General features: G+C 45.9%; 48 protein-coding genes, 1 other RNA gene and 1 pseudogene (1 of these 50 only partly in view). 28 read left to right on the top strand and 22 right to left on the bottom strand.

The features are described 5' to 3' along the window. From QUB25_RS13990 to QUB25_RS14005, 4 genes are all read right to left on the bottom strand, one after another. Positions 1 to 2,717 (bottom strand): DUF4347 domain-containing protein (locus tag QUB25_RS13990; RefSeq protein ID WP_333183806.1); only part of this gene is annotated, 2,717 nt, incomplete at its 3' end. Positions 2,718 to 3,655: 938 nt separating this feature from the next. Continuing rightward, the gene (locus QUB25_RS13995; RefSeq protein WP_333183807.1) at positions 3,656 to 5,764 is read right to left on the bottom strand and encodes a prolyl oligopeptidase family serine peptidase; all 2,109 of its coding nucleotides are present in this window, start codon (positions 5,762 to 5,764) and stop codon (positions 3,656 to 3,658) included. Between the two features lie 346 nt (positions 5,765 to 6,110). Then, entirely contained in the window at positions 6,111 to 6,704 is a 594-nt protein-coding gene (gene recR, locus QUB25_RS14000) for a recombination mediator RecR (RefSeq protein WP_333036394.1), read from the bottom strand. A 152-nt stretch (positions 6,705 to 6,856) separates the two neighbouring features. Then, entirely contained in the window at positions 6,857 to 7,225 is a 369-nt protein-coding gene (locus QUB25_RS14005) for a translation initiation factor (protein ID WP_190737631.1), read from the bottom strand. A gap of 240 nt (positions 7,226 to 7,465) precedes the next feature. Between QUB25_RS14005 and trpB the strand changes: the two genes are divergently transcribed. From trpB to QUB25_RS14020, 3 genes are all read left to right on the top strand, one after another. Beyond that, positions 7,466 to 8,704, top strand: a complete 1,239-nt coding sequence (gene trpB, locus QUB25_RS14010) for a tryptophan synthase subunit beta (RefSeq protein WP_333183808.1) — start codon at positions 7,466 to 7,468, stop codon at positions 8,702 to 8,704. Positions 8,705 to 8,981: 277 nt separating this feature from the next. Continuing rightward, positions 8,982 to 9,488 (top strand): CAP domain-containing protein, encoded by a 507-nt coding sequence (locus QUB25_RS14015; RefSeq protein WP_333183809.1) that lies wholly within the window; start codon positions 8,982 to 8,984, stop codon positions 9,486 to 9,488. An 83-nt stretch (positions 9,489 to 9,571) separates the two neighbouring features. Continuing rightward, on the top strand, positions 9,572 to 10,204 hold the full coding sequence (locus QUB25_RS14020; RefSeq protein ID WP_333183810.1) for a ribonuclease D: 633 nt from the start codon (positions 9,572 to 9,574) through the stop codon (positions 10,202 to 10,204). Between the two features lie 274 nt (positions 10,205 to 10,478). On the opposite strand, the gene QUB25_RS14025 is transcribed toward QUB25_RS14020, so the two are convergent. Then, positions 10,479 to 11,546 (bottom strand): GspE/PulE/PilB domain-containing protein, encoded by a 1,068-nt coding sequence (locus tag QUB25_RS14025; protein WP_333183811.1) that lies wholly within the window; start codon positions 11,544 to 11,546, stop codon positions 10,479 to 10,481. 367 nt (positions 11,547 to 11,913) lie between these two features. On the opposite strand from QUB25_RS14025, the gene QUB25_RS14030 reads away from it, so the two are divergent. Continuing rightward, on the top strand, positions 11,914 to 12,057 hold the full coding sequence (locus QUB25_RS14030; protein WP_333183812.1) for a hypothetical protein: 144 nt from the start codon (positions 11,914 to 11,916) through the stop codon (positions 12,055 to 12,057). Positions 12,058 to 12,150: 93 nt separating this feature from the next. On the opposite strand, the gene QUB25_RS14035 is transcribed toward QUB25_RS14030, so the two are convergent. Continuing rightward, positions 12,151 to 13,278 carry a HetZ-related protein 2 gene (locus tag QUB25_RS14035; RefSeq protein ID WP_333183813.1) on the bottom strand — a complete coding sequence of 376 codons (1,128 nt, stop codon included), beginning with the start codon at positions 13,276 to 13,278 and terminating at the stop codon, positions 12,151 to 12,153. Positions 13,279 to 13,414: 136 nt separating this feature from the next. Between QUB25_RS14035 and glyS the strand changes: the two genes are divergently transcribed. Beyond that, the gene (gene glyS, locus QUB25_RS14040) at positions 13,415 to 15,562 is read left to right on the top strand and encodes a glycine--tRNA ligase subunit beta (RefSeq protein ID WP_333183814.1); all 2,148 of its coding nucleotides are present in this window, start codon (positions 13,415 to 13,417) and stop codon (positions 15,560 to 15,562) included. Positions 15,563 to 16,113: 551 nt separating this feature from the next. After that, positions 16,114 to 17,460 carry a UDP-N-acetylmuramoyl-L-alanine--D-glutamate ligase gene (gene murD, locus QUB25_RS14045; RefSeq protein ID WP_333183815.1) on the top strand — a complete coding sequence of 449 codons (1,347 nt, stop codon included), beginning with the start codon at positions 16,114 to 16,116 and terminating at the stop codon, positions 17,458 to 17,460. A gap of 138 nt (positions 17,461 to 17,598) precedes the next feature. Here murD and QUB25_RS14050 read toward each other — a convergent pair whose 3' ends face one another. The 4 genes from QUB25_RS14050 to QUB25_RS14065 all read right to left on the bottom strand — a co-directional run bounded on the left by QUB25_RS14050 (position 17,599) and on the right by QUB25_RS14065 (position 18,823). Then, positions 17,599 to 17,757, bottom strand: coding sequence for a hypothetical protein (locus tag QUB25_RS14050; protein WP_333183816.1), 159 nt, complete (start codon positions 17,755 to 17,757; stop codon positions 17,599 to 17,601). 51 nt (positions 17,758 to 17,808) lie between these two features. Beyond that, positions 17,809 to 18,171, bottom strand: coding sequence for a hypothetical protein (locus QUB25_RS14055; protein ID WP_333183817.1), 363 nt, complete (start codon positions 18,169 to 18,171; stop codon positions 17,809 to 17,811). Next, a complete protein-coding gene (locus QUB25_RS14060; protein ID WP_333183818.1) occupies positions 18,140 to 18,322 on the bottom strand; it encodes a hypothetical protein in 183 nt (60 codons plus the stop codon). The genes QUB25_RS14055 and QUB25_RS14060 overlap by 32 nt, the downstream gene beginning before the upstream one ends. Positions 18,323 to 18,412: 90 nt before the next feature. After that, positions 18,413 to 18,823: an MAPEG family protein gene (locus tag QUB25_RS14065; RefSeq protein WP_333183819.1), complete on the bottom strand. Its 411-nt coding sequence runs from the start codon at positions 18,821 to 18,823 to the stop codon at positions 18,413 to 18,415. Positions 18,824 to 18,854: 31 nt separating this feature from the next. Between QUB25_RS14065 and QUB25_RS14070 the strand changes: the two genes are divergently transcribed. From QUB25_RS14070 to QUB25_RS14080, 3 genes are all read left to right on the top strand, one after another. Next, positions 18,855 to 19,061: a hypothetical protein gene (locus tag QUB25_RS14070; protein WP_333183820.1), complete on the top strand. Its 207-nt coding sequence runs from the start codon at positions 18,855 to 18,857 to the stop codon at positions 19,059 to 19,061. Positions 19,062 to 19,268: 207 nt separating this feature from the next. Then, complete coding sequence (locus tag QUB25_RS14075; protein ID WP_333183821.1) at positions 19,269 to 20,048, top strand: methyltransferase domain-containing protein; 780 nt, start codon at positions 19,269 to 19,271, stop codon at positions 20,046 to 20,048. A 99-nt stretch (positions 20,049 to 20,147) separates the two neighbouring features. Next, the gene (locus QUB25_RS14080) at positions 20,148 to 20,483 is read left to right on the top strand and encodes a cupin domain-containing protein (protein WP_333183822.1); all 336 of its coding nucleotides are present in this window, start codon (positions 20,148 to 20,150) and stop codon (positions 20,481 to 20,483) included. 162 nt (positions 20,484 to 20,645) lie between these two features. On the opposite strand, the gene QUB25_RS14085 is transcribed toward QUB25_RS14080, so the two are convergent. Then, on the bottom strand, positions 20,646 to 21,347 hold the full coding sequence (locus QUB25_RS14085; protein ID WP_333183823.1) for a Crp/Fnr family transcriptional regulator: 702 nt from the start codon (positions 21,345 to 21,347) through the stop codon (positions 20,646 to 20,648). A 45-nt stretch (positions 21,348 to 21,392) separates the two neighbouring features. Here QUB25_RS14085 and QUB25_RS14090 point away from each other — a divergent pair, with 45 nt between their 5' ends. The 5 genes from QUB25_RS14090 to QUB25_RS14110 all read left to right on the top strand — a co-directional run bounded on the left by QUB25_RS14090 (position 21,393) and on the right by QUB25_RS14110 (position 26,650). Beyond that, on the top strand, positions 21,393 to 21,860 hold the full coding sequence (locus QUB25_RS14090; RefSeq protein WP_333183824.1) for a CdiA C-terminal domain-containing protein: 468 nt from the start codon (positions 21,393 to 21,395) through the stop codon (positions 21,858 to 21,860). 25 nt (positions 21,861 to 21,885) lie between these two features. Beyond that, positions 21,886 to 22,917, top strand: coding sequence for a thiazole synthase (locus QUB25_RS14095; protein ID WP_333183825.1), 1,032 nt, complete (start codon positions 21,886 to 21,888; stop codon positions 22,915 to 22,917). A gap of 69 nt (positions 22,918 to 22,986) precedes the next feature. Further along, entirely contained in the window at positions 22,987 to 23,154 is a 168-nt protein-coding gene (gene psb34 / locus QUB25_RS14100; protein ID WP_106333461.1) for a photosystem II assembly protein Psb34, read from the top strand. 424 nt (positions 23,155 to 23,578) lie between these two features. Further along, a complete protein-coding gene (locus QUB25_RS14105; protein WP_333183826.1) occupies positions 23,579 to 25,852 on the top strand; it encodes a tetratricopeptide repeat protein in 2,274 nt (757 codons plus the stop codon). Between the two features lie 105 nt (positions 25,853 to 25,957). Further along, a complete protein-coding gene (locus QUB25_RS14110) occupies positions 25,958 to 26,650 on the top strand; it encodes a response regulator transcription factor (protein ID WP_333036365.1) in 693 nt (230 codons plus the stop codon). A gap of 110 nt (positions 26,651 to 26,760) precedes the next feature. On the opposite strand, the gene hemG is transcribed toward QUB25_RS14110, so the two are convergent. Next, the gene (gene hemG, locus QUB25_RS14115; RefSeq protein WP_333183827.1) at positions 26,761 to 28,221 is read right to left on the bottom strand and encodes a protoporphyrinogen oxidase; all 1,461 of its coding nucleotides are present in this window, start codon (positions 28,219 to 28,221) and stop codon (positions 26,761 to 26,763) included. 34 nt (positions 28,222 to 28,255) lie between these two features. On the opposite strand from hemG, the gene QUB25_RS14120 reads away from it, so the two are divergent. From QUB25_RS14120 to QUB25_RS14145, 6 genes are all read left to right on the top strand, one after another. Beyond that, a complete protein-coding gene (locus tag QUB25_RS14120) occupies positions 28,256 to 28,420 on the top strand; it encodes a hypothetical protein (RefSeq protein ID WP_333183828.1) in 165 nt (54 codons plus the stop codon). Between the two features lie 547 nt (positions 28,421 to 28,967). Next, positions 28,968 to 33,203: a PAS domain-containing protein gene (locus QUB25_RS14125; RefSeq protein WP_333183829.1), complete on the top strand. Its 4,236-nt coding sequence runs from the start codon at positions 28,968 to 28,970 to the stop codon at positions 33,201 to 33,203. A 76-nt stretch (positions 33,204 to 33,279) separates the two neighbouring features. Next, complete coding sequence (corA, locus tag QUB25_RS14130; RefSeq protein ID WP_333183830.1) at positions 33,280 to 34,458, top strand: magnesium/cobalt transporter CorA; 1,179 nt, start codon at positions 33,280 to 33,282, stop codon at positions 34,456 to 34,458. 318 nt (positions 34,459 to 34,776) lie between these two features. Beyond that, an RNA gene (gene rnpB / locus QUB25_RS14135) (RNase P RNA component class A) lies at positions 34,777 to 35,203 on the top strand. A 373-nt stretch (positions 35,204 to 35,576) separates the two neighbouring features. Further along, complete coding sequence (gene rnc, locus QUB25_RS14140) at positions 35,577 to 36,284, top strand: ribonuclease III (protein ID WP_333183831.1); 708 nt, start codon at positions 35,577 to 35,579, stop codon at positions 36,282 to 36,284. A gap of 213 nt (positions 36,285 to 36,497) precedes the next feature. Further along, positions 36,498 to 37,649: a Gfo/Idh/MocA family oxidoreductase gene (locus QUB25_RS14145; protein WP_333183832.1), complete on the top strand. Its 1,152-nt coding sequence runs from the start codon at positions 36,498 to 36,500 to the stop codon at positions 37,647 to 37,649. A gap of 31 nt (positions 37,650 to 37,680) precedes the next feature. Here QUB25_RS14145 and QUB25_RS14150 read toward each other — a convergent pair whose 3' ends face one another. Both QUB25_RS14150 and QUB25_RS14155 read right to left on the bottom strand, forming a co-directional pair. After that, on the bottom strand, positions 37,681 to 39,726 hold the full coding sequence (locus QUB25_RS14150) for a sensor histidine kinase (RefSeq protein ID WP_333183833.1): 2,046 nt from the start codon (positions 39,724 to 39,726) through the stop codon (positions 37,681 to 37,683). Positions 39,727 to 39,961: 235 nt separating this feature from the next. Further along, positions 39,962 to 40,216: a hypothetical protein gene (locus tag QUB25_RS14155; RefSeq protein ID WP_333036357.1), complete on the bottom strand. Its 255-nt coding sequence runs from the start codon at positions 40,214 to 40,216 to the stop codon at positions 39,962 to 39,964. Positions 40,217 to 40,378: 162 nt separating this feature from the next. Between QUB25_RS14155 and QUB25_RS14160 the strand changes: the two genes are divergently transcribed. The 3 genes from QUB25_RS14160 to QUB25_RS14170 all read left to right on the top strand — a co-directional run bounded on the left by QUB25_RS14160 (position 40,379) and on the right by QUB25_RS14170 (position 43,446). Then, positions 40,379 to 41,023, top strand: a complete 645-nt coding sequence (locus QUB25_RS14160) for a class I SAM-dependent methyltransferase (protein WP_333183834.1) — start codon at positions 40,379 to 40,381, stop codon at positions 41,021 to 41,023. A gap of 101 nt (positions 41,024 to 41,124) precedes the next feature. Then, on the top strand, positions 41,125 to 42,630 hold the full coding sequence (locus QUB25_RS14165; protein ID WP_333183835.1) for a cryptochrome/photolyase family protein: 1,506 nt from the start codon (positions 41,125 to 41,127) through the stop codon (positions 42,628 to 42,630). 558 nt (positions 42,631 to 43,188) lie between these two features. Beyond that, positions 43,189 to 43,446 carry a DUF2811 domain-containing protein gene (locus tag QUB25_RS14170; protein ID WP_333134830.1) on the top strand — a complete coding sequence of 86 codons (258 nt, stop codon included), beginning with the start codon at positions 43,189 to 43,191 and terminating at the stop codon, positions 43,444 to 43,446. A 496-nt stretch (positions 43,447 to 43,942) separates the two neighbouring features. Here QUB25_RS14170 and groL read toward each other — a convergent pair whose 3' ends face one another. Beyond that, positions 43,943 to 45,646 carry a chaperonin GroEL gene (gene groL, locus QUB25_RS14175; protein WP_333183836.1) on the bottom strand — a complete coding sequence of 568 codons (1,704 nt, stop codon included), beginning with the start codon at positions 45,644 to 45,646 and terminating at the stop codon, positions 43,943 to 43,945. A gap of 524 nt (positions 45,647 to 46,170) precedes the next feature. Between groL and QUB25_RS14180 the strand changes: the two genes are divergently transcribed. Continuing rightward, complete coding sequence (locus QUB25_RS14180) at positions 46,171 to 47,919, top strand: ABC transporter ATP-binding protein (RefSeq protein ID WP_333183837.1); 1,749 nt, start codon at positions 46,171 to 46,173, stop codon at positions 47,917 to 47,919. 265 nt (positions 47,920 to 48,184) lie between these two features. On the opposite strand, the gene QUB25_RS14185 is transcribed toward QUB25_RS14180, so the two are convergent. Both QUB25_RS14185 and QUB25_RS14190 read right to left on the bottom strand, forming a co-directional pair. After that, positions 48,185 to 49,300: a fatty acid desaturase gene (locus tag QUB25_RS14185; RefSeq protein WP_333183838.1), complete on the bottom strand. Its 1,116-nt coding sequence runs from the start codon at positions 49,298 to 49,300 to the stop codon at positions 48,185 to 48,187. 532 nt (positions 49,301 to 49,832) lie between these two features. Next, positions 49,833 to 50,084: a hypothetical protein gene (locus tag QUB25_RS14190; RefSeq protein ID WP_333183839.1), complete on the bottom strand. Its 252-nt coding sequence runs from the start codon at positions 50,082 to 50,084 to the stop codon at positions 49,833 to 49,835. An 87-nt stretch (positions 50,085 to 50,171) separates the two neighbouring features. Here QUB25_RS14190 and QUB25_RS14195 point away from each other — a divergent pair, with 87 nt between their 5' ends. Further along, positions 50,172 to 50,399 (top strand): hypothetical protein, encoded by a 228-nt coding sequence (locus tag QUB25_RS14195; RefSeq protein ID WP_333183840.1) that lies wholly within the window; start codon positions 50,172 to 50,174, stop codon positions 50,397 to 50,399. A 101-nt stretch (positions 50,400 to 50,500) separates the two neighbouring features. Beyond that, the gene (locus QUB25_RS14200; protein WP_333183841.1) at positions 50,501 to 50,968 is read left to right on the top strand and encodes a hypothetical protein; all 468 of its coding nucleotides are present in this window, start codon (positions 50,501 to 50,503) and stop codon (positions 50,966 to 50,968) included. 74 nt (positions 50,969 to 51,042) lie between these two features. On the opposite strand, the gene thiO is transcribed toward QUB25_RS14200, so the two are convergent. Together thiO and QUB25_RS14210 are read right to left on the bottom strand one after the other, a co-directional pair. Continuing rightward, the gene (thiO, locus tag QUB25_RS14205) at positions 51,043 to 52,140 is read right to left on the bottom strand and encodes a glycine oxidase ThiO (RefSeq protein WP_333183842.1); all 1,098 of its coding nucleotides are present in this window, start codon (positions 52,138 to 52,140) and stop codon (positions 51,043 to 51,045) included. Positions 52,141 to 52,291: 151 nt separating this feature from the next. Continuing rightward, positions 52,292 to 52,630, bottom strand: a complete 339-nt coding sequence (locus QUB25_RS14210) for a 2Fe-2S iron-sulfur cluster-binding protein (RefSeq protein ID WP_333183843.1) — start codon at positions 52,628 to 52,630, stop codon at positions 52,292 to 52,294. Between the two features lie 117 nt (positions 52,631 to 52,747). Between QUB25_RS14210 and cimA the strand changes: the two genes are divergently transcribed. Continuing rightward, entirely contained in the window at positions 52,748 to 54,364 is a 1,617-nt protein-coding gene (gene cimA / locus QUB25_RS14215; protein ID WP_333183844.1) for a citramalate synthase, read from the top strand. Between the two features lie 237 nt (positions 54,365 to 54,601). On the opposite strand, the pseudogene QUB25_RS14220 reads toward cimA, so the two are convergent. The 3 genes and pseudogenes from QUB25_RS14220 to QUB25_RS14230 form a co-directional block, all read right to left on the bottom strand. After that, positions 54,602 to 55,110, bottom strand: a pseudogene (locus QUB25_RS14220) (IS1 family transposase); the annotation flags it as partial. Positions 55,111 to 55,305: 195 nt separating this feature from the next. Continuing rightward, complete coding sequence (locus QUB25_RS14225) at positions 55,306 to 56,274, bottom strand: SPFH domain-containing protein (RefSeq protein ID WP_333183845.1); 969 nt, start codon at positions 56,272 to 56,274, stop codon at positions 55,306 to 55,308. Between the two features lie 123 nt (positions 56,275 to 56,397). After that, a complete protein-coding gene (locus QUB25_RS14230) occupies positions 56,398 to 56,829 on the bottom strand; it encodes an NfeD family protein (RefSeq protein ID WP_333134616.1) in 432 nt (143 codons plus the stop codon). A gap of 334 nt (positions 56,830 to 57,163) precedes the next feature. On the opposite strand from QUB25_RS14230, the gene QUB25_RS14235 reads away from it, so the two are divergent. Further along, positions 57,164 to 57,671, top strand: partial view of a protein phosphatase 2C domain-containing protein gene (locus QUB25_RS14235; RefSeq protein ID WP_333183846.1) — the beginning only. It continues 1,631 nt past the right edge of the window; 508 of the gene's 2,139 nt are visible here — the first part of the coding sequence; its start codon is at positions 57,164 to 57,166; the stop codon falls past the right edge of the window.

Genomic DNA, 57,671 nt, shown 5'->3' on the forward strand with positions numbered 1-57,671 from the left:
TTGGCTGGATCTCCTAAAAACAGGATTCCTTGGGCCGCTGGCGGCAGGGTGTTGATGGTGTAAGAGGCGATCGACCCGTCGGGGTCAGTTCCTCCCAATCCCGTGACTAGCTGGCTGCTGTTGGGCCCGAGGCTGGAGTTGGCAGGGTTGGCCTCTGGCGGTTGGTTGGGAGTTGGAGTTGGAGTCAGAGTTGTGGTGACTGTAGATGCGTTGTTGCCGGGAGTGGGGTCAGCGGTAGTTGAGGTACTTCTGGCGGTGTTGCTGACGCTGCCGGATGCAGGTGCGATGAAGCTGACTGTGTTAATGGCAGGAGGAGCACCGGAAGGCAAGCTGGGAATCGCTGGGAAGGTGACAATCCCAGTATCTGGATTGTAAACAGCCTCGTTGGGTAGACTAACTATTTTTAAACCGGGAACGATGGTGTCGGTAACGGTGACGTTTGCGGCTGTGCTTGGGCCGTTGTTGACTGTGGAAATTGTGTAAGTAACTGTTTCACCCGGTGCTGCTGCCGTAGTCCCGGTTTTGGTGGTAACAACATCGGCACTAGGTGTCAGAGTTGTGGTGACTGTAGCCAGCGGATCAGTGCCGTTGTTGTTTTCAGGAAAAGGATCTGGGGTAGCTGAGGTATTTCTGGCGGTGTTCTTGACGCTGCCGGATGCAGATGCAGGTGCGATGAAGCTGACTGTGTTAATGGCAGGAGGAGCACCGGAAGGCAAGCTGGGAATCGCTGGGAAGGTGACAATCCCAGTATCTGGATTGTAAACAGCCTCGTTGGGTAGACTAACTATTTTTAAACCGGGAACGATGCTGTCGGTAACGGTGACGTTTGCGGCTGTGCTTGGGCCGTTGTTGACTGTGGAAATTGTGTAAGTAACTGTTTCACCCGGTGCTGCTGCCGTAGTCCCGGTTTTGGTGGTAACAACGTCGGCAAGAGCAGCAACAATTGTAGTTGAGACTTGAGAGATGGGTTGGGAACTATTGTTGTTAGCTAGATTTGGGTCGAAAGTGCTGGAGGTGCTATAGGCACTGTTAGTTAAGGCAGCGCCGACGGTTGCGGGAACTGTGGCGGTGATGGTGCGGGTGACGCTAGCACCGTTAGCCAGAGTCGGAATCGTCGGCCAGATGATCATCCTCGTTACGGTATTGTATGTGGCGAGGTCGGAGGCGCTGACGAAACTTAAGCCCTCTGGGAGGGGATCTTGAATCAGGACGCTTTCGGCGCTGTTTGGCCCGTTATTTGTGGAGGTAATCGTATAGGTAATAGTGCTGTTGGGTATGGCGAACAGCGGGCCTTTTTTAACAATAGAAACGTCGGCTTGGAGTGCAGGCTCATCTATACTTTGGACGATGACATTGTTAACTTCGTGAATGTTTGTGTTTCCCCCTGTCGAAGCAGCAAAGCCAAATTTAAAAGTACGTGGCACTTTTCCATTTATGGGTTCCAAATTTGGTATATCGAGCAGTGTTTCGCCCGCATCAAATGTGCCGTTGCCGTTCAAGTCTAAGGCAACTGTCAGACGGTTAGGAAATGTTGGTGAATTCGCGGGAAACAATGTAACTTGGACGGTTCTTTTGGTATTAGCAGCGGTGCGAAAGGTGGCAGTTTGATTATCTATGCCACCGGGAACGACACTGCTAGTTAAAAAATTATAAGCTCTGCTTTCGCTGCCTCTAATTCCTATTGAATCAGGCCGCTGCCCTGGGCCGCCCACACGCCCTCCCGCTCCTGATTGACTAGCAGAATAATTGCCAAACTCGTCTAATCCGATACCTAAATAACCTCCTACAATACCCGGTACGATTCCATCCCTATTATTCTGAGCATAGCCGAGAGAGCCGCCAAAGCCTCCCGCTTTTGTTGGCGTAGCTGTTCCGTCAATGAGGAAAAAACTAATGCCATCCGCACCAAGGAGAGGACTATTCTGTGGTGCAGAAGGATAAATGGCAGTACCTCTGTTATAGGCAAAGAAATCAAAGGTAACTCTCAAACCCTCAGTAGCAGAGATGGGGTTGTTGTAGATAACAAAAGCTGCTTCGTCAAACTTATTTGATGTTAATCTCAAAGTACCGCTTCCGGGTGGATCGCCAGTCCCTAAAGCGGGAATAACGCCGCTGAGGTTTTGTGTACTACCTGCGGTTAAGCCTGGTGGATCGGATGCGCCAAAAATTCCATATATCCAAGGCCCGATTACGGTTGAATTTTTAAATTCTTCAGCCGCTAATGTAGCCAGAACTGATGTGTAGCCTTCTAGGACTTCTTTTTCAAAGGCTATTTCGGTATTTATTTGTCCTGTAGTAATTTCTAATTCCCAGTCGCCACCTAATGCTGCACTCCCTGTTAGGTTGTTGGAAGCACCAATATTTGCTCCTGTTATTTCACTGAGTTTTTGTATGAATTTAATACCGGATTCGCCGGCGGCTATGTTACAGCCGTAAAGCAGAAGGCTGCCGGATTCGTTAAGGGCTTTTCCCCACTGCTGCAATTGGTTGCTGTAGGTTTCTAGATTATCAATATTAAGTTCTGTTGAGCCGATTTCTACTGCTGCTTCTCTGCCGTGAGAAACTATGTGCAGGCTGGTGATGCTGCTGCGCTGACCGAGAATTTCGGTGATTTGCTCGATCGCCTCCCTGGTTGGATTGAGTACAAATACTTCTGTTCCTGCTTTAATACCACCGATCAATTGATGGTAGTTTTCTACTCGGGAGTCAACAATCACTAGAGATTTTTTCGCTTCAGGCTCTGCTGTAGAGCTTGTTTTTTTTAAAAAAAAGTTTTTTTTACTGGCAATATTCGTAGATTTAGGTATTTTTACGGCAGAAAAATTCGGCAGATGGGAGCTCATTTTCCTTATTCCCTGATTTAGTTATTTGTTTTAGCCTACCCACCTTGAGAAAATTCCATAAACACCAAAATATAAATTTTCAATAAAAATTATTTTTATAAAAATAATTAAATACTTACGTGTTTTTTTGAGCTTTTAGGGAAGAAGTGGACGAGGAGTGCAGCGGGCGATCGCGGCTCGCTAAGAGGACAAGTCACCCCAACTCATACGCAAGGGTTTTCGGGCTTTGGGTGCGCCAGTCAGTTCTTTTTATTGGAGAAGAAGCCATGCCAGAAGATGGAGATTTCGCTCGCCAATTACTTACGCATTGCTGAAAAAAGGCAGTAATTCCGGTAACACGAAGCTTCTCAGTACGGTTGTAAGTAGGATTTTTTGTTGAATCTTCACCGTAAGCTCACTTAAAAAAGTGGTTTCTGAGAATTGGAAAATTTTTAATTTGCGATTCGATTTACTACTGTTGGCGATTGACATCGCCGCCAAATTCACTTATATTGAAGCAATATCAAAAAATCATCATAAATACCACTAAATTATACAAAAATTAACATCGCGTCAGGCAAGTTAACACCAGCTAGGAGTTGACAAGTTGCACTAATCTATGATTTAAATTTTCGGGTGTTCACAGCCAAAGGTAGTGAAGCGATCGCAGGATTTGAGAATTGAACGCGAGATTTGCCCAAAAAATTCTTTCAAATACTAGGGTGAGGTGCTTTGTGCTGCGTGCCTACCCTACGGGAGAGGCAGAAAAATTGAGGGTGGCGCGATCGCACTTTCTCGGACTCGGCAACCCCCAATTCCCCGCTTTTTAAACGTTAGTTAATATCGAGTTCCCGCACTAAAAAAGCCCATTCATCTGCCAATTCTTCAATCACTTTAGCGGTAGGTTTGCCGGCACCGTGTCCCGCTTTAGTTTCAATGCGAATTAACACGGGTTTTTCTCCCGCGTGGGTTTCTTGCAAGGCAGAAGCAAACTTGAAACTGTGGGCAGGAACTACTCGATCGTCGTGATCGGCAGTTGTAATCATTGTCGCCGGATAAGCCGTTCCCGGTTTGAGGTTGTGCAACGGAGAATAGCCGTGAATGGTGGAAAATTCTTCGGGATTTTCCGGCGAACCGTATTCAGAAGTCCAAGCCCAACCAATGGTAAATTTGTGGAAGCGCAACATATCCATGACGCCGACGGCCGGCAGTGCTGCACCGAACAATTCCGGTCGCTGAGTCATGCAAGCTCCCACTAATAAACCGCCGTTGCTACCGCCTGCGATCGCCAATTTGGCCGGTTTGGTATACTTGTTTTCGATCAACCATTCAGCGCCAGCTATAAAGTCATCAAACACGTTTTGCTTGTTCAACTTTTTGCCAGCTTCGTGCCATGATTCGCCGTACTCGCCGCCTCCCCGCAAACAGGCGATCGCATAAACTCCGCCCATCTCTAACCACACTATCCTGCTAACAGAAAAACTCGGAGTTAGCGAGATGCCAAAACCACCGTATCCGTACAGGTAGGTGGGGTTATTGCCATCCAACTGCAAGCCTTTCTTGTGGGTAATAAACATGGGTACTTGCGTACCGTCTTTGCTGGGGTAAAATACTTGTTTTGTCTCGTAATCGTCGGGATTAAAATCGACCTTTGGCTGCCGATAAATCGTACTTTCATCTGTCACCATATTGTAGCGATAAATGGTGTTTGGTGCAGTGAAACTGGTGTAAGCATAAAAAGTTTCGGTGTCGTGTCGCTTGCCGCCGAATCCTCCCGCTGAACCGATTCCGGGCAAGGCAACTTCTCGCACGAAAGAGCCATCTAAGTTGAAAATTTTAATCTGGGTGTAGGCGTCTTTCAAGTAGGAAGCGACAAATTGATTGTTCAGGAGGCCGATGCCTTCGAGAGTTTCTGCTGCTTCGGGGATAATTTCTGTGAACCCCCCCTCCCGGGGCGACGGAGGGGTTTCATCACAGGCGAGGGATGAGGGAGGTGGGTTGTTGGTGTCGATCGCAATTACGCGGCCCAACGGTGCATTCAAGTCTGTTTGAAACCAGAAAATAGAGCCCTCATTATTGATGAAACTGTACTCAGCCTCGAATTCGCTAATCAGTTCTACAACGGTTGATTCCGGTGCAGTTAAATCCGTGTAGAAAATCAAGTTTTTGGTTTCAGTTCCCTGCCAAACTGAGATAATCAAGTATTTGCCATCTTCGGTGACGCCGCCGCTAAATCCCCACTCTTTTTGGTCGGGTCGCTCGTAGATTAATACGTCTTCAGATTGTGGCGTGCCGATTTGGTGGTAAAACAGTTTTTGGTAATAGTTAACTTCTTCGTGCTTGCTTTTTTCATTGGGTTCGTCGTAGCGACTATAAAAAAAACCTTTGCCGTCGTGAGTCCACGATGCTCCTGAGAATTTAATCCACTTTAAATGGTCTGATAAATCTTCGGCGGTTGCCACGTCACGGACTTTCCATTCCTGCCAGTCCGAACCGGAACTTGACAAACCGTAGGCCATGTATTTGCCGTCTTCGCTGATAGCTATCCCACCCAGAGCAACGGTTCCATCTTCTGAGAGAGTGTTGGGGTCAATTAATACTTTTGGTTCGCTATCGAGGGATGTTAACGTGTAGAGTACGGATTGATTTTGCAGGCCGTCATTCTTGTAGTAGAAATAGCGAGATCCTTCTTTGAAAGGTATGCCGTATTTCTCGTAATCCCAAAGTTGAGTCAGGCGCTGTTTGATTTTTTCCCGCGCCGGAATTTCGTTGAGGTAGGCAAAAGTGACTGCGTTTTGCGCTTCTACCCAAGCTTGGGTTTCCTCAGAGTCGGGATTTTCCAGCCACCTGTAGGGGTCGGATACTTTGACGCCGTGGTAGTCGTCTGTTTGGTCGATTTTGGGGGTTGTGGGGTAGGTGAAAGGTCGATCGAATTTAGCCATGATTTTTTACTCTCGGTAACTTTGTCCAGTTTACCCTTTCGCGGCAGTGACGACAGGGAACAACGAAACTCAAGAGCAAAAACCAAATACCAAATACCCGACAGGTTGAAACCTGTCGCTACACAGACAAAACCCGCATCGGCGGGTTTCATATCTTACAATTGTGTCATTGCGAGCCTCAGCGAAGCAATCGCAGAAGCTTAGAATATAGCTCTCATCGCATCAATTGTAAACTCTTCATCCTCTCTTCTCTTCCTACCCTTCGGGAACGGCTTCGCCGAACGTGCCCTTGGCGTCTTCGCGGTTCGTTTCTCTTATTTTTAAATCAGCCATCACCCGTTTTCAACTAATCCAACTCTCTCCTTCCTTCCAAAGCGCGAGCCAATGTAACTTCATCGGCATATTCCAAATCTCCTCCCATCGGCAAACCAAAAGCTATGCGCGTCACTAGGGTAAAAGGTTTTAATAAGTGACCGATATAAAGAGTAGTAGTTTCGCCTTCCACGCTGGGACTAATAGCAATAATTACTTCCTTAACCTTTTGCTGACTGACGCGCCGCACTAAAGGTTGAATGTTCAATTGTTCTGGGCCAATTCCATCCATCGGTGAGATAACGCCCCCAACAACGTGATATTTACCCATATATTCCCGCGTTTTTTCTAAAGCGATTACGTCGCGGGATTCTGACACTACACAAATGGTATGAGTGTCGCGGTTGGTATTGCGGCAAATTTCGCAAACAGGGTCAGCAGATAAGTGAAAGCATACTTGACAGAAACCTACTTGCTGTTTGGCATCAATCAAAGATTTAGCTAGGGCTTGCACTTCTTCTTCCGGTCGCTTCAAAATATGTAAAGCGAGCCGCTGGGCTGTTTTTGGGCCGACTCCTGGCAAGCGCTGCAATTGTTCGATTAAACGAGCTAAAGGTCGAGTGTACATTAAAAATTGGCGGTAATTGGTAATATCATTTCTGGTTGATTCGCGATCGTAGAATTGGCGCGATGTAGGGGCGGGTTTTACCAACCATCTATGTTTTAAACTAAGTATATCATAAACTCGTCCCGCCCATACACTGATGACTATTGACTAATTTACCCTCCACTAATTTTAGCTTTGTAGCCTAACTTTGTGATAATTTCTAGAAGCTTTTGCTTGTGTTCGCCTTGAATTTCGATTTCATTATCTTTGACTGTGCCGCCAGTACCGCATTGGGCTTTTAGCTGCTTGGCTAAAGTTGCTAATGTTTCGGGTTTTTCCTGAAAGCCGCTGATGACTGTAACTGTTTTGCCGCCTCGTCCTTTTCGGGATGCTTCGATTTTGAGGTTTTGTTGATTGGGGGGAACTTCGGCAACTCCCCGTTGGAGGGCTGCCGAGTTGTCAACGTTGCCAAATTCGGAGTAAACTATTCGTTTGCCCTCGGTTGTTTTGCTGTCAGAATCTTTGCGTTTTGATGCTGCCATAGGTTAAAATGCTTGAACTTTTTTTACTGGTATTTCTAGTTTTAGCGGATTGGGGTATGGTTGCGATCGCTCGGAATGCGCTCTATCTTCTACTTATTGTATTAGCCCGTCAAGCGTTCAAGGAATTATAATGAAATTTGTGCGATCGGCTCCAGTCCACAACCGATTTGCTACGATCGACACCAAGCCTCTAGCTTACCCGTGAATCTAAAAAATCTAAAATCTAAAATCTAAAATCAAATGACAGTCACCCCCCTGCATCTCACCACCGAAACCAGCGCCCAACGCCCCGACTCCCTCGGCCGATTCGGCCAATTCGGCGGCAAATACGTCCCCGAAACCCTGATGCCGGCTTTGTTCGAGCTAGAAGCCGCTTTCCACAAATACAGCAGCGAACCGGAATTTCAACAGCAACTCCAACAATTACTCAAAGATTATGTCGGCCGCCCCAGTCCTTTGTATTTTGCCGAACGCCTCACCGAGCATTATGCTAAAGCAGACGGAACTGGCCCGCAAATTTACCTCAAACGCGAAGATTTAAACCACACCGGAGCTCACAAAATTAACAACGCTTTAGCTCAAGCATTGTTAGCAAAACGTATGGGCAAAAAGCGCGTAATTGCTGAAACTGGTGCCGGTCAACACGGCGTTGCTACTGCCACAGTTTGCGCTCGTTTCGGTATACAATGCGTTGTCTACATGGGCGTTCACGACATGGAAAGACAGGCTTTAAATGTGTTTAGAATGCGCTTGATGGGAGCCGAAGTGCGGCCGGTGGCTGCGGGTACGGGAACGCTGAAAGATGCGACTTCGGAAGCGATTCGCGACTGGGTGACAAATGTCGAAACAACTCATTACATTCTCGGTTCCGTGGCGGGCCCGCATCCTTACCCGATGATGGTGCGCGATTTCCATGCGATAATCGGTCAAGAAACCCGCGCTCAGTGTCAAGAAAAGTGGGGTGGTTTGCCGGATATTTTATTAGCTTGCGTCGGCGGCGGTTCTAATGCAATGGGTCTTTTCCATGAGTTTGTCGGGGAAGAAACTGTCAGATTGATCGGTATTGAAGCGGCGGGCGAAGGTGTGGAAACTGATAAACACGCTGCTACTTTGACTAAGGGAAGTGTGGGAGTTCTGCACGGGGCGATGAGTTATTTGCTGCAAGATAATGAAGGTCAAGTAATCGAGCCGCATTCGATTAGTGCGGGTTTGGATTATCCGGGTGTGGGGCCGGAACACAGTTATTTGAAGGATGCCGGCAGGGCTGAATATTATAGCGTAACTGATGCAGAAGCACTGGCAGCATTTCAGCGGCTTTCGCAGTTGGAGGGGATTATTCCGGCTTTGGAAACTTCTCACGCGATCGCCTATTTAGAGACTCTCTGCCCGCAGCTAACAGGCAATCCCCGCATTGTGCTTAACTGTTCCGGACGAGGCGACAAAGACGTGAACACTGTAGCGAAGGTTATGAATATCTAGGTTAGCGGAATGTGGGGCGATCGCTCTGTAGGAATTAGTAACAATTAATTGGTGTCAACTTAAGACTAAAATCCTTTGTATCTCTTGTTTGTAGCGAACTGCGAGATCCCCCCTAGCCACCCTTAATAAGGGGGGGACTGGAAGGGCTCTTTCGTCCCCCTTATTAAGGGAGATTTAGGGGTATCGAGAGGCTCATCGTCAGACGGTATACTCATACTACTTTTGGCATTAAGTTGACACTAATGGTAACAATTAACTTTATTTCTCGTTTGATTTCATGTCCAAAGGTTTGATTTTGATGTGCTTGGGATTGTTGACAATCCTGCCTAAGTGTGACACCTCCATTCCTACGCGATCGCTGCCACAAACTCCCATGAATACTAATGTTGCTTCGAGTGCTATTACTGACTTAGAAAAAGCGGTTAACCAACAGATCAATAAATACCGAGCATCTAAAAAGTTGCCGCCGCTGAGTGTCGATCCGCGAATCAGTCAGATAGCAAGAATTCACAGCGAAAATATGGCTAACGGTAAAGTAAGTTTCAGCCACGATGGATTTGAGGGGCGGGCCAAAGCAATTACGATTCCTTATAAAAGTGTAGCTGAAAATCTTGCTTATAATTTGGGCTACAGCGACCCGGTACGCAATGCTGTTGAGGGTTGGATTAAAAGTGACGGCCACCGCAAAAATATGGAAGGTCAGTTTAATGTGACCGGTATTGGGGTTGCAAAAAATGCCAAAGGCGAGTATTATTTTACTCAGCTTTTTGTTCGCAGTTGGTAATTTGAAGGAAGAAGGAAGAAGGAAGAGGGAAGAAGGCAGTCAACAGTCAACAGTCAACAGTCAACAGTCAACAGTTACCAATAATGGAATTTGCAGATTTTCAAGTGTGCGATGGTGATATTCCCGATTCTCTCTTATCTTATTATTTGACTGCGCCGGCGATCGCGGTTGATACAGAAACAATGGGCTTGCTACCGTGGCGCGATCGCTTGTGTTTGGTTCAGTTGTGCGATCCGCAAGGTAAAGTTGCGGCGGTGCGGATTGCCAAAGGCCAGACTGCGGCCCCGAATTTAAAAAAGCTAATGGAAGCCGAAAATATTGAGAAGGTATTTCACTTTGCGCGCTTCGATCTGGCAACAATGCGTTACAATTTAAGTATTGACGTTACACCTGTTTTCTGCACAAAAATAGCCAGCAAACTTGCGAGAACTTACACCAACAAACACGGACTTAAAGATTTAATTCAGGAATTGGAAAAAGTAGAACTCAACAAAACTTCTCAAAGTTCTGACTGGGGAAATTCCGAGCATCTTTCAGACGACCAACTCAGCTACGCTGCTAACGATGTCCGCTATTTGCTGAGCGCTAAACAAAAGTTGACTGCTATGTTGCAGCGAGAAGAACGCTGGGAAATTGCACAGCAATGTTTTCAGTGTTTGCCCGTTTTTGTGAGTTTGGATTTATTGCAGTACAAGGATGTTTTCGAGCACGTCTAATACCATTTTAGATTTTAGATTTTAGATTTTAAATTTTAGATGGGGAATGACTGATGACTACCAGGGTTTAGAACACGGGCATACAAGTGCATTTTTTTTGAACTGGTATAATATTCTGTCACCTCGCAGAACTGCCATCAAATTGGTTTGTAGTGAAGACTTGAGTTATCATAAAACTCGCTTGGACTTTAGTCCTCACTACAAACATAATTATTATTATTTGACCGGACTTGATGTGAGTTAAAAAAAATTCAAAACAGCGATCTATGGCTGATTAGGGCTGCTCGGGATTCTGTTCGTGCAGCAAAGCTTCAATTTGGTCGTCAACATTTCTAATCACCTGTTCCAAAGCGGGCAACCCGTCTAAATGCACAGGAGAAAGCCGAGTTCGATCGCGAATTTGATTCACTTTCCGCTGCAATTCTTCTGCCAGCCGCAGTGCGTCGCGACTCAAAGTAGACAACTGCTGCTGCTGGTAAAACCTCAAAGCTGCCCCCCGCAAAACTTGCAGGGTGGCTTCTTCCTTGCCGCCCACCGTCATTATCCGCAAGCGCAACAGCAAATGAGTGTTTTGATATACGCGCTCAACTTCGACTTGTTTGGGATGTTCCACCGGGCAAACAGGCATACCTGTCAGTCGCTTCAACTCGTCGATGACCTCTTGGAAAAGGACGAAATCGATACCTTCGAGCATCGATTTCAAAACGCCATCTTGGCTCCAAAGAATGCGACCGTGGGACTGGTGGCGCTCAAAAAAGAGGCGGCCGATACCCTCTCGCAGCACTCTACCGAGCAATTCTTGTAAGAGTTGGGGCGCGGGCAAAGTTGTCAAAACTTCCACTTGGCTTGACAAGTGCAATGCCTCGACATTCAAAACCGATAGCTGTGTCGGTGTCGGGGGAACCTCAGCGCCAGCAGGTTTAAACGGCTCAGGAGGGGGCATCGAGGGTTCTGGCACAGACAGCAGCGTTTCTGCATTGGGGCCTGAAGTTGCTGATGCGGGATTTTTGGCTGTTGGGGCTGCTGCGGTTTCTGTCTGGCTGGGTACTTTGAGCTGGCTCCCGTGGAGCAAGTAAGCTGAGAGCATCGAGCGCTGAGTTTCTGAGGTAATTTGCTCAGTTGTGACTGAGCAATTCATGTAAGCTAAAATCCGCTGCACGTAGTCCAAGGCCGAGTCATCTTGGGCATCGACTACGCCCAATTTAAACCGATTACCTTCTAGAGATAAAGGTAAAACTTGATAGTAAAGGCAAGCTTCAAAGGGGACAACTGTATCGATTAGGTGAAAAATTCGATCGGAGTCCATTGTAGCTGCCGAGTCTGTTGAAGATGTATGTACCATTAGCTGCTTTGTAGTTGGAAGCGCGATCGAGCGCGACGCACCAACCTGATGCGATAAAATTAAACGCTGCAACTTCCCTGACGGAGGAATGGGCTTAACAACCGGAAGCTTTTATTAAAGAAAAATCCTTAGTCCCAGAATTTTCTCCCTTCTGTATTGCAGCCTCAAATTCTACCAAAAGATTGAGCACTAGATGATGACTAGCGCAGTCTAGACCCACTATCACCGATCGCCCGAGATTGATGCCCGTGGCTGGCAACAATAGAATTATGTCTTTAATGCACAAGTATTAGAGATGCACCACAACCGATGATTTACGGGCAACCGCTGAATTTAGGATTGGTTAAAAAATCCTGAAAAGTCGATCGTGCTGCTAGTATCTTACCTCAGAGAGCTGACTGCGATCGTCTCGGAGCGCGATCGTCACGGCAGGGCTACAAAATCCCGATCGATCAAACCTGATTTGATACAAGCGACATCGCCCGGTTTTCCACAGGGAAACTCGCAGTAATCTGTGGCTGTTCGGGAATTGATTTGTAGCGCGGATTCTGAAAAATGCTACCGCCAATTAACAATTAGCAATTGCCCGCCACCCATTACCAATCTACTCGTTGCGGAGGGATTGAGCTGCTAAATAGAGTTTGCTCCACTCGCCGATGACTTGATTGGTTTTCAGCTTTAATTCAGATGCGATCGTCTCTACACTTTTCCCTGCTTTCAGCGATTCTACCAACTGCCGCTGAACCGGCGTGAGGTTTTGTAAATATTGCTGCCACTGAGCCGGAGTCAAGCCCAAACTGTGTTCTTTGAGCGAAGTTTCCAGCCAGTTGGCGACTAATTCCGGTGCTTGTTTGACCGCAAAAACCCGAATTGCGTGGTAACTGACTTTTTCTCGCAAGCGGTAAATTTGCTTGATCGGAACCTTCAACTCCTCGGCAATTGCCTCTTGGGAACGACCTTGGAGGTAAAGCTGCAGCCACCGGGAAGCCAGCGGATCGACTTCAGCGGCCAAGTAATTCTCAAATTCTTGTTGGACAATCTGCCGCTGAGTTTGCTGCTCTTCCCAAGCTTGATTTTCTCGATACTCGGACATCGCCTGTTCGTCTAGCAGGCTGAGCGGTTCGTCTGTATCTTCGGGTAGAACCTGTTCTGACACCAGCCGCACCCAGTCTCCTGCAGGCACCTGGGTCAACCCGCCCCGCTGAGCACGCCGCAGGTAGTTGACAAAACGGTACACCAGCAGAGGCTGGTTGCGGATCGGCCGCAAGCAGTATTCTTCTGTGCTCGCTAGCAGCAAAGCATTTCGCAGGCGTCTGTCTGAGGTGCATTCGGCAATCCAGGCGACTTGCTGCTGCAGGTAGCGATCGGAATTGAGCATTTCCTGAATCACTTCTTGCAGTACCTCCACCGCACTCCGCTGTCTGTCGCGACTCAGGGAAACCCACGCTTGGATTTTTTGCCGGAGCACAACCAAGCCGCCGAGCCGCCCGATCAAGTTGCGGTAAGCTTTTTCTGGCGGTACTCCCAGATACCGAGAAATCAAAATTCGATATAAAAAGTCGATCGCCCCAGAGGCGACAGACAATTGAGTTGGGCTAAGAGTGTCAAATCTTTCGGGCTTGTCTCCCAACAGCCAGCGGACAACACTCTCGCGAGTGCTAGAACTCTCCTGCGGGCAATCTTGTTCGAGTCGAGACTTCCAATCTTGTCCTAGTCTTTCCGCCAAGGTCATGGGCTGTCGAGAATATTGTCTTTCACCCCCGATTTTACGTGGTATCCTGGATTTTTGAGTATTTTTCAGATATACGATCGCGCGATCGGATAAATTACCTTAAATTACCCTAAACAAAATTCCATTACGGTGCGATATGCCTAACTTTTTATTAGAACTCGGTACAGAAGAATTGCCAGCATCTTTTGTCGCAGGCAGCGCCCAGCAGTGGCAGCGACTTGTACCTGCAACGCTGGCAGAAGAATCCTTGACAAATGACTCTATTAATGTATACGCTACTCCGAGGCGTTTGGCCGTTCTCGTGAAAGGGCTGCCAGTTCAGCAATTAGATAGAGAAGAAGAGATAAAAGGGCCACCCGCGAGTTCTGCTTTTAAAGATGGCAAACCGACGAAAGCAGCCGAAGGTTTTGCGAAAAAGCAGGGCGTAGAAATTGAGGCTTTGGAAGTTCGCGCTACCGATAAAGGCGATTTTGTTTTTGTGCTCAAAAAGATTCCGGGGCGGATGACAGCGGATATTTTGGCAGAACTTGTGCCGCAGTGGATTAATAAGTTAGAAGGCAAAAGATTTATGCGGTGGGCCGACGGAGATTTGAAGTTTCCGCGCCCGATTCGATCGCTAGTGGCACTGTTAGATGATACTGTACTGCCAATTACATTGGTGAGCGGTTCGGATACGGTCAAGAGCGATCGAATTTCCCAAGGACACCGGGTGTTACATCCGCAGCCTGTCTCGATTCCGCAAGCCGAGGATTATGTCGAATGTCTGCGGGCTGCTTGCGTGGAGGTCGATCGAACCCAGCGCAAAAATCAAATTAAAGCACAAGTAGAAGCTGCAGCAACAAAACAAGGCGGTTACGCCGACATTACCGAAGATTTGTTAGAAGAAGTCACCGACTTAGTAGAATGGCCGAACGCAGTTGTCGGGAAATTTGACGACGAATTTTTGATATTGCCGCCGGAAGTAATTACTACAATTATTGTCACAAACCAGCGGTATTTTCCAATTCTCAAAAGCCCAGATTATCCCGAACTGCTGCCCTATTTCATTACAATTTCCAACGGCGACCCGGCTAAAGCGGCGATTATTGCCGCAGGTAACGAGCGAGTAGTGCGGGCGAGATTGGCAGACGGTCAGTTTTTCTACAAAGCAGACTTGGTAAAGCCTCTAGAGGATTATTTGCCCAAGTTGGCAACAGTTACTTTCCAGGAAGATTTGGGGACAGTACGCGCAAAAGTCGATCGTCTGTGCAAAATTGCCAGCCTCATCGCCACTCAACTGCAAATAACAGGCGAACAACAAGCTTATATAGCAAGAGCAGCCTTACTTTGTAAAGCAGACCTCGTAACCCAAATGGTTTACGAACTTCCTGAAATGCAAGGAATCATGGGGCAGAAATACGCCTTAGCAAGTGGCGAATCGGAAGAAGTAGCCACAGCAATTTTTGAACATTATTTGCCCAAAGGTGCGGGCGACAATTTGCCCCAAACTCTGACTGGTCAAGTTGTCGGAATAGCCGACAAATTAGATACTTTAGTCAGCATCTTCGGCTTGGGAATGTTGCCGACTGGTTCATCCGACCCCTTCGCTTTGCGCCGCGCTGCTAATGCAATAACTAACATTATTTGGGCGGCTCAGTTGCCAATCAATTTGCACCAGTTGCTCGCAGAAGTTGTTACCGAATTTACCGCAGCACGCCCGGAAACGCCGGCGGAGTTGCTGGAGCAGTTATACGAGTTTTTCTTGCAAAGAATTCGGACTTTGTTGCAAGAAGAAAAAAATGTAGATTACGATTTGGTAAATGCCGTTTTGGGAGAAAACGACCCAGAATATACTGAACGAGCATTGAGAGATTTGTTGGACGCACGGGAAAGAGCGCTTTTCTTACAACAAATCCGCAATAACCAGACTTTGGATCTAATTTACGAAACAGTCAACCGTTCAACTCGTTTGGCGGCTCAAGGTGATTTGGATAAAATAGAATTGGAACCGAAAGCGGCGGTGAAACCAGATTTATTTCAAAAGTCGTCTGAACAAGCTTTTTACGATGCAGTAGTGCAGTTAGTGCCGCAAACGCTGCTATCCAAACAAACTCGGAATTACCAGCAGTTAGTAGAGAGTTTGACTGAAATTGCTCCGACTGTCAGCAACTTTTTCGACGGGGCAGAAAGCGTGTTGGTGATGGACCCCGACCCCGAAATTAAGCAGAATCGGTTGAATTTACTGGGTTTGCTGCGGAATCACGCCCGGGTGTTGGCTGACTTTGGGGCGATCGTGAAAAGTTAGAATTGACAAGATTTGAGTCCGCCTGGGATTGAAAACCTGCGCTTAAGTCCGCCGGGGGTTGAAACCCCCGTCTCAAAGCGAAAGTCCTCTTAAGAGGACTGAAACCCACACATACTAGACTTTTCAGTCAGTTAAAACTCACATCTTGCACCGTCAAGAACAGGCAAGATGCCTGTTCCACAAGAGATGAATTTCATTGTGGAACAGGCATCTTGCCTGTTGCTGACAATGGTGCCATATCTCAGTTTTAACTGACTTTAGCTGTTAGACAGGGGTTTTCAACCCCTGGCGGGCCTTGGGAGGCAACGGCCGGGCCTGTAGGCAAACCAACTTGAGAAACTTACTTCTTAAAACTCTCGCTCAAAATAACATTAAAGCTTACCAAGAAAACGAGTAAATCTATTATAATTTTTGCGATACCGCGCAAGTCTCAGCAGAGTTCGATCGCTCTCTAAAAAAATAAGCAAAATGGCCAATAGTCAACAACCAATTCAAGGTTAAGATATAAACTTATAAAACCAGGGAAGTTCGCTCCATCACACACACAGCTTATGCCGATAGCTCATATCATTGGACTAGGAAAATCAGGAATTGCCGCCGCAAGACTGCTAAAACGCGAAGGATGGGAAGTAACGCTGAGCGATCGCTCATCTTCCCCCAATTTGGTCGAACAGCAACAGGAATTCGCTAACGAAGGAATTCAGGTCGAGTTAGGTAAATCTTTTGAACCAGTCGAATCTATAGAATTAATAGTAGTAAGTCCGGGCGTTCCCTGGGACAGTCCAGCATTAGTGCGCGCCAGAGAGTTAGGCATTGAAACAATCGGAGAAATGGCTCTCGCGTGGCGTTACCTCAAATCTCCTTGGGTGGGAATTACCGGCACTAACGGCAAAACTACTACTACTGCTTTAATTGCTGCTATTTTTGCAGAGGCAGGGCTTTACGCTCCCGCTTGCGGTAATATTGGCTATGCTGCGTGTGAATTAGCTTTAGCCGAAAAACAGCCGGATTGGGTAATCGCAGAAATCAGCAGCTATCAGATAGAATCCTCGCCGTTTGTAGCGCCGCGAATCGGAGTTTTGACAACTTTGACGCCGGATCACCTCAGCCGCCACAAAACTTTAGAAAATTACTACAACATTAAAGCGCATTTGCTGAAAAAGTCTGAATTGCAAGTCATCAACGGCGACGATCCTTATTTGCGGCAGCAAGGAATTGACGTTTGGCCGGATGCGTGCTGGACGAGTGTCAAAGGTGAAAAAGAACTGTTGGGCGATCGCACTTTTGGAGCGTACATCGAAAACGGTTGGGTAATAGCTCAAAGCGAGAAAATTTTGCCTGCTAATTCTTTGCGGATGGTGGGAGAACACAATTTGCAGAATTTGTTAATGGCGGTGGCTGCGGCTAATTTGGCGGGGATAGATAAAAGTGCGATCGCCCAGGCGATCGCTAAATTTCCCGGAGTTTCGCACCGCCTCGAACACATCTGCACTTGGGAAGGCATAGATTTCATCAACGACAGCAAAGCTACTAATTATGACGCCGCCCAAGTCGGGTTGGCTTCTGTCAGCGCACCGGCGATTTTAATTGCGGGCGGCGACGCCAAAGAAGGGGATGATCGCGCTTGGATTGATACAATCAAGGCGAAAGCTGCTGCGGTGCTGCTAATTGGGGATGCAGCGAGTATTTTTGCCTCGCGGCTCGCACAAGCAAATTACAACGCTTGGGAAATTGTCGAAACAATGGAAAGAGCAATCCCGCGAGCGGCCGAATTAGGCAAACAGAACAACGCTAAAGTAGTGCTGCTTTCCCCAGCCTGTGCTAGCTTCGATCAATACCAAAACTTCGAGCAACGAGGCGATCATTTCCGCCAATTATGCCTCGAATCCCTAGTTTAGATGTGTCAGTGTTCGCTGTGTACAAATTAAGAATTTTCTACACAGCGAACAATAAAAAAATTAAATCTGCGTTCATCTGCATCTATCGGCTTACATCTGCGGTGAAAAATTAAAACCTCTGATTTTGGTCAATCTACTTTAACTAACAGTCTTCCAAATATCCTTAATTCTAGCCTGCTGTTCCCATTCTAGCTCATAAAAAACTACCATCATTTCCTCATGAGTATAATCAATAATGATTGCCGCCAAATGAGCAGCGGTTTCCGCTTCCAGCATGGCTGTTTTTAACTTTGCCATTGCCTCTTTATCCATTAGCACTAAAGTTTGAATATTGACCTCACTTTCATTTTAATTGTGTCTGCAAATGTCTTTTAATTTGGTCTGAAAATCAGCAATCTGAGCAGCACTTAGTGTATCAGAATTCGACGACGATATTTGAAATTCTTGCCTACAAAGCTGAGAGCGCAGTTTTTCATCAATCTCCAGAATCCGGTCTTCGGAAGCGACATTTTTTTGCAACAAAGTTGCGATTTCCCTTTCCAGTTGGCGATAGCCTTGCTGAAAGAAATCTTGAGAGTTAGAACGAAACAAAGCGCTATTGACTTGCTGAATTTGGCTGGGTGTCAGCGATTGAGCCGAGACAGCAGCCGGAAATCCCAAAGATGCTGCTAGCCACCAGCTAGAAATTATCTGTTTGAGAATGCTGTTCATCACTGTCGGGAGGAGTTATTACCTCAGTTGGTTTCTCGTTTTCTGACTCGCTTGCTAATTCATCTTCTCGTTCAAGTTTTTCTTGCCACTCGACAAGCTGCTGAAAAAGTCTCGGGTTAATTTCAAATACGGGTTTGTTGGTTTCTGACATATTTACTCCTAACATTTATTACATTTAACTGGTTCCCAGGCAGAGCCTGGAAACGAGTAGAAAAACAATTATGTCTATCGTAAGCTAGGCTCAAACCTTCATCAGCGACATAATTATGCCTGTTAAGGAACCCCCAAGCAAAGCTAAAGTAGCTAAGGTACTAATGCCAAATCCTGCCGCTCTTTTTTCAGCAGCTTGATAGTAACCCCAAGCAAACAAAATGCGTCCAACTATCCAAACTGCGCCGATACCAGCGCCCCAAATTGGGCTGATAAATTGCGAGAACAGCCACAGCGAGGGCAAAAATAGAATCATTTGCTCTAAGGTATTTTGCTGAACTCGCACCACTCGCTCAAAGTCTGGGTTTCCTGTCATCTGCGGGGGAGAAACTTTGTATTTGAATCTAGCTCTGCCGACGTTGATGGTAACAACGAAGTAGACAATTAATGCTGAAACAGTAATTAGACTAGGCCAAAGTGTCGCGTTTGCTTCTGCGAGCATGATTCGGTATTATTGGGGTGGAGTATATATCTTGATTATAAATCAATTATTGCCGATCGCGTTATTCATCGCCCTCCCGTCATTCAAGGCAGGGGATTTGATTCAACTGCTGGGGATTACTGGCGCGGCAATTGCTTTAGAGTTCCGGGAGATCCTCGAAAACTTGCTGGCTGGGATTTTGATTGTTTTTGCTCGCCCCTGCATACAGATACAAGCCCCCGACTATTGTCGTGAATAGCTCAAATTTTAGACTCTTATTCAGCCTCCCAGATTCATCTGTGGAGTAAATCTAAAATTTGTAGAGTAAATTAAAAATCTAAAATCTAAAACTGTAAAAATTGAGGAGGCTGACGCACTATACGATATTTTGAATATGAGCTACATCATAGAAAGATTGGGGAAAATTTGGCAAACTGAGAGTAAGGTTAAATAGGAGGTCAATTTAATGACCAATACTGCTCTCAATTTTAAGACTGCACCCGGACATGAAGTTCTGGCGGCGGCGGGTAAGAAAATGTTGAGGCCGGGGGGGAAGTTGGCTACGGAACAGTTATTTGAATGGGCGGATTTTCAGCCTGGGGAGACTGTTTTGGAGTTGGCTGCTAGTTTTGGATATAGTTCGATCGCCCTTACTGAACGTTTTGGGGTAAAAGTAGTGGGAGTTGAGAAAAATCCCGAGAGTGTGGCCCGCGCTCGTGCTAATGTGGCAGCAGCCGGTTTGAGCGATCGAGTGGAAATTGTGGAAGGAGATATTTTTCACTTGGATCGGATTTCTCAACAGTTTGATTGGGTTTTGGCTGAAGCTATCCTGACAATGCAGTCGCCGTCAGGGAAAGCTAAAATTGTATCGGGAATTTGCGATCGTTTAAAACCAGGCGGCAAGTTTCTCTCTCACGAACTTTTAGCCCGAAACCGAGAATCTGAAATTCACAAAGCTTTATCAGAAGTGATTCGCGTCAATTCAACGCCTTTGTCTGAGTCTGGCTGGATTGCTGTTTGCCAAAACGCGGGTTTGCAAGTAGAAAAGTGTCAAACCGGGGCGATGGGGCTCCTCAACTTACCGCGAATGCTGCAAGATGAAGGGTTTGTGGGTACTGTGCGGATTGTGTGGAATATATTAAGTCGATCGCAAATTCGCGATCGTATCTTAGCAATGCGTCGAGTTTTCCAGCATTACCAACAGGATCTAGGCTACATCGTTATCTCTGCCAAAAAACAATCTTAACCGATTCAATTGATTTTCGATTTTCACTTTTCGATGGAAGAAAGTGAAGCCACTGATAAATTCAAGGCTTGTGACCAAATTAATTAATTGTCAAAAACTATGACTACTACTCTTTTACCGCTACAATCTTCAGCAATCCAACTCCGAGACGCAATTGAATATCCCGCCGCCGGAGTGCTGAACAAAATTTTAGTCAAAGACAAGAATTGTCAGTACAGTTTATTTTGTCTGGCAGCAGGAACAGAAATTTCGGAACACTCTTCGGCACGGAATGCCACAGTTAATGTCATAGAAGGAAAGGGTATTTTGACTTTGGAAGGGAAGGATATTGTTTTGGAACCGGGGGTATTTGTCTTTATGCCCGGTCAAGCTCTTCACGCTTTGAAAGCTGAAGAAAACTTGGCGTTTATTTTGACAGTTTCTGAATTCAATTAATTCCATAAATATAGCTATTGGGGCGGCTTGACAACTATAAATCCTTAAATTCAACCTCATAAACCCGCCCCGAATAATCGATTCTGGGGGCGGTTTTATATAGTTAGTGGCAGTCAAATATTGTTTCTGAAAGCAGCCCTACAAGCATTGGGATGTTAACCTTTAGTCTATTTCATCTCCAGAGGCGACATCCTCCAATTTCTTCCAATCCAATACAATAATTTTACCGCCTCGACTGTAGGATACAAACGGCTTGAGTTTCTTAAACAACCGCACGCATTCTTCGTAGGTAATTCCAATACTGCGAGCAATTTGATAGTAGGGAAAACGTTTTTCTAAACATACACTATTATCCGCAATCTTCGTACCTTGCTCGACGGCAAAGTAATGAATAAATCGGGCCAGCCGCACGATCGCCCTTTCCGACACCAAACCGTGCACAGTCTCGTGCAGTTGCTGCAACCGCTGATTAAAAACCGCCAATATTCGCAAAGCAATCTCAGGATTTTCCCGAATTGCTGCTAGCAAAAATTCCCGTTCTGTGGTAAGAACTTCCACATCACTTTCTGCCGTCACCGTTGCGGGGGCAATGCCGTTGCCTAGCAATGCAGGTGCAGCAAAAATATCTCCCTGAAATAAAGTGCGGAGAATTGTTTCTTTGCCCGCCGCCGCTGTTTTTGCAACCCGCAGAGAACCGCTCAAAAGAGTGTATAATTTTTCGGGGATGCGATCGCCCTCATACATCACAACTTCTCCCTGTCGGTAACTGCAAATTACTGTGTGTTCTTGCAATCGTTCTAATTCAGTTCGGTTTAAGCTGGCAAATATTCCTATTTTAGCCAGTTGCTCGACAGTTGCTTTCATAGATTTAACTCTACCCGATCCGATTCCATTGAGATTATAGTAACGGTGAATTCAGAATATATCGAGACAAGCAGAGTCATCTACGAAAATGCAGAACCAGAATATCGGCGATATTATTTTGATGAGATAGCTGGTGGATTTGTGCTAATTCACCAACAACACAATCTTAATAATTCGGAAAGTTTTGTCGCTGAAGTTTTGGCTAAAATGGGAAAGAGAGTTACGCTGTTGAGCGAGCAAGCAGCAGAGGGTGTGAGAACGCCAGACGCTGAGATAGACGGTCAGATTTGCGAATTTAAGGAGTTAACAGAATCTACGAGGAACATCAGGTATCGAGTTCAAGAAGGAATTAGCAGGGCAAAAAATCAAGGTGCATCAGTAGTTATTTTTCACATCAACCGAGAAAATTACGATGTCTGGAAAATCAACGCTGGCATCAAACAAGGTCTGTTTTGGGATACCCAAAACCAGATTCAACAAATAATTTTTGTTGCAAACAGCAAACAAATTTAAACCATTACAAGGGAAGACTGGCAAAATGGAAGACCATTTCAGCGAATTTAAAGAAATCGTAGAGTGCGGGTTGAAAAATAATATGCCGCGAGATGCTAAACTAATTACTGTAGGCCAAATTTTATATGCTGTTACCCGCGACGATCTAACGATAAAAGAAGGTTGGCAGCTTGAAGAGATGATGGGTGGCAGAAAACAGTGGGAAGAGGCACTTGAGTACAGCATTTTTGGCTATCCAGTAGACACAGCAACGCCACCTTTAGACAAACCTCTGGTTATTGCCGGCAAAACTTTTCATTCTCGCTTGATGACGGGTACGGGAAAATATCGCAGCATCGCAGAAATGCAGCAAAGTGTCAACGCTAGCAGGTGCGAAATTGTGACTGTAGCTGTGCGGCGAGTGCAAACAAATGCTCCCGGTCATGAAGGATTGGCAGAGGCTCTTGATTGGACGAAAATTTGGATGCTGCCAAATACTGCCGGTTGTCAAACTGCGGATGAGGCGATTAGAGTAGCTCGTTTGGGCCGGGAAATGGCGAAACTTTTAGGGCAAGAAGACAATAATTTTGTCAAATTAGAAGTGATTCCCGATGCTAAATATTTGCTGCCAGATCCGATCGGCACTTTGGAAGCTGCAGAACAATTAGTCAAAGAAGGTTTTGCCGTTTTGCCCTACATCAATGCCGATCCCCTCCTGGCAAAACGCCTCGAAGAAGTCGGTTGTGCGACAGTCATGCCTTTAGGTTCGCCCATCGGTTCAGGGCAAGGGATCAACAATGCGGCCAACATTCAAATAATTATTGACACGGTAAATATTCCTGTGGTAGTCGATGCGGGAATCGGAACGCCCAGCGAAGCGGCGCGAGCAATGGAAATGGGAGCCGATGCACTGTTGATTAATTCCGCGATCGCCAATGCCCAAAATTCCCCGGCAATGGCAAAAGCAATGGGAATGGCAGCAGAAGCGGGCCGGATAGCGTACTTAGCAGGCAGAATGCCGATCAAAGATTATGCGATCGCCTCTTCTCCGCAAACAGGCACTGTCACATCCAAATAAATTCCTGAATTTTCCTGGGCGCTTTTTTGGTAGAGTTGTAAACATCAAAAATATTAAGGATTGTGACTGATGCCTTACATCAAAGATGACGATGGACGCCTGAACAACTTTGCTAAAGAGCCGAAGGTGTATGAAGCCGTACCTCCCAACAAAAATCAGCAACGCAACTACATCATCATGGGTATTGCAGCAGCCATGTTAGTCGCCGGTTTGGTGTACGTGGCTGCCTCCGTCTGAAAACTGGCCTGAGACTCAAAGCTGCTTCAAATCGCAATTTTAAATAATCCTTCGAGAAACCATGTTTTCCTTTCCCAAGGAAACATGGTTTTTGTGTTTCAATACAAAGCAGGGAGTTGCGACAATCCTGAAGCGTGCCGAGCGAGCTGGAAAGCTAAATAAGACGAACATAAACTTGGTGTTTTCCTCTTGGCTGTCGGGTTCAGGGACTTGGGTTGCACTTAATCACACTGGTTCGCCACCCACATAAAATTGCCAATTGAAAATCCACAATCCTTTAGTCATCACCGGTGCGATTGACTGCCTTCGGGGCTTAGTTGTGAGTTATGAGTGATCGAGATTTCAACTCTCAACTCTAAAATCTACAATCCAAAAATCTAAAACCTAAAACCTAAAATCTAAAATCTAAAATCGGCTGATCCTGATGTCTATTCCTTCCCAAAAAGTTTCTAGCTCGAACAAGCTGATCTACCAACGCTTGAAACAGGCGATCGACCTCAATTTACGCCGTCAAATTTTTATCGCCGCCTGCGACGACTTGTGCTTGCGGGACTGTCTGGCAGCCCGCTTGCAGACAGAATTAGCAGCAGAGAGCGCAGGCTCCGATCCTCGCTCCCCGATCCACTACCCCCGATTTGTCAGTTTGGAACTTGACTTGAGCGATCCAAATCCTTGGCGTTCGATCGCCGCGTGGCTGACCCAACACCCACCGCCGCAAAACAGGGGCAGCTACAGCCCTTTGCCGGGATTTCAAATTCTTGGGGCAGAACACCTGACCAGGCAGTCAGCAGCCGTGCAGTGGTCGTTCCTGAGCTATTTGAGAGACATCGAAGCAAACCTGCAAATGTGCGAGTCTACTGTGTTGCTGTGGGTGTCGCGGCCCTGGCTGAGTTCGATCGAGCACTCCGCCCCGGAATTTTGGCACTGGCGAACCGGAGTATTTGAGTTTGAAGGCGAACCAACTCCAGCTAAGGGAGACTTCGGGCACTTTGATGACTTCGGGAACTCCGGAGACTTGCGAAACTTACGGGACAACGGAGACTTTGGCAACCAACTTTTAATACCTTCTTTGTCTGGACAATACCCAATTCCCGATCGACAATCCCCAATTTCCTATCCCCCGTCCCCAGCGCCAGATTCTAAATCCGTCCCACTGACAGAAGACGAACAATCCCCAATTTCCCATCCCCCGTCCCCAGCGCCAGATTCTAAATCCGTCCAACTGGCAGATTTGGTGCTAGCAGCGGCTTCTGAGGAGTTGGAAGCAGAAAATGATGCCGCATCGGAGGACAATTTTCTGCCGCTGCAAACTCTGCAATACATCGAACTGCTGCAAGAACATCAGTGTTCTTGCGAAGCTTTGGCTTTGGCTTATCACAGTTTGGGGAATTACTACCGCGATCGCATTCTGGGCGGAGACGTTTCAGAGCAAAACCTGACAATCGCCATTCGCGCGATCGAACAAGTGATTGCGTATCTCGACGTTGACACCAACTCGCAGCAAAATCAACCACTAACTGAGGAATGCGCGCGGCTGATTGCCCAATTGACACAAAATTTAACTCAGTACGCCCAGGAGTCCAACAGCCTACCGCCAATTTCCGATCTGCTTAACGATCTCGGCACTCTCTACTGGATGCTGTCGCGCGATCGCACCAATGCCCTCAACGCCTCAGATCCGGTATCCAGCCTTGAACGCAGCATCGCCCTCTACCTTGAAGGTTTGAACCGAACAGATAGCGAAACCGTACCCCAAACCCGCGTTAGATTAAACAAAAATTTGGGAATCGCCTCGGCCGATTTAGCCCGCTATCGAGACAAGACAGAGAACTTGCAGCACGCAGTTGCAGCTTACCAACAAGCGCTGCTGGATCTAGACCCCGCCGTGGAGCCTCAGCAGTACGCTGCTGCTCAGAATAATTTGGCGACAGCATACTGGAATTTAGCCCAAGATGGTGAGCCGATCGTATATCTCAAAAGCGCGATCGCAGCTTACACCCAAGCCCTCTCCTGCTACAGTCCCGAACGAGAACCCCTCAACTATGCCGGAGTGCAAAACAACCTCGGTACCGCCTGCTGGAACCTCGCCCAGCACGAACCCTCAGAACCCCTGCTAGTCAGGGCGATTTCCGCCTACCGCGAAGCATTGAAATACCGCACCAGAGAATTAGTACCCGCAGCAGCAGCCGCCACCTACAATAATCTCGGTACCGCTTATTGGCATTTGGCGAACCAGTTTCAGCAGAAACGATCGCGGACGGAATCATTGCAGCAGGCGATTACCGCCTACGAAGCCGCCCTGGATATCGCCGGAGAGCTCGATCGAACCCAGCTCACTTTTGACGCCTTGGCCGCCCGCAACAATCTCGGACTAGCCCACTATCAACTAGCCATAGAACCAGATTTTGCCGCTAATAAAGCTGCACAGACAAGCCATCTAGAAGCAGCACTACACCACCAGTTGCAAGTGTGTGCCGAATGGGGACAACATCTCAATGACAAAGGGTTAACATATGGGGATAAACTCAACCTGCAAGCCCCGGCAAACTCCCAAGCTGCTGATTCCAGGCAAACAGCATTGAGCTATATTGTCAAAACGATTAGAGCTTTCTATAGTGAATGTGGGCTGCCAGGCCAAAATTTAGCCTTATCCAAAGTTCCTGGAGATTTATTGCCTGAAATTTTGCGTAGGTTATAAATAGGGCTATAACTATTAAAAGCTCAATTTTTTCGAGATTTGTATCCAGTTTTCTATTATTATGGCTGAATATTCTTGCCTAATTCTTCAAGCAAACTTGTGGTCATGGCCCCTGTAAAAATCCTTGTGGTTGATGACGACCCGGCAATCCGAAATTTAATTCACCGTTTTTTGAGCCAGCAAGGTTATCAAGTTGAGTCTGGCGAGGACGGTCAGACTGGTCTGGAATTATTTGAGCAACTCAATCCTGACTTAGTAGTTCTAGATGTAAATTTACCTGATACAACTGGTTACAAACTGTGTCAAGAAATGCAAAGACGCACGGGCGTGTTTGTGTTGATGCTGACTGCCCGAACCGATGAAGCTGACAAAATGAAAGGGTTTGCCGAAGGTGCTGACGACTACATTACTAAACCTTTTAGTCTTGTAGAGATTGGAGCTCGCGTTGCAGCAATTTTGAAGCGCAAACGCATTGTTACTCCCGCCGAACAACAAACTCTTACTTTTGGAGAGCTACTAATAGATCCGGTTCGCCGCGAGGTAATTCTCGGCAGTCAGATAGTTGCTTTGACTGCTTTAGAATTCGATCTGCTGTACTGTTTGGCCAGCAAACCAGGTCGCGTGTGGAGGCGATCGGAATTGCTGCATGAAGTGTGGGACTACGAGTATGTAGGAGCCGATCGCGTGGTGGATGTCCATATAGGTCAAATTCGCCGCAAAATTGAACCAGATGCCACTCAAATTTCGATGATTCAAACCGTTAGGGGGGTGGGTTACAAGTTTGAACCCACAACCTAGTAACATTCGGCATTGGGCATCGGATATGAAGGCAGAAGGCTGTAGGTGCGGGTTCACCAATATCTCGGATTAACATACTCGATATTTGTAAACCCGCCCTCTCCACATAATCATTCAGATCGAGTGTCTGATTGTTTGTTCTGCAAATACTCGCCCACTTCTCGTGCACGCTCAAAACCCCTTCGCACGCAATCTCCCAAAGCCACGCCGCCAACGTAGTTGCTGCACAAATACAGCCCAGGCAAAGATTTTAAGCCCTCATCGATTTGTTGCAGGCGATCGAAATGACCCAAATTGTACTGAGGAATCGCCCGCTTCCACACATTCACCGCTAAAACTTTGGGCTGTGGCACATCTGGTTTCAGCAAAATCCGAGACAAATCTCGGTGCACCTCCCGAACGATTTGTTCTGAGTCGAGATTGCCAATTTCCGAATCAGTAGCCCCGCCGATGTAACTGCTGAGAGTTTGCCACCCAGCAGGCGCGCGACCGGCAAATAAACTCGATGTCCAAATCGTCCCCAGAGTGCGAATTCCCTGCCCCCTCGGAATTAAATTTCCAAAACCTACTAATTTTTCCTTGACATCCGACTGCGGATATGCTAATACCACGCAGGCAACCGTAGGATAAGTAAAAGCTTGTAAAGCACTGCTAACTTTCGGTTGCAGAGGCTGCAACAAATCGGCTGTAACGTAAGCCGGCGTTGTCAAAACCACGGTGCGCGCCTCAACTTCCTGCTGTCCGTCGGGCGTCGAGAATACAGCAATGTAAGTTTCGCGTTCTGTACGCTGGAGGCGAGTCAGGTGCCAATTGAGTTTCACACGATCGCCCAATTGAGCAGCGATCGCCTCCGGCAAAGCCTTCAACCCCTGTTTAAACGAACCCAACTCCCCCGGTCTAGTCTTAGGAACATTCGGGTCTGCGGGCAATTTTTTCGGTCTTTTCCTAGCAGAAAGCAGCGCCCCCGCCACCAGCCCGCCACCCAAATCAGCCATCTTGGCTACCCGCCCAAAAGCCGCCGCGGCGCTAAGTTGTTGCGGATCGCCGGCATAAACCCCAGAAACAAAAGGTTCCACCAACCGCTGCATCACTTCCGTACCGAGATGACGGCGGAAAAATTGAGAAACAGTTTCCTCGTCACCCTGCTGCGAAAGTCCAGCGCCCATTGCCGGCCCGACAAAGCCCAAAGCCCCGAACAACGCCCGCAGTTTCCCCGGAAAACTCAGCAACTGAGACTGAATCATCGCCGGTGGAGTCATCGGCACCGGTTGCAGCTTTTTTTGCCAATAAACATAACGAGGCAATTTGCGATCGGCAAAAATCAATTCTTGCTTCAATCCCACATCCACAGCCAACTTCATCAATTCTGGCGTCGGCGAAAAACTGTTCGGGCCCTCCTCCCAGAGAAACCCTTCCGCTGTCACAGTGGTGATGTTCCCGCCCACACGTCCTTGACTCTCAGCGACTAAAATCTTCAGCGAGGATGGACTCGTTGCTTCCTTGTGAAGTGCGTGCGCCAAACTCAAACCGCTAATACCCGCACCCACAATTAAGGTATCTAATAGTTCCATATTACATAGAAAAATATCGCAATCTTTATGTTACATGGCTTTGCACGGCTTGCGTTCTTTGCTTCGCGTACTGCCAAACCGCTTTCTGATTACCGAATTGGGAATTGCGAATCGAGAATTGAGAATCGGGAATTGGGAATTGGGAATCGGTAAGCTGTCTGGCATTTCTGAAGCATTTTTCTCGCAGGTTGTGGATTAACCTCTGCCCGCCTCCCCGTCTCTCGGTCTCTCCATCTCGCTTTTGTATCCGCTGGGTCTGGTTTAAAAAAAGAGCATCTGCTGTAATTAAGTTCTATTCCCCAAAATACTATATTCTTTAAAATTTTTGTATTATAGGGAACAGCGCCGAAAATTGCACCGGGAAACGCAGCAGTACAGTGCCCAAAAAGATTTGAGTGGGTTAAACTAACTTTAGGAAAATTTTACAGCTTAAGCAAGTCAGCACCCCGCTCTGAAGAGATGCGGCTTTATGCCCTAATCAAAAGAGAGAGTTGACTTGCGATCGTCTTAACTGATTACGTTATCAAAATTATGGGTGTAAGCTCAAGCTGCTATGCGATCGCGGGTGAAATATTTGAAACGGTAATTGTTCCGTTGAAAATAGATCATAAAAGTACCAAGCGACCCAGTAGCCCTGTGTAGCAATAATCAGTATTCAAGGCGGTTAAAACTGCCTGATGCGTGCTGCCTCGATCGGTCTACACGAGGTTTCCCTAATACTAAGCTTTTCTCATGAAAAAATACCCATGCAGGAAGTTATCAACTCGTTTCAGTCTTTTTTCTCTAACTCTGTTGATGCTTTCCTAGAGTGCGATCGACAGCAAAAGTACCTATCGATCAATCCTGTCGCTGCTGCTTGGATGGGATTGGAGCCTACTGAAATAGTCAACCAAACTAATCAGGAATTATTAAAATTATATCCCAATAATGCTGCTGTCAAAAATATAATCTCGCAGATTGATTCCTGCCTGCAACAAGTATTTATAACCGGGGAAAAACGGCTGGCAATTCATGAGGTGACGGCGGCAGACGGCGGGATTAAAATTTACGAAACTGCTTATACGCCAGCGGTGGATGCCTCTAGCAACCAGATGCGGGTTTTGGGCGTTGGTAGAGATATCACCAGGCACTACCGCTGGCAGCAGCAGAAAACTCAACAGTTACGCCGATCGAACCATTTACTGTGGTTGAATGCAGCTAACAGTCCCCTGGCAATGGTAGGCTGGGATGAAGATTTTCGCATCGTTCAGTGGTCGAAACGCGCCGAGGAAATCTTTGGCTGGACATCCGATGATATGATGGGCAAGCACTTCGGCGATTTGGCTTTGGTTTGCGAGGAAGATAGAGAAGCTATAAGCGCGATCGAGCTTGAACTAGCCACTGGCAACGGCAATACTTCAATTAACCGCAACTATACTAAAAGCGGACAGGTAATTTGGTGTCGCTGGTTCAACTCGATTATTCGCAGCGGCGACACTTTTACTGTGCTTTCTTTGGTGGAAGATATCACCGATCGCAAACGATTGGAAGCAGAAAAAGCCCAAGCTTCTCGCCTCACAGCAATGGTAGCCGATGTGGGTATTGCCCTCACCAAACACCCTCAAGATATCCTGCTTCCCTGCTGCGAGGCAATGGTGCGGAATATTGATGTCGCTTCTGCTGAAATTTGGACTTTCAACTCTCAACATAATCTTTGGCAATTGCAAGCATCCTCGGGAATATACAGTCGCACAGACGATCGGGCTAGCTTTATTGAAAGTAAGGTTAACTCGATCGCCAAACAGCAAAAACCGGAATTTGACTGCGGATTTGAACTGAATAATTTTGGACTCTCAGAGGAAGAATCCGCAAAAGCAACAGAGGCGCAAAGTTCCGAAGTAGCAATTATCAACACCAGTGAAAAGCCGACAAATTGCCCAATCCCCAAGCAAATTCTCACCTTCGCTGGCTACCCTTTGATAGTCGAAGAACGGCTGGTGGGAGTGATGGTTATTATCAGCCGCCAGCCGCTGACAGCACCTTTTCAGGAAACTTTAGCATCGGTTGCCGATGTCATCGCTTTAGGCATCGAACGCAAGCGTGCAGAAGCTGAATTAAAATCAGCTAGAGGCTTCCTCAATTCCGTAGTAGAAAATTTACCGGTGGGAGTTTTTGCTAAAGATGCTTCTTCGCTGAAATTTGTGCTGTGGAATAAAGCGGGAGAAACTATCGCAGGTGTTACCTCTCAAGAGGCGATCGGCAAAAATGACTACGATATTTACCCCAAAGAACAAGCTGATGTTTTCACGGCTCAAGACAGGGAAATATTGACCGGTGATCACCACCAATCTACTGTTAAAGACATAGCCGAAGAGCCGATTCAAACTCGCCACAAAGGTATGAGAATACTGCACACCCGTAAAGTGCCAATTCTCGACGCCGCAGGTCGCCCTCAGTACGTTTTAGGTATTACTGAAGATATTACCGAACGCAGGCAGGTAGACGAAAGCGTGCGCCTCTACGACCAAATTGTTGAGAATATGCAAATTGGTTTGTACGTCTACCATTTAGAAAACATAGACGATGACAGCACCCTCAGGGCGATCGCCTCAAATCCTGCGGCTACCCTATTTACCGGATTAGAAATGGCTGATGTTTTGGGAATGACAATCGACGAGATTTTTCCCCACCTGCGATCGAAAAACATTCCCCAAGCATTTGCTGCGGTAATTCGCAGCCAGAAAGCCGTAGAACTTGAAGATATTGACTGCGATGAAGGCGGCAGAATAACTCGCGCTTTTTCTATTAAAGCTTTTCCATTACCCAACAACTGCGTCGGTGTTGCTTTTGAAAATATTACTGCTCGCAAGTGCCTAGAACTAGAACTGCAGGCCTCGTTGGAAAAAACCGAACGTTCCGAACAACTCCTACGCACAGTAATAGACAAAACCAGCGACTGGATTTTTGCCAAAGACAAAAATTTTCGCTATATTTTGGCAAACAGGAGTTTCGCTCAAGCGATCGGCAAAACAGTAGAAGAAATAATTGGCCAATCCGATTTAGAGTTAGGATTTTCAAAAGATCTCGTGTTTGGGAATTCCGCCCAAAATATTCGAGGCTTCCGCACAGACGACTCTGCTGTACTGGCCGGCGACATCCTCCACAATCCCTGCGATGCGGCAACTATTGCTGACGGTTCAGTACATATTTTTGATACCCAAAAACTTCCCCTGCGCGACGCGGAAGGCAATGTATTTGCAGTGCTAGGTTTCGCTCACGATATTACAGAACGACATGAATCCGAAGCAGCTTTGCGTAGAAGTGAATTAAGATTTCGGTCTTTGGTAGCTAATATTCCCGGCGTGGTTTATCGCTGGAAGTGCGATTTTTCGACTAATTTTATTAGCGATGCCGTTTACTTATTAACCGGCTACCCAGCGGCAGATTTTATTTGGCTTTTGGACAGGAGATGCCGGACTTTTGCTAGCATTATTTACCCCCAAGATTTGGCAAAAGTAGAAGCAACTATTCGGCAAGGCATAGAAAACAAAGAGTCTTATAACTTGGAATACCGCTTGCTAGCAGCAGACGGCACGGTTAAATGGGTGTGGGATAAAGGTTCTCCTGTGTTCGACGCAGATGGAAACGTTTGCTATTTGGACGGGGTGATTTTTGATATTAGCGATCGCTACTACGCTGAGGAAGCATTGCGCCAAAAAACTTTAGAGTTAGAAGCAGTTTTTCGCGCTTTGCCTGATTTGTATTTTCGATTAGATGCTGACGGTATAATCGTGGATTATTTGTCAGGAACTTCTTCGAGTTTATACGTACCTCCCGAACATTTTATGGGTCAACGAATGACAGACGTATTGCCACACAATGTCGCCTGCCAATTTGCCCAAGCAATCTTTGAAGTTTCCGAAACAAGAAATTCCATCGATATAGAATATTCGCTTTCCATGTCGGAAGAAGAAAAAACTTATGAAGCCCGACTCTTGCCGTTTAATTCAGATCAGATTATTATTCTAGCCCGCAATATTACCAAGCGCAAACAAGCCGAAGCTCAATTAAAACATAAAAATTTCCAGCTAGAGCAAACATTGAAACAATTAGGCAGGACTCAAGCTCAACTAATTCAAGCGGAAAAAATGTCGGGTTTGGGACAGCTAGTGGCGGGAATTGCTCACGAAATCAATAATCCTGTCAGTTTTATTTACGGTAATATCACTTACGCTAGTGAGTATGCCAAAAACTTGCTGGAACTGTGCAGTTTGTATCACGCACACTACCCGGAACCTATTGCTGTTATCCAAGATTTGGCAGAAGAAATAGAACTGGAATTCATGAAAGATGATTTCCCGCATCTGCTGACTTCAATTCAAACCGGAGCCGAGCGAATCCGTCAAATAGTTCTGTCTTTGCGTAACTTTTCCCGGCTGGAAGAATCAGATATTAAGCGTGTTAACATTCACGAGGGAATAGACAGCGCTCTGTTAATTTTGCAACACAAGATTAAAGAAAATGGCAGGAATCGTCCTATTCAAATAGTTAAAGAATATGGGGAATTGCCACAGGTACAGTGCTACGTGGGGCAGTTAAATCAAGTGTTTATGAATATTTTAAATAATGCTATTGATGCTTTAGCGGATGTCAGGAATAGGAAGTTGGAATTGGCGAGTTATTCAGAAGAAGAACGGCAAGATTTTGCTAGTTTACCTTTAACTTGCGACACATTGCCGTGGATTCGGATTCGCACGGAGGTTCTGGAGAACAATCGGGTGGCGATCGCAATTTCCGATAACGGGTGTGGAATGGCAGAGTCTGTTAAATGTCGGGTATTTGACCCGTTTTTTACTACTAAACCAGTAGGCAAAGGTACAGGCTTGGGACTGTCTATCTCCTATCAGATTGTGGTGGAAAGACACGGAGGGACGCTGCAGTGCATTTCCGCGCCGGGAGAGGGAACTGAATTTGCGATCGAGATTCCAATTCGGCAGAGGTAATGAGTCATTGGTAATTGGTAGTTGCACGATAAAAATGATAATCTAATTAAAGGTTGTAAAAGTCAGGAATATTAGCATGGTATACAAAAGCATACATACTTCTAATGCCGTTGCCAAACCGATTAAAGATGAGGATGATGATGATTCCTACGTTGACTATTTTTATGACGATCAGGGGGCTCCGCCGGGAACTCTCGACTTAGAACCCGATGCGCCACCTCCCGAGATTGTATTAATTGACTATTGCGAAACAGCAGCTACTCGCGCTCACTTGGCAAATCCTCAAGAAGGTGCTGCGTATTTAGATACAGCATCTGTTTCTTGGGTTGATATGTTGGGATTAGGAAACAAAGAAACTTGGCGGCAAATGGCCGAAGTATTTAATTTGCACGTAATGGCTCAGGAAGATGTAGTTAATGTTCCCCAGCGACCGAAAGTTGTAGATTATGAAGAACACATTTTAATCATTGCTTGGATGGTGATGCTGCATCCAGAAGCAGATACTTTTCATAAAGAACAAGTAAGTTTTATTTTGGGCAAGCATTACCTGCTAACTGTTCAGGAAGAACCCGACTATGATTGTTTTGGTCCCGTGCGCGATCGCATTCGTAAAGGACAAGGAATGATTCGCAAACACGGAGCAGATTATCTGGCTTATACTCTGTTAGATTCGATTATAGATGGATTCTTCCCTGTATTAGAAGTTTATGGAGAGCGCATTGAAGAACTAGAGGATGAAGTGGTGGTGAACCCCACCCGTAAAACCCTGGAAAAGATCTATAAAATCCGGCGAGAATTGCTGACTCTGCGCCGCGCCATTTGGCCGCAGCGGGATGCAATTAATGTTTTAATTCGAGATAGCAGTGATTTAATTAGTCCAGAGGTGCGAATTTACCTGCGCGACTGTTACGATCACACAGTGCAGGTGATGGATATGGTGGAAACATATCGAGAGTTGTCGTCGGGTTTGATGGATGTTTACTTGTCTTCGGTTGGTAATAAAATGAATGAAATCATGAAGTTGCTGACTGTAATTTCGAGTATTTTTATTCCTCTAACTTTTGTTGCGGGAGTATACGGGATGAATTTCAATACAGAGAAATCGCCCTGGAATATGCCGGAACTGAACTGGTATTTTGGCTATCCGCTGTGTTGGGCAATTATGCTAGGTATCGCCTCTGGTTTAGTTTACTTCTTCTGGAAACGCGGCTGGTTTGATAATTTTTCTACTGTGAAAGACGACTCATTAAAGTAACCGAATTGAAGATTTGAGATTGGGGAGTGAAGATTGAATAATTAAAAATTATGTGAGGTAAAAAGGTTTCGTGTCCCTAGTTAAATCCGTGCCATAAATCCTTACATGATAATTCCCAACTCTTCAGCTCCCTGATTCGTCCGTGAGTAAATTTAAGGGGAGTTGCATAGAAATTTAAGTGTTGGGCGGGCTTTCGGTTCCACCGTACAAGAGTTTGAATAAACACAAATGTCCAAATTAAGTGGGCGGCAAGTTAAAATCTTCAATCTCAAATCTTAAATTGATTGACGAACGATCGCGTACAATAAATCTGGGGAAAAAGTAGGCGCAGGCGGTTGCGGATGAGCGAAAGCTTGTCTGAGGAAAGTCCGGGCTCCCGAAAAACCAAACTTGCTGGGTAACGCCCAGTGCGAGCGATCGTGAGGATAGTGCCACAGAAAGATACCGCCCCCCGATTTGAGATTTGAGATTTGAGATTGAATCAAAAATCAAGCATCGAAAATCGCCAAGTGTTAGGGGGTAAGGGTGCAAAGGTGCGGTAAGAGCGCACCAGCAGCATCGAGAGGTGCTGGCTCGGTAAACCCCAGTTGGGAGCAAGGTCGGAGGAACTATGGTTGGTTTTTTACCAGTTCCGTTTTTTGGTACCGCTTGAGGCGTCTGGTAACAGGCGCCCCAGATAGATAACTGCCCTCGAAAACTGCTTGCAGTGGAGAGAACAGAACCCGGCTTATGTCCGACTCTTTCCCCACCCAAATTTGGGTAATGTGCTTAGGGCATATTTGTCAAGGTGTAGTTAAGGTGTTTGCGTCATCGTAACCGTTGAGCTTTATTCTTGATATGTTATTTATTGCTAATCATCTATCAAATAAAGAAGATTTATCGATCGCCCGAAGCAGAGATTTTCAGCGTTTGAGGCACTTCTTCACCACCTTGACAGAGCGGACTATAAGCACCGGCAGGACTATTTAGTTTTTTAATAAAAAGCTTTTTAGTGATATGAATCTGATCCCCTTTTTAAAAAATCATGCAACTTTAGACAATCTCCAAGCCCGGATAGTCATCCGTAATTTGCAATTAATTATAAAATATAAAATATAAAATATAAAATCTAAAATGGTATGATTTATCCGGGTCGCCAAAAGCAACTTGAAACATTAATTCAAAAATTGGGGCTGACGAAGGATGCTTCGATAAAATGGCATCTCCTCGATTTAGCTTTGACTCATGCGAGCGCGTCAGCTAAGGCAAATTACGAGCAACTAGAGTTTGTCGGGGATGCAGTTGTGCGGCTGGCGGCGTCGGAATTGTTGTTTGAGATTTATCCCGACTGTACAGTGGGGGAATTTGCTGCTATTCGATCGATCTTGGTGAGCGATCGCATTCTTGCTAAAATCGCTGAAAGTTACGGGTTCGATCGCTATTTAATTGTTTCCAGCAGTGCCGCCTCGGACAAAACAGGCGCTGAACCCCGGCTGGCAGATGCTTTGGAAGCGGTACTGGCTGCGCTTTATTTGAGTACCCACAGCTTAGAATTAATTCGCCCTTGGCTAGATTCTCACTTTCAACGCTTAGCAACAGAAATCCGCAGTGATCCTGCTCGCCAAAACTACAAAGCTGCTCTCCAAGAGTTGACTCAAGGCAAATACAAAACTTTGCCCAAATATAGCGTGCAAGAAACCGGGACAGTGCAGGGCGGAGAGGATCGTTTTACCGCAGAAGTTCTCATTCAGGGAAATTTGGTAGCAGAGGGAAAAGGTCGATCGATCAAAGCAGCCGAACAAGCAGCGGCTCAGGTAGCTTTCAATAAATTAGTTGGTAGTGAGTAGTCAGTTGACTGTTGACTGTTGACTGTTGACTGGTGTTATCAGTTATAGGTTATTTATTAGCTGCTACCAATAACCAATAACTAATAACCAATAACCAATAACCAATAACCAATAACCAATAACTACTGCCAACAGTGATTTTTTTGAGTTAAAACATAGATAATAATAACAAAATATGCTATAATTCCTGTGCGATTTTTGAAATTATAATCAATGAAAATCGGAATAGCTGTATTGGGTGCGGGTCGCTGGGGAGTTAACTTAATTCGCAACTTTCTGGAACATCCCAACAGCGAAGTTTTAGCGGTGGTAGACCCGAATCGAGATTTATTGGCGGCCGTTCAAAAACAGTTTAATCTGGATGCCTCGGTGATTCTAGCTACCGATTGGTCTCAAGTGCAAGCCTTGCCGGGACTGCAAGCTGTGGCGATCGCCACTCCAGCTTCCACACACTACACCCTCGCAGCAGCAGCGCTGAAACAAGGCTACCACGTCTTAGCAGAAAAACCCCTCGCCCTCAACCTCACGGAAGCAATAGAACTCTGTCAATTAGCCGAAAAACAGCAGCGGCAACTCTTCGTTGACCACACTTATCTGTTTCATCCAGCAGTCGATCGAGGCCAAAGAATTATTCAACAGCATCAACTCGGAAAATTGCGCTACGGTTACGCCCAGCGCACCCATTTTAAACCGGTGCGCCATGACGTTGATGCGCTTTGGGACTTGGCTATTCACGATATCGCTATTTTCAATACTTGGCTGGAACAAACGCCAATTGAAGTAAGGGCGACGGGCACTGTATTTCCGAAGGAAGCAGGAAAATGGAAGAAGGAAGAAGGAATAAATAAAGAAGCACCAGAAATTGAAAATCAATTGCCTCCCTCACTGCTGACTACTAATCCTGCAGAAAAACTAGCAGATTTAGTTTGGGTAACGCTCACCTATCCCGACGGATTTCAAGCATTTATTCACCTGTGCTGGCTAAATCCCGACAAACAACGGCGCTTAACAGTTGTTGGCAGTTTGGGAACGTTGATTTTTGATGAAATGTCCCCAGAAACTCCCCTGATTTTGCAGCGCGGCCCTTCAGATTACCGGGGCGAAGAGAATAACTCTTTTGAAAGTGCGTTAGCGAAGCCCTCGAAGAGGATCGCGCCGCAGCCAACAAGCATCAGACAGCGCGAAGTGTTGAGTTTAGAACAAGTAGAACCGCTGAGGCGAGTGTGCGATCGCTTCCTCAACTGCGTGGAAACAAATACCCCCTGTCTTACCTCTTCGGGCGCGGCCTCCGTCGAATTAATCCGCATTCTCAGCACTTTGAGCAAATCTCTCGAACTCGGCGGACAGCCCCTAATACCATTTTAGATTTTAGATTTTAGATTGGGAAAATCACTCCTCAACTTTTGAAATTTCCCTTTTCCGTTACTAAGTCGGGGCTGTGAAAATAAAAACTTGACTGCTGATTGACAGGCAAAGAAATCATCACCGTAGTACCTTGATTCACGCCCGCGCTGTGCAGGGTAATGCTTCCGATCATAGATTCCATGATCCTTCGCGAGATAGCCAAGCCCAAACCGTTACCGCCAAACCTGCGAGTTGTAGAACCATCAGCCATCACAAAAGGTTGAAACAATTTCTGCTGGTGCTCGGGATCAATACCAATTCCCGTATCTTTAATTGTCACCACCACCCAATCGCTTTGACCGCTGGGACCCGTCATACTTTCCCCACTGCCGTTAAAACTACCAGAATTAGTCCTAGATTCTAGCCGCACCGATATATTAATGCTGCCCGACTCTGTAAACTTAACGGCATTGCTCAAAACATTTAAAAATACCTGTTTTAGCTTCTCTGGATCGGCATGAACAATAATCGGATCATGAGGAGCAGGCAAACTTAACTTCAAGCCTTTTTCCTCAATTTGAGCCGATTGCAAATCAATCGCGTCTTCAAGTACCTGGGTAATGTCAACTACTTCTAACATCATGGAGAAGGTGCCGGATTCTATTTTAGCAATGTCCAAAATATCATTAATAATATTGAGCAATTGCATGGACGAGTCGTGAGCCCGCTGTAAAAATTCCATTTCTTCATCTCGGTCATCGCAGTAGCCGTCCCGCACAATTTGAATAAAACCAATAATCCCGTTGAGCGGCGTTCTCAATTCGTGAGAAATATTCCCCAAAAATTCATTTTTTAATTGATTGGCAACTTGCGCTTCTTTGGTTGCGACTTCCAATTCTCTGGCCCAGGATCTGAGGCGCTGCACCATGCTGTTGAGTGCTTCTGATAGTTGATTAAATTCCCTAATTTGGAAATCTTGGGGCACTGTCTGCGACGCTTCCGTATCTACTTTCATCGCGTAGTCCCTCAGTTTTTCCACAGGACGCGCCAAGTCGCGAGACAGATATAAAGTCGCGATGATACTAGCAGCAACCAAGCCTACAATTAAATTAAATAAAACTTGCTGAATCTCTTCCAAACCTGACAGAGCGTAATCTAAACGAGAGACAGCTAAAATAATCCACTTGCTGTTCTCCTGTGTAGTTGAAGGACTCGGGATAGCGGCGTATCCTGCTAGCAACTCTACACCATTTCTTTCAAAGGAAAATAGATGGAGAAAAGCTGTTCCGCCTGCGATCGCCCTTTTGGCAATACTTTTTAGTCGAGCGGCGTCTGCCTCTTGGTCAATATTGCGGCCCACGCGGTTGACATTAGGGTGGGCCAAAATTGTCCCATCTTGGTCGATCGCCACCGTATAGCCAGCTAAAGAACCCTTGGGAGCGCTGGTTTGCACAGGCAAGGCCGACTTCAAACTCAAAGCATAACTCAACTGCAGGGTATTGCCCCGACGAATGTAAACAGGAGCGCTCAACACCAAACTCGCTTGGCTATGGGAGCCTTCTTTACCCGCCTCGGGAAAATCCTCAGCCCCCAAAGCCACCTTCTGATCGTTTGCTGTCCCCTGTCGCTGCGGAGGTAAGGACAGACGGATGTAAACGCTCTTGTCGTCCAGCAGCGTTTGCTGCTGCTGTACGGGTGGCCAAAATTTTGCCGGCAACGACTGAATCGGCTGCTGCCCGCAAGTGCTTGCTATCACTTGATTTGTCTTTACATTAGTCAATTGCAAGCAATCAACCTGCGCTGGCAACCGCTGCCCTAATTGCGCGATAAACTTTTGATAATCCTTCGGATCAACCGACTGCAACATTGAGCTTTCCGAAGCGCCGATCAGATTCGACTTCAGCGATTTCGCCCACTGGTCAATAGTTTCTGCTTTTCTGACTGCACTTTCTGTCAAGTTTTGACGAGCAGTTTCCAGAAGCGTCGAGCGTGCCTTGCGATAGGTAACATACTCCCCCACCAGTAGAACAGGTACGCTGAGCAACAAAATCCGCGACAGTAAAATACGGCGAAAGGAGGATTGACCTAACTTAACCATAGGAAATATCTAAATTAAGGTGCAACACCCAACAGCGACCATTAAAGTGAAATAAACCAGACCGAAAGCGTGAATCTGTCTAGGGGGCTCTGCTGACGGGACAACACAGCTTCAGAACAACATTTAAACACAATTATAGAAGCCACTGTAGTAATCTCGATTCTAAGTGTGTCAGCCCAAAGATGCTCAGCAATTTGTTTTGCAAATGCCTGTGATTTCGGTCACACTTCCCTTCTCAATTCTCGGAGCGACTGGCACCCGATCGCCCAGGGGCCCATTTTTCAGGCTGCAAAAAGCGTCGGGTAGACATACCGCCGTTGCTTGAAGCTAAAATCGCATAGATGCACTCGCCCCCAATTAACAGGCAAAAAGTTCGGTTTCCGGCTAGTGTACAGAGAGAATTCTGCTCGATCGGACTTTTTCTTTCCGAATGCCTTCGAGAGATGGGCGATGTGAGATTTGGCACCCTGTCAAAGATTTCTTTTGCCATCCGATTGATTCAGTGACAATAATTCACCTGTCAAACAAAAAGAATGAGACGATCGAGCTGCCGATAAACTCTGACAACCCTAATGTGGGGAACCTTGGCCCAAACAGTGCACCCACGCTCCGTAAATTCGCGGTCTCGGCAATAATCTCCATAGCTTAATCGATGAAAAAAAACTTTAGCAATTATACGTATTATTACACAAACAACCGTCCGAGATATCATCACGCATATTTGATATCTCCCCTTTTAGAAATGCTGGCGACACTTCAGCAGACCAGCAAGACAAAACTCCGAGTTTTGGATCTCGGCTGCGGCAATGGCAGCCTCAGTCACGTTATCGCAGAGCACGGCTGCGAAGTTGTCGGCGTTGACAGTTCTGCGCCCGGAATTGCCATCTCCCGTCAAAGTTTCCCCGATTGTCAGTTTATTGAAGCAGATATTTACGACCTTCCAGATACCGATATTTTGAACTCATTTGATGTTGTCTTAGCTATTGAAGTAATCGAACACTTGTTTTATCCTAAAGAACTAGCAAAAACTGCAAAGAGATGCCTCAATCCGGGAGGAAAATTAATTATTTCCACACCATATCACGGCTATTTAAAAAATCTGGCTTTAGCGGTTTCTGGCAAACTAGATAAACATTTTACCGTTCTTTGGGATAACGGCCACATTAAATTTTTCTCAGTAGAGACGCTGACCAAGTTATTAACATCTGAAGGATACACAGACATAAAATTTAAATTTGCTGGTCGGTGTCCCTATCTTTGGAAATCAATGTTATGCTCTAGTAAGTTTTCAGGCTAACCTGAAAACTTATGAATTGTGATTTGTCAATAAATTAAGTTTTTTGACTAGACCACCAGGCTTCATAAAAAGTAAAAAATAAGTTTCACTAAAAAAGTAAAATGACTGTTGGCGTTTGGATATTAGGCGATCAACTGTGGGAGAACAAAGCTGCTCTCAACCCCATAGATGATAAATCCTCCCTACCTATAATTTTAATTGAATGTTGGCAGCACGTTCAACAGCGGCGCTACCACCAACAAAAATTAGTATTAATTTTGTCGGCAATGCGGCACTTCGCTAAAGAATTGCGCGGCGGTGGATGGCAAGTTACTTACACAAAATCGGAGGACTTTGAAGCACCTCTCAAAGCTTGGATACAAGTTCACAATATCACCGAAGTGCGGGTGATGGCTCCGAACGATCGACCTTTTTTACAAATCGTTCACAACTTGCGACTCCCCTGCAAAACAACCCTGATTCCCAACAATCAATTCCTCTGGACAGAAACAGAATTCAAAGATTGGGCTTCAAGTCGCAAACGTTTGTTAATGGAAGACTTCTATCGAGCCAGCCGCCAACGTTTTCAAGTTTTAATGGATAGCAGCAATAAACCTATAGGAGGGAAGTGGAATTTTGACAAAGAAAATCGTCAGCCACCAAAAGGAAAACTGGATACACCCAAACCTCTCTGGTTTGAACCGGACGCCATAACTCAAGAAGTTATCGCACAAGTTAAATCTCTATCTTTCCCAACTTACGGCAAGATTGAACCTTTTCGTTGGGCGGTTACACGAGAGCAAGCAATGCAAGTATTAGATAATTTCATCGCACAGTGTCTCCCCGCTTTTGGCCCTTATCAAGACGCGATGGTGGCGGGGGAGGAAACAATGTGGCATTCTTTACTTTCTCCATATCTCAATATTGGCTTGCTGCACCCTTTAGAAGTTATTCAAGCGGCGGAAACAGCCTACCTAGAAAAAAACTTAAATTTAAACGGCGTCGAAGGTTTTATACGCCAAATTCTGGGCTGGCGAGAATACATTCGCGGTATGTATTTTTACGTGGATGCTGATTATTTTGAGAAGAATTGGTTCAACCACACTCAGCCGCTGCCGGAGTTTTTTTGGGACGCTAGTAAAACAGATATGAACTGTTTGCGCCAAGTTTTAACTCAAGTCGAAGGCAGCGGTTACGCGCACCATATCCAGCGGTTGATGATTTTGAGCAATTTTGGTCTAATTGCAGGAATCTCGCCCCAGGAGCTAGAAAAATGGTTCCACAGTGCGTTTGTGGATGCCTATGACTGGGTAATGCAGACTAATGTGCTGGGCATGGGTTTGTTTGCTGACGGCGGTGTGTTGGCCTCGAAGCCCTATGCTGCTTCTGCCAATTACATCAATAAAATGAGCGATTATTGTCGGGGGTGCAAATTCGATCGCACAGTGCGATCGGGCGAAAATGCCTGTCCCTTCAACTTCTTCTACTGGGATTTCCTAGCGCGCCACCGGGACAAACTTCAGTCGATCGGTCGCATGAGCTTTATCTTAGCCAATCTCGACAAAATGCCGCCTGCAGAATTGGCAACCATCCGCCAAAAAGCAGCAGAGTGGCACTTAGTCAGTTGACTGTTGACTGTTGTCAGTTGTCAGTTGTTAATCCTTTGCAGTGGCTAATAACAAATAACCAATAACATTAATCAACAGTCAACAGTCAACAATGCCCCATGCCCCATGCCCCATGCCCCATGCCCCATGCCCTATGCCCCATGCCCTTTGCAATTCTTATTTTTTCCCTGACTTTTCCCTAAACATTCCACAGCGTTTCCACAGGCAAGTCTGAGGTTTTCCACAGATCCGACAAAGTTTTCCACAGAAATTAACGGCACGGTAGCATCTTGCTGCGGAATTGGGGATTTCCTTAACTTGCTGCCTAATTCCTCATAAACCCCCCAACACATAAAGATATGTAACAAAAAATGCCCTGAAAAGCTTATTATTTGGTAAACCTTTTTTTTATGTAAAGGACTTTGTAATATTTCGCAACATTGACAAACCCACCCCCTCATAGCGCACAATGATGCGACCGACCTAAAAAAAAGCGCTCTGATTTCGGCTGTGCCTGCACCTGTATCCGGCCGAAAGGGGGGTTCTGTTTTCAATTTATTAGCGAGACTAAAAAAAATGATGAACCCAACAGTCAGTATTTTTGCTGAAATTCCCGAAACGCTGCACGATTCTCTCAAAACATACCTGGAAACCCATCCCGAATGGGATCTAGACCGAGTATTTTGCGCGGCGCTGTCGCTGTTTTTGTTGCAGAATGCCGATAGCGGTACGCCTGAAGCTTCGCGCAGTTATCGCCAAGCTGCGAGAGTTTATCTAGAAACTCTGTTTCAATCTCCTCAAGACTTGCACAGCAACAATGCAACTCCCTCGTCTTAAAGGATCAGGGGAGAGGGGGAGACGCGGTTTCTGGGAAGGATTTTAGTTGACCGAGAGGGCGCGCACTGCATAGGTGGCAACTTCAGCTTAAAATCCCTGAGAACTATCGCTTATAGCTTAATGCCGAGCTCCATTGCATCTCCCTTAAGAAGGAAACTTTGATAGCTTCAAGTCCCCCCGGACTATCAGGGCAGGGCTGTTTCATTCTCAGGAAAACCAGCCTTTTGACTCTTGTCGTGCCAAGAATGCCGACCCGACCCATCCACGATTTGTTAGGCATTGGGTGGGATTGGGGCAGCCACGGGGGGGGGATTGGGGCAACTACGGGGGGATTGCCCCTACAAGAGAATGAAAAATCCCCCCGGACTATCAGGGGATGCCGGGGGGATAAGCTGCCTTAATCGTCAAACAGTAGACGGGTATTACATAAGACGCGCTTGTTTACACGCATGGTGCTGATGGCGCACTCTACAGACTACAAACTAATGGCTGAAGACTACATCATGCCCATGCCACCCATGCCGCCCATGCCGCCCATGCCGCCCATGCCGCCCATGCCGCCCATGCCGCCCATGCCGCCCATGCCGCCCATGTCGCCCATGTCGCCGCCGCCGGCTTTTTTCTTCTCCGGTTTTTCGACAATCACAGCTTCAGTGGTCAGCACCATACCAGCGATGGAACCGGCATTTTGCAAAGCCGATCGCACGACCTTAGCCGGGTCAATAATCCCGGCGGCAATCATATCTTCGTACACATCGGTGAGAGCGTTGTAGCCAATGTTGAACTCGCTCGCCCGCACTCGTTCGATGACGATAGAACCTTCAACGCCGGCATTATCAGCGATTTGACGCAAAGGTGCTTCCAAAGCTTTCTTCACCAAGTCAGCGCCTACTTGTTCTTCGGCGTCTAAAGTATTTGCGATCGCATCTATTTTTGTAATCAGGTGAATTAGGGTCGTGCCACCTCCGGCAACGATACCTTCTTCCACAGCAGCTTTAGTAGCGTTCAGAGCGTCTTCAATACGCAGTTTACGGTCTTTGAGCTCGGTTTCGGTAGCTGCGCCGACTTTAATTACAGCGATGCCGCCGGCGAGTTTGGCGATGCGTTCGGTTAGCTTTTCCTTGTCGTAGTCGGAATCCGTCGCTTCTAACTGCTTGCGGATTTGCTCGATCCGTTTTAGCACGTCAGCTTTGTGTTCTTCGCCAGCAACAATGATCGTGTTTTCTTTGTCGATCGTAATTTTGCGGGCGGTACCGAGCATTTCTAGGCTTGCGGTATCGATGCTGAGTCCGACTTCTTCGGAGATCAGTTGACCGCCAGTGAGAACGGCGATATCTTGAAGCATAGCTTTGCGCCGCTCCCCAAAACCAGGAGATTTCGTTGCTGCGATGTTCAATACGCCGCGGGCTTTGTTGACTACCAGAGTTGCCAAAGCTTCGCCTTCAATATCTTCGGCGATAATTAGCAGCGGTTGACCTGTGCGGGCGATTTTTTCCAGAACTGGAATTAGTTCTTGAATCGAGCTAATTTTTTTGTCGGTAATCAGGATGCGAGCGTTTTCGTACTCAACTTCCATGCGGTCGGTGTTAGTGACGAAATACGGAGAAAGATATCCGCGATCGTACTGCATCCCTTCGACAACTTCCAATTCCGTTGTCAGAGATTTCGACTCTTCAACAGTAATTACGCCGTCTTTCGTGACTTTTTCCATTGCTTGGGCAATCATGGCGCCGACTTCTTCGTCGTTACCGGCGGAGACAGTGGCGACCTGAGCAATGGCGCTTCCTTCGACGGGTTTCGCCAATTTCTCGATTTCCAGCACCAAGTGGGCGATCGTTTTTTCAATACCCCGGCGCAGCGCGACTGGGTTTGCGCCTGCTGCGACATTCTTCAAACCTTCGCGAATGAGGGATTGAGCTATAACCGTTGCGGTTGTTGTGCCGTCGCCTGCGATATCTTTAGTTTTGGAGGCGACTTCTTGAATTAAGCGAGCGCCAGCATTTTCCAGGGGGTCTTCGAGTTCGATCTCCCTAGCAACGGTGATACCGTCGTTAACAATTTGGGGACTGCCGTATTTCTTTTCCAATAGGACGTTCCGGCCTTTCGGGCCCAAGGTGATGCGGACAGCATCGGCGAGTTGATTGACGCCGCGTTCTAGTGCCCGGCGAGATTTGTCGCTAAATGCAACTATTTTGGTCATGTTTGTCTCCAATCGCTTACATTAGCAAATTTAGCACTCTCTGACTCTGAGTGCTAAGTCGATCGATTTTTGATTGTAGCGCGACTCAACGCTGGGGGGGATTGCGGGGGCGGATTAGGATTTGGGCGAGCTCGTTCCGGGTGGCTAAGGACAGGGCATTGCCGTGTCCCCACAGATCTCGTGTTCCCACAGATATAATGGGGTTTGTTACATATCGATATAATCAGGTTTTAGTTAATACCAAAACCTAATTTTGATGGCACGTTATCCCAAAGCAGAATTTTTATTAAAAATTTCTTAACTTGAGTTTGCGGTCATCTACCTTTCGATAGAGCTTCTATTATTTTTTCAAACTTCTACCTTCTATAGCAACACAACAGCCAAGACTATTAGGACGTTGTTAATTGCTGAAAACCTTGGGGAAGACTCCTTCTTCCTTCAGCATCCATCCGTTACATCCGTTACAAAATCCGTTGCCGAACCTTCTTCCTTTTCTCAATCAATCTCAAATTACGCACTAACAAATGGCTCGTTATTCTCGACTGCAAAAACTCGGCTCTTATATGCGCCCGCACTGGAAGCCAACATTCTGGGGCGTTTTTTCGCTATTAGTTGTCAATGCTGTGGGCGTTTACATTCCCCTGCTGATTCGGAATGCAGTTGACACTCTCCAAGTTGCGACTAAATTTGACCAAGTTTTCAACTTCGTGGCACTAATTCTGCTCCTCGCCTCAATTATGTGGGTAATTCGGATGGCGTCGCGGATTTTGCTGTTTGGCGTCGGGCGTCAAGTCGAATTTGATCTCAAACAGCAAATATTTAATCATTTATTAACATTAGAACCGTCTTATTTTGCAGCAAATACGGTAGGAGATTTAATTAACCGCGCTACTTCCGATTTGGACAATATTCGGCGCTTGGTGGGGTTTGCGGTACTCAGTTTGGCGAATACAGCTTTTGCTTATGCTTTGACTTTGCCGGTGATGCTGGGGATTAATGTACGGCTGACGCTGTTGGCGATCGCCGTTTATCCTTTAATGTTAGTTTTGGTGCAGTTATTTAGCGACAAACTTCGCATCCAACAGTTAGCCGTGCAAGAGGAATTGTCGGCGATGAGCGATTTGATTCAGGAGGATATGAGCGGGATTTCCGTAATTAAAATTTACGCTCAAGAAGAGAACGAACGCCGAGCTTTTCGCAATTCCAACGCACAGTTGCTATCAGCAAATTTGGAATTAGCAAAAACTAGAAACTTTATTTTTCCGCTGCTGGGCGGTTTGGCAAGTATCAGTTTGTTGGTGCTGCTTTCTGCTGGTGGCGGGGCAATTGCTAATGGTCAAATTAGCATTGGCGATTTTGTGGCGTTGCTAATTTATGTCGAGCGTTTGGTGTTTCCGACGGCGCTGTTGGGTTTCACGATTACTGCTTACCAGCGGGGAGAAGTGAGTGTCGATCGCATCGAATCAATTCTGACTGTGGAACCGCAAATTAAGGATGCTGCCGATGCAGGTGAACTGCCAACTCCAGTCAAAGGCGAAGTTGTTGCCCGCCATCTAAATTATACTTATCCCGGTGCTAAGACACCGGCGCTTAAAGATGTTGATTTTACCATAAAACCGGGCGAAACTGTCGCAATTGTGGGGGCGATCGGCTCGGGAAAATCAACTTTAGCTAATGCGCTGCCCAGACTGCTGGACATCGCTCCGGGTCAGTTATTTTTAGACGGACAGGATATTACCGAAATAAAATTGACCCAATTGCGCGGGGCGATCGCCTACGTTCCGCAAGAAAGTTTTCTGTTCGGCACTACCATCAAGAATAACATCCGCTACGGAAACCCTTTAGCGGAACAGCCGCAGATTGAAGCCGCCGCAAAACAAGCGCAAATTCACGCCGAAATCCTCAACTTTCCGCAGCAGTACAAAACAGTTGTCGGCGAGCGCGGCATTACTTTATCCGGCGGACAGCGGCAGCGGACGGCACTTGCTCGCGCTTTGTTAGTTGACGCCCCGGTGTTAATTTTGGATGACGCTCTTTCCAGCGTTGACAATCAAACTGCTACCGACATTTTGCGAAACTTGGCAACGGGAACCGATCGCAAAACGGTAATTTTTATCTCCCATCAAATGTCGGCTGCGGCTAGTGCCGATCGCATTTTTGTGATGGAGAGAGGAGAAATAGTTCAGAGCGGCACTCACCTTGAATTGGTAGGGGACACAGGGCTTTATCAGTATTTGTGGAACCAGCAAAAATTAGAGGAATTGCTCCATTGAAAAGTGACAGATACTTTGAATTATCTAGAGTTAGATCATAGATAAATAGGTAGGTGCAAATAAACTGGTCGCGAGGAGGGCGGGTTTTGTCCGAATAAACTGGCTGCTAGTATAGCTCCCGGCTAAACCCGCCTTCCCCATTTAATGTTTATTTGTAATCAGCTACTTAACTAGGAAAGTTAGGGTTGAAATTTATGCCACTAACTTCATTCGTAATCATAGGATTTTGGTGCTAAAAAAGCAACAAAATTTATTCCAGCAGATTTTAATTAGCTACCTTACTGAAGGGGATTTCTTGTTGTTGTTGCAATAATTTAATTGATTGCAGACTATCTGAAGCAGCATCCCAAAGAATGAATTTGAAGCAGTCAGGAATATCGCGAAGTGTCAGTGATTTTGAGTTGGCCAACAGGTGAATATTAGCATTGTGACAGGCCTGAAGATTATAGTTAGGTATTCGCTCAGAAAGATGATGAATATTATGGTAAGCAATATCAGCAGAAAACCAATTGAGAAGATTTGGTAATTTTAGGTAACTACTGCCTTCAATTGCACCGAGAAGATAGTCCCAACCCTCAGCTTTATGAGCGTAGGAACCGTCAAAATTATGCTGAACAAAGAAAATACAGATAAATATCGCTGCTGAACAGGTCATGACAATTGAGTAAACACTCCAGAAAAAGCCAAACCCCAGTAAGTTGCTCAGATAAATCCAGCTACCAACAACACAAATATTGTTGAACAGTAAATCCCAAAATTCAGCCGTCGTATACCAATGTTTGGATTTATAAGAAGCAATGATTGCAGATAAACCCATGCCAAAATCTTGATTGAGACAAGCAAAAATATGTCCGATAAAACCCGTAATTCCCAATATCAGCGCGAGCCTAGGCTTAATAATTAGATAGAAAAAACCACCGGGAAACAGCATCAATGGGTGTCTGAGTAACTGATACATCTTTTGACTAAATGGACTTAGCGCCGCAAATTTATCGGTGGATATCAATGCCGAAGGGCCTCGGTACATATCCCAATTACCATTATGTTTGTGGTGATAAGCGTGTCCCCTCGACCAGGGGTACTGAGGAATCGCATTGATAATACCTAGCAGAAAACCCATCATACGATTGACTTTTTTAGAACTAAAAAGAGAATAGTGTCCGCAATCGTGCATCAAAGAGAAACAACGTCCTGAAAAAAGTGTCATCAACACCATTATCGGCGGCAGCAGGAATACAGAAATGGCAGCAGCTTTAAAGGCTAAAAACCATAAAAATGTATAAGGAATCACTGTATTGAGTATTTGGCAACTAGCTTTGAAGTTGTTGCTCTTCATATAAGGAGCTAGCACAAAATCCGACTTTTTGATCGCGTTTTTCATTCAGTATGTCTATGGTGTGTGGATAAGTGCTTAGCTTAGCATCAGGAGAGGTTCGCTATTTTGGGTTTTGTTTTATTGCAGGTAATTGGGTGAACTTCGGTTGAAATTTTACCCATACTTTACAAATCTGCTGATAATTTTTAGTTCATTACCTCCTCCATTTTGTGGTTTCGCCAAGCTGAAGGTTATCCCCGATTTGACGTACTTAATCATAACAAAATGCGGTACTAATTGCTAATTGTTGCCACAAAGTGAGTTGTATTTTATCATTACCTGTTAGGAGCAAAATAATTTATTTGGTGGGATTTTATGTCGCCATGATTTCAAGCAAATGTGAGATAGGGGATGGCTCTATTAACCGTCGTTGCAAATGATAATCTTTGCTAGACAATTAATTCAGTTAGGAAGGGTAAGTGATGGAGAACCGTATCAACCTGCCACTTCACAGGTGTATTGATAGGCAGATTTACATGACAAATCACCAGGCATCAAGCAGGCATGAAAAATCCATTTCAAGCAGTGTATCCAATGGTCAGCATATTTTGGTGAATGAACAGATTCTGTCAATACCCAAAGCTACCTTGCCGCTTGTTATCTTCAACTCGCATTGATTTCTTGCTTGCTGCAGCACTGTAGCAGACTTTACCATATTTTTCAGCGTGAGAACAGTCTGCAATAAAGCATCTGTCTCTAATTTCCCATTAAAAAATGCTTTCAGGGCTTTGTTTATTTCCCGGTTGTTACCAATCCGAGGATATTCCCATGTCTCAGCGAGAATCGTCATAACTCAACTTTTTTTGCTGAAAAAACTGTGAAGCCTGTCAGCCGCAGAACAAATTGCTGCACCCGAAGGCATTAATATGATTGTTGGTTGGACGATCGACCTTCGGTGATTTATGCCGCTATTTTTGCTTGCATCGTCTGTGGCACACTTTACCGTTGCGGGCTCTACCCCAACTCGATCGCAGGTTCAAAATTTTGGCTACTGGCGAAAACTTTTTATTTGCGGGCTATAGGGGCGATCGACAAACCGCCCATCTCGGAAACCAAAGCTGACACAACATCCAGAAGCGCAGAGACTTTTGGCTCAATTCCTTGAGAATAGAATTTGAGGAGCGATCGCAATTGCCTGCGTTTTTTGTGCTCGGAGATAGCTCTGATTTGCTACAATCTAATCGCACACGCGATTAGAAATGGGTTATGACCGAACTATTAGATGAGACGCTTTCTATTGAAATGGCCGCTCGCATCAAAAGCAACCGTAAAAACTGCTTTGACAACGCTTGTAAAGCAGCGTTAGCCACCGAGGGCGCGATTTATGTTCAAGGCTTTTTAGCCGTGCCGGGAGTGCCATATAAACCCATCGAATATAGCTGGATTGAACTCGACGAGCGAATTGTTGACCCAACCTTTCCCCATCTTGGTTTCCTCGCTCAAGACATTCATTACTTCCCAGTCCAGCGCTTCAGCGTCAAGAAACTCAAAGCAATCCTAGAAGAATCAAAAGAAGATTATCCTGAAGACGACCCGCTGCCGATTTATGGCAATCAACCTTATGAATATTACGGCGATTTGATGTTAGGCGGTAGCGATTACCAAAATGCTTACGATTTGGCTGCCGCTAAATGCAGGGAATTAAACCAACCCAAAAAACAGGATGCGAACTAATTCAAGACTTACCAAAAAATGGTTGGATGCGCCTATTATAGCAGTAAGGTACGCTGCACCCTACGTATAGAGGTTCAAGTAAGTGCTGAAGCTCCAAACCTCGAATAATGAAAAGCAGCCAATAACGGATCTAATTTCTGATTCCCAATCAAATCAGCCAATAATTTAGCCGTCACCGGAGCCAACAAAATGCCGTTGCGGTAATGCCCCGTCGCCCATGTCAAATTCTCCCAAGCACTAGCACCCAAAATCGGCAATTCATCAGGAGTAGCCGGCCGGAATCCCCACCAAAACTCCAGAATTGGATAGTTTTGTAATTCGGGATATAACTTAATGGCTCCTGCTAGCAAAATTTGGATTCCAGCAGGCGTATTTCCAGGTCTAAAATCCACATTTTCGCTAGTTGCACCAATAATAATTCTGCCATCTTGACGTGGCACAATATAAATGCCAGTCCCGAATAGAACGGTTTGTAGGGGCTGGATAACTCCACAATCTTCTGGTACACATACTGATAGCATTTGTCCCTTTCTTGGAAAAACAGGAATATCCAATAATTTCTCAGACCAAGGACCCGCAGCCAAAACATAACGGTCAGCTTGTAATTTTCCTGCCGTTGTTTCCACTCCAAAAACTCGGTTTTTCTGCCGAATAATTTCCTCTGCCGTGCCTTGAATAATATCAATTTTTAATTCTTTGCTTGCAAATTGAAGCGTCCGAAATAAAGCGCGGTTGTCTACTTGAGCGTCGTCAGGATACCACCAACCGCCAATTACTTCTTGACCTAATCCAAACTGGTGCTGGCGAACAGTATCTCTGTCCAACCATTGATAATTAAGGTTTGACAAAAGCGGCTTTTCTTGAGGCTCGTTTTGACAAACTGGTGCGAGAATTCCCGATCGCCAATATCCCGTTTTCAAGCCAGTAATATTCTCTAGCTGTTCCACCCAGGCGGGATACAGTGCGCGGCTTTGCAAGCACAAATCCAGCATCGGACTGGGGGGAATTCGTTCAGCTTGCGGGGCAAGCATTCCAGCAGCAGCCCGAGCCGTCGGTTGTTTAGAATCGGCGGTGAGAACCGCGACAGATGCCCCTCGCAATTTCAGTTCTACTGCTAGCGAAAGACCAATTATTCCGCCGCCAATAATCAGAATATCTTTAGATGAATTCATTAACTTTTATATGGACTTTCTGGCTTTTTTGACCTCTCGGGTTTCTTTATGGTAAGGTGCATACGGCGCACCTTACAGTTAGAATTCTTGCACAAGTCTTACAGATTATCTGGCAAGGCGATCGTCCTATCTGCCTTCCTTAACAAAAAATCTATGCTTGGGGTTTCCAGACAGTTTCAGAACCTTGACCCCAGAAACCGTCATATTTTGTCACCTTAATATCGCCTAAAACCTTGGTTTGGCAGGACAAACGGCGGTTGGAGGCGGGAGAATGGGGAGGAACGGAAAGTCGGGCTTTTTCGCGCCACTGGGGCTCGGAAACTTCGCCCTCGACGGTGACGGCGCAGGTGCCGCAAGTGCCGAGGCCGTGGCAGTTGATGACTTTGGCGTTGCCGTTGTAGAGATCGATGCCGTTTTTGAGCAAAACTTCACGGAGATTCTCTCCGCGATCGCACTCAAATGTTTTGCATTGCGCTTGTACCTTGACCACAGCAATTTACCCCAGTTAGATTTATGTTAATTTTCCTATATATTATCGCATTAAATTCAATTATATTCATCTAATATGGTAAGTGATATATTACCAATTTCTCGATCGCAATTTCCCATGACAAATCGGCTCTGGATCTACGATACCACGCTGCGAGACGGTGCTCAGTGTGAGGGACTCTCCTTATCTCTCGAAGACAAACTGCGAATTGCTCGGCAGTTAGACAGTTTAGGAATTCCCTTTATTGAAGGCGGCTGGCCGGGGGCGAATCCTAAAGACGTACAATTTTTTTGGCGTCTCAAAGAACAGCCCCTAACTCAAGCAGAAGTTGTAGCTTTTTGTTCGACTAGGCGGCCGGGAACTACGGCAGCTAATGATGAAATGTTGCAGGCTATTTTGTCCGCCGGTACTCGCTGGGTGACACTGTTTGGCAAGTCGTGGGATTTGCACGTTATTGAAAGTTTGAAGACTACGCTAGAAGAAAATCTGGCGATGATTCGAGATACAATTGAATATTTGCGGAGTCAGGGAAGGCGCGTTATTTACGATGCCGAACACTGGTTTGACGGCTACAAGCACAATCGAGATTATGCTATTAAAACTTTAGAAGTAGCCGCGGATGCTGGTGCAGAATGGCTAGTGCTTTGCGATACTAACGGGGGTACTTTACCTCACGAAGTCAGTCAGGTTGTTCGTGAGGTTTTAGAAGCTTTAGGAACCAACCGCGAAAAATCTTTACAATTAGGAATTCACACTCACAACGACTCGGGAGTTGCGGTTGCTAATGCTTTGGCTGCTGTGCGGGAAGGAGTGACGATGGTACAGGGAACTATTAACGGTTACGGCGAACGCTGTGGCAATGCCGATTTATGTTCCTTAATTCCTAATTTTCAGCTAAAGTTGGGTCATAATTGCATTGAAGACGAGCAATTAGTTAGATTAACTCAAGTAAGTCGATCGATTAGTGAAATTGTCAATCTTGCTCCCGACGATCGTGCTCCTTTTGTCGGTCTTTCGGCATTTGCTCACAAAGGCGGAATCCACGTATCGGCTGTTGAGAAAAATCCGTTAACTTACGAACATTTGGAACCGGAAAAAATTGGCAACAGGCGGCGAATTGTGATTTCGGATCAAGCGGGTTTGAGCAATGTTTTGGCGAAAGCGCGCATTTTTGGCATGGATCTCGATCGCAAAAATCCTGCTTGCCGCCAAATTTTGGAAAAATTGAAAAATTTGGAAAGTCAGGGATATCAATTTGAGGGTGCTGAGGCTTCTTTTGAATTGTTAATGCGAGAGGCATTGGGAAAGCGCAAGCATTTATTTGAAATCAAAGGTTTTCAAGTTCACTGCGATAAAGGTAAGGAGGAAACAGTTAATTCTTTAGCAACCGTGAAAGTGACTGTTAACGGTCAAGATATTCTGGAATGCGCGGAAGGAAACGGGCCTGTTTCGGCACTTGATGCGGCTTTGCGGAAGGCTTTGCGGAATTTTTATCCGGCAATTACTGATTTTAACTTAACAGATTATAAGGTGCGAATTTTGGACGGATGTGCGGGAACTTCTGCTAAAACTCGCGTGTTGGCCGAGTTTAGTAACGGTCAAGACCGCTGGACGACCGTGGGGGTTTCTGGTAATATTTTGGATGCTTCTTATCAAGCGGTTGTTGAGGGTTTGGAGTATGGTTTGGTGTTGGGAGATAGGGAGGCGATCGTTTTAACTGTGTCGAGTTATTAGGTTAACGGCGAAGAGAAGTTGCCTGAATATCTATGTTTAAATAGATACCAGGCGATTTCAAGATAGAGTTAGCCAATTTAAAAAGGGTGAACTGAGATTTTGCATCATTCTCAATAATGTTTTTATGGGCTGGCTATAAGACCCCACCAACAAGAAATTCATTCTTTGTGGAACAGGCCCGAAAGCCTGTTAAATGAACATGGTGCTCTGGGCGTGAGTAAAACCAAACCTCGGATTAATCGGGTTTCCATCGGGAATAAACATCGGGTAAACCTTCGGGTTATCCATCAGATAAAAATAGCATTTACCTTTACTAACTACGTCCCATAAAGGTTTAAATGTTTTGTTACTATGCTCTCCTAGTACCCATCCTCAAATACTTGTTTTTAACTGATATACCGCTGTCTAAAGCCAAACTTTGTTTTTTGTGAGCAGACAAATGTTTCTAATTATCCAATTTCGGTAATTGTCTGTCCCTCATAAAAATTGGGCAGGAGTTATCCTAGTTGTTTGATCCAATTCATAATTGTCGTATGATGTACACCTTTGACTCTCTCAATCTCCCTTAACCCCATGCCATTAACATACATTTTTAGGCATTCATCTTTCACTTCTTGAGCATAACCTCTGTGAGGTTGATAGCAGTCTATAAATTGTCTACCACAGTTAACACACAGGTAGTTCTGCTTACCTTTTTTGCGCCCATTTTTATTGATATGAGTTGACTTACATTCAGGACATTTCATAAAATATAACTTGTGTTAGATTGTTTTTTGTGAATTGCTTTCAGAATCAATTATATCTGAATTTAGCAACGCCGATTATTTAATAATGTGGTGTGATGACAGAATCATTTTTGCTATTGATGGTAACTCTGTATGAGGGATAAAACCCCTTATACAGAGTTACCAGTCTCTTTCAATTGCGCCTTCTAGCTAAGACTACTTTTTCACCTCATTATTATTACCTTCCCCAACTATCGATCGCATTCCTTCGAGCGTCGCGGGAATGCTGCGCGGGTCCATAAACATCACCTTGCTGCTGTCGCTGGTGCCAATTTTTAGACCCATATCTAGATAGTTTTGAGCTAACAAAAATTGTAAAGCTTCCCGGGCATTGGGGTCATTTTGCAGAGTTTTGCCGATGATTTGCAAAGCCTCCGAAGTAGCTTGAGCTTTCAAAACCTGACTTTGGCGTTCTGCTTGAGCTTTCAGGACGATCGCCTTTTGTTGAGCTTCCGCTTCCAAAATAGTCGCTTTTTGGCGCGCTTCTGCATCGAGAACTTGCGCTTCAGCTTTACCTTTGGCGCTGTTAACTGCTGACTCGCGTTCGCCCTCGGATGTCAGAATTGCCGCCCGCTTGCGTCGATCGGCTGCCATCTGCAATTCCATCGATTCCTGTACAGTTTTAGAAGGGATAATATCGCGCAATTCTACCCGCGTTACTTTCACTCCCCAAGGATCGGTAACAATATCTAAATCTCTGAGCAATATTTCATTAATTTGAGAACGAGCAGTAAAGGTTTGTTCGAGATCCAGTTGACCCATTTCGGCGCGAATTTGAGTCAGCACCATATTTACCATTGCTGACTGGAGATTTTCTACTTTGTAACAAGCTTTTTCCAAATCTACAATGCGCCAGTAAACCACAGCATCAACCGTGAAGGAAACGTTGTCGCGGGTGATACAAGCTTGCGGAGGAATATCTAAGACTTTTTCCCGAATTGTTTGCTCGTACACGACGCGATCGAAAAACGGCGTGACAAAATTCAAACCTGGTTCCAGTTTCTTGCCGTTGTATTTACCTAAAGTTTCCACCAGCGCTTCATTTCCTTGGTTGATAATCTTGACTGAACCTGCGAGGGCTGAGCCGCCGAGTGCTAAAAATACAAGTAAAAAAAATTGTTCCACGGTCGCCTCCTATAAATATAGAGTGTTGACTGTTGACTGTTGACTGTTGACTGTTAACTGTTAAATATTGACTAATGACTGATGACTAACTACTAATTGGGTGTGATTAATTACGCATTTTGTTTAAGAATGCAAGAGATTTTCTGGCAAAACTATCAAAGTAGTGCCTTTCCGTCCGACGACAATTACGTTTTGGTTGGGGGGGATAGTGGCCTTCGTGTCTTCGCAGCGAGCTTGCCAAGAATTCCCCTCATAAATGACTCGGCCGGCTTCTCCGGGGGGAATTTCTGTTAAAGTTTTTGCTTCCTGAGAATCTGCGATCGCCCTTGCCTTGCCTTTTGGTATCAACCGCCGAGACAGCAGCACAAAAACTGTCGAAAATACCATCCACAGGAATATTTGTAAATTAACGTAAGGTAGAACTAGAGAGCATCCAGCTACCGCGAAGGCGCTCAGTCCCATCACAAAAGCGACAAAAGCAGTCGGGAGAAATAGCTCTGCCAAACACAGCAAAGACCCAGCTAGCAGCCAAAGGAGCGTCGGAGTCCAGATCATAAAAAGAATAGGTGATACTATTTAGATCTTAGATTGGAAATTTAAGATTTAAGAAATGCCAACAACTGACTCTGCAAGGGTTTGCCACTTGCAAGCCCTCAGAGCGCTTTTTCGCGCAGCGGTACCAGGTTGAGGCTTCCATCGTACTCCAAGTCTGAGTTTAGTAACTTAAATTACAATTTAAGCCGGTGCAGACTGGCAGAAACTACAATTTCTAGGGGCCCAAAGGCAGTTAAGAAATTGATAGGGGCTAAAATCAGTTTATTCTCAAGCTCATGAATTTGGGCTTGCGAATCATATATCTTCAGAATGTTTTTACACAAACTATTTCGATATGATCAGCAGTTTCTCCGAACCCATTTATTGCCCGAATCTTAGCTGTGCCGATCCACGCAATACCTTTGGCCGCCAGCACTGTGCAGCGTGCGAAACGGATTTAATTTATCGCTATGTGTGGGTGGTGGGACAAGCAGCCGAGGAAGTGCCGGCGGGTAAGGTAATAGCCGATCGATACTTTGTCATTGCACCCCAAATCTGGCTCGACAGCCGTCCTGCTGTGCCTCCGAGCGTCCCGGAACAACTGCCGGATAGCATTATGCCTTACCTGCATTTGTATCCCCAACGGCTGCATACGCCGGAAGTATACGGTTTTTGTTCCCTGGGGGAAGCACCGGAAGCGACAGAGGTGCTCTTGTTGGAAAATGTGCCCATCAATAATTTTGGTCGCCTGTATCCTTCTATTTTAGAATCTTGGTCGGGGACAAGCGCCGCGCGCCAAGTTTACTGGCTGTGGCAAATGCTCCAACTGTGGGCGCCGCTGTCGGAACAAGGAGTAGCTTCGA

Origin of the sequence: Microcoleus sp. B3-D7 (genome assembly GCF_036705305.1) — a bacterium.
Classification (GTDB): domain Bacteria; phylum Cyanobacteriota; class Cyanobacteriia; order Cyanobacteriales; family Microcoleaceae; genus Microcoleus.

Coding starts and splice junctions, on each gene's coding strand:
- QUB25_RS13995 (WP_333183807.1), bottom strand. CDS start 5,764: ATGGCTAAATTCGATCGACCTTTCACCTACCCCACAACCCCCAAAATC.
- recR (WP_333036394.1), bottom strand. CDS start 6,704: ATGTACACTCGACCTTTAGCTCGTTTAATCGAACAATTGCAGCGCTTG.
- QUB25_RS14005 (WP_190737631.1), bottom strand. CDS start 7,225: ATGGCAGCATCAAAACGCAAAGATTCTGACAGCAAAACAACCGAGGGC.
- trpB (WP_333183808.1), top strand. CDS start 7,466: ATGACAGTCACCCCCCTGCATCTCACCACCGAAACCAGCGCCCAACGC.
- QUB25_RS14015 (WP_333183809.1), top strand. CDS start 8,982: ATGTCCAAAGGTTTGATTTTGATGTGCTTGGGATTGTTGACAATCCTG.
- QUB25_RS14020 (WP_333183810.1), top strand. CDS start 9,572: ATGGAATTTGCAGATTTTCAAGTGTGCGATGGTGATATTCCCGATTCT.
- QUB25_RS14025 (WP_333183811.1), bottom strand. CDS start 11,546: ATGGTACATACATCTTCAACAGACTCGGCAGCTACAATGGACTCCGAT.
- QUB25_RS14035 (WP_333183813.1), bottom strand. CDS start 13,278: ATGACCTTGGCGGAAAGACTAGGACAAGATTGGAAGTCTCGACTCGAA.
- glyS (WP_333183814.1), top strand. CDS start 13,415: ATGCCTAACTTTTTATTAGAACTCGGTACAGAAGAATTGCCAGCATCT.
- murD (WP_333183815.1), top strand. CDS start 16,114: ATGCCGATAGCTCATATCATTGGACTAGGAAAATCAGGAATTGCCGCC.
- QUB25_RS14050 (WP_333183816.1), bottom strand. CDS start 17,757: ATGGCAAAGTTAAAAACAGCCATGCTGGAAGCGGAAACCGCTGCTCAT.
- QUB25_RS14055 (WP_333183817.1), bottom strand. CDS start 18,171: ATGAACAGCATTCTCAAACAGATAATTTCTAGCTGGTGGCTAGCAGCA.
- QUB25_RS14060 (WP_333183818.1), bottom strand. CDS start 18,322: ATGTCAGAAACCAACAAACCCGTATTTGAAATTAACCCGAGACTTTTT.
- QUB25_RS14065 (WP_333183819.1), bottom strand. CDS start 18,823: ATGCTCGCAGAAGCAAACGCGACACTTTGGCCTAGTCTAATTACTGTT.
- QUB25_RS14075 (WP_333183821.1), top strand. CDS start 19,269: ATGACCAATACTGCTCTCAATTTTAAGACTGCACCCGGACATGAAGTT.
- QUB25_RS14080 (WP_333183822.1), top strand. CDS start 20,148: ATGACTACTACTCTTTTACCGCTACAATCTTCAGCAATCCAACTCCGA.
- QUB25_RS14085 (WP_333183823.1), bottom strand. CDS start 21,347: ATGAAAGCAACTGTCGAGCAACTGGCTAAAATAGGAATATTTGCCAGC.
- QUB25_RS14095 (WP_333183825.1), top strand. CDS start 21,886: ATGGAAGACCATTTCAGCGAATTTAAAGAAATCGTAGAGTGCGGGTTG.
- psb34 (WP_106333461.1), top strand. CDS start 22,987: ATGCCTTACATCAAAGATGACGATGGACGCCTGAACAACTTTGCTAAA.
- QUB25_RS14105 (WP_333183826.1), top strand. CDS start 23,579: ATGTCTATTCCTTCCCAAAAAGTTTCTAGCTCGAACAAGCTGATCTAC.
- QUB25_RS14110 (WP_333036365.1), top strand. CDS start 25,958: ATGGCCCCTGTAAAAATCCTTGTGGTTGATGACGACCCGGCAATCCGA.
- hemG (WP_333183827.1), bottom strand. CDS start 28,221: ATGGAACTATTAGATACCTTAATTGTGGGTGCGGGTATTAGCGGTTTG.
- QUB25_RS14120 (WP_333183828.1), top strand. CDS start 28,256: ATGGCTTTGCACGGCTTGCGTTCTTTGCTTCGCGTACTGCCAAACCGC.
- QUB25_RS14125 (WP_333183829.1), top strand. CDS start 28,968: ATGCAGGAAGTTATCAACTCGTTTCAGTCTTTTTTCTCTAACTCTGTT.
- corA (WP_333183830.1), top strand. CDS start 33,280: ATGGTATACAAAAGCATACATACTTCTAATGCCGTTGCCAAACCGATT.
- rnc (WP_333183831.1), top strand. CDS start 35,577: ATGATTTATCCGGGTCGCCAAAAGCAACTTGAAACATTAATTCAAAAA.
- QUB25_RS14145 (WP_333183832.1), top strand. CDS start 36,498: ATGAAAATCGGAATAGCTGTATTGGGTGCGGGTCGCTGGGGAGTTAAC.
- QUB25_RS14150 (WP_333183833.1), bottom strand. CDS start 39,726: ATGGTTAAGTTAGGTCAATCCTCCTTTCGCCGTATTTTACTGTCGCGG.
- QUB25_RS14155 (WP_333036357.1), bottom strand. CDS start 40,216: ATGGCAAAAGAAATCTTTGACAGGGTGCCAAATCTCACATCGCCCATC.
- QUB25_RS14160 (WP_333183834.1), top strand. CDS start 40,379: ATGAAAAAAAACTTTAGCAATTATACGTATTATTACACAAACAACCGT.
- QUB25_RS14165 (WP_333183835.1), top strand. CDS start 41,125: ATGACTGTTGGCGTTTGGATATTAGGCGATCAACTGTGGGAGAACAAA.
- QUB25_RS14170 (WP_333134830.1), top strand. CDS start 43,189: ATGAACCCAACAGTCAGTATTTTTGCTGAAATTCCCGAAACGCTGCAC.
- groL (WP_333183836.1), bottom strand. CDS start 45,646: ATGACCAAAATAGTTGCATTTAGCGACAAATCTCGCCGGGCACTAGAA.
- QUB25_RS14180 (WP_333183837.1), top strand. CDS start 46,171: ATGGCTCGTTATTCTCGACTGCAAAAACTCGGCTCTTATATGCGCCCG.
- QUB25_RS14185 (WP_333183838.1), bottom strand. CDS start 49,300: ATGAAAAACGCGATCAAAAAGTCGGATTTTGTGCTAGCTCCTTATATG.
- QUB25_RS14190 (WP_333183839.1), bottom strand. CDS start 50,084: ATGACGATTCTCGCTGAGACATGGGAATATCCTCGGATTGGTAACAAC.
- QUB25_RS14200 (WP_333183841.1), top strand. CDS start 50,501: ATGACCGAACTATTAGATGAGACGCTTTCTATTGAAATGGCCGCTCGC.
- thiO (WP_333183842.1), bottom strand. CDS start 52,140: ATGAATTCATCTAAAGATATTCTGATTATTGGCGGCGGAATAATTGGT.
- cimA (WP_333183844.1), top strand. CDS start 52,748: ATGACAAATCGGCTCTGGATCTACGATACCACGCTGCGAGACGGTGCT.
- QUB25_RS14230 (WP_333134616.1), bottom strand. CDS start 56,829: ATGATCTGGACTCCGACGCTCCTTTGGCTGCTAGCTGGGTCTTTGCTG.